General features: G+C 67.2%; 52 protein-coding genes and 3 tRNA genes (1 of these 55 only partly in view). 36 read left to right on the top strand and 19 right to left on the bottom strand.

Annotation, left to right across the window (positions count from 1 at the left end):
- Window positions 1-210 precede the first annotated feature (210 nt).
- Window positions 211-1,704 (top strand): aldehyde dehydrogenase, encoded by a 1,494-nt coding sequence (locus AB0L57_RS20240; protein ID WP_364964188.1) that lies wholly within the window; start codon window positions 211-213, stop codon window positions 1,702-1,704.
- A 41-nt stretch (window positions 1,705-1,745) separates the two neighbouring features.
- Entirely contained in the window at window positions 1,746-2,093 is a 348-nt protein-coding gene (locus tag AB0L57_RS20235; protein ID WP_364964185.1) for a hypothetical protein, read from the top strand.
- A 7-nt stretch (window positions 2,094-2,100) separates the two neighbouring features.
- Here AB0L57_RS20235 and AB0L57_RS20230 read toward each other — a convergent pair whose 3' ends face one another.
- Genes AB0L57_RS20230 through AB0L57_RS20220 form a run of 3 tightly spaced genes read right to left on the bottom strand, consistent with a single transcriptional unit; the run spans window position 2,101 to window position 7,510 of the window.
- Window positions 2,101-2,784, bottom strand: a complete 684-nt coding sequence (locus AB0L57_RS20230; protein ID WP_364964183.1) for a hypothetical protein — start codon at window positions 2,782-2,784, stop codon at window positions 2,101-2,103.
- On the bottom strand, window positions 2,781-6,257 hold the full coding sequence (locus tag AB0L57_RS20225; protein WP_364964181.1) for an indolepyruvate ferredoxin oxidoreductase family protein: 3,477 nt from the start codon (window positions 6,255-6,257) through the stop codon (window positions 2,781-2,783). Before AB0L57_RS20225 ends, AB0L57_RS20230 begins: the two co-directional genes overlap by 4 nt.
- A complete protein-coding gene (locus AB0L57_RS20220; protein WP_364964178.1) occupies window positions 6,254-7,510 on the bottom strand; it encodes an amidohydrolase family protein in 1,257 nt (418 codons plus the stop codon). Before AB0L57_RS20220 ends, AB0L57_RS20225 begins: the two co-directional genes overlap by 4 nt.
- A gap of 223 nt (window positions 7,511-7,733) precedes the next feature.
- Between AB0L57_RS20220 and AB0L57_RS20215 the strand changes: the two genes are divergently transcribed.
- From AB0L57_RS20215 to AB0L57_RS20200, 4 genes are all read left to right on the top strand, one after another.
- The gene (locus tag AB0L57_RS20215; RefSeq protein WP_364964175.1) at window positions 7,734-9,119 is read left to right on the top strand and encodes an NAD(P)/FAD-dependent oxidoreductase; all 1,386 of its coding nucleotides are present in this window, start codon (window positions 7,734-7,736) and stop codon (window positions 9,117-9,119) included.
- Between the two features lie 223 nt (window positions 9,120-9,342).
- Window positions 9,343-9,789, top strand: a complete 447-nt coding sequence (locus tag AB0L57_RS20210; protein ID WP_364964173.1) for a nuclear transport factor 2 family protein — start codon at window positions 9,343-9,345, stop codon at window positions 9,787-9,789.
- 75 nt (window positions 9,790-9,864) lie between these two features.
- Complete coding sequence (locus AB0L57_RS20205; RefSeq protein WP_364964170.1) at window positions 9,865-11,079, top strand: DUF445 domain-containing protein; 1,215 nt, start codon at window positions 9,865-9,867, stop codon at window positions 11,077-11,079.
- A gap of 76 nt (window positions 11,080-11,155) precedes the next feature.
- Window positions 11,156-11,228, top strand: a tRNA-Gly gene (locus AB0L57_RS20200).
- 93 nt (window positions 11,229-11,321) lie between these two features.
- Here AB0L57_RS20200 and ectB read toward each other — a convergent pair.
- Entirely contained in the window at window positions 11,322-12,575 is a 1,254-nt protein-coding gene (gene ectB / locus AB0L57_RS20195) for a diaminobutyrate--2-oxoglutarate transaminase (RefSeq protein ID WP_364964167.1), read from the bottom strand.
- A gap of 285 nt (window positions 12,576-12,860) precedes the next feature.
- On the opposite strand from ectB, the gene AB0L57_RS20190 reads away from it, so the two are divergent.
- From AB0L57_RS20190 to AB0L57_RS20180, 3 genes are read left to right on the top strand one after another with little or no spacing between them, the layout of a single operon-like run.
- A complete protein-coding gene (locus AB0L57_RS20190; protein WP_364964165.1) occupies window positions 12,861-13,592 on the top strand; it encodes an ABC-2 family transporter protein in 732 nt (243 codons plus the stop codon).
- Window positions 13,585-14,406 (top strand): ABC-2 family transporter protein, encoded by an 822-nt coding sequence (locus AB0L57_RS20185; RefSeq protein ID WP_364964162.1) that lies wholly within the window; start codon window positions 13,585-13,587, stop codon window positions 14,404-14,406. Before AB0L57_RS20190 ends, AB0L57_RS20185 begins: the two co-directional genes overlap by 8 nt.
- Window positions 14,403-15,416, top strand: a complete 1,014-nt coding sequence (locus tag AB0L57_RS20180; protein ID WP_364964160.1) for an ATP-binding cassette domain-containing protein — start codon at window positions 14,403-14,405, stop codon at window positions 15,414-15,416. The genes AB0L57_RS20185 and AB0L57_RS20180 overlap by 4 nt, the downstream gene beginning before the upstream one ends.
- A gap of 341 nt (window positions 15,417-15,757) precedes the next feature.
- On the opposite strand, the gene AB0L57_RS20175 is transcribed toward AB0L57_RS20180, so the two are convergent.
- A complete protein-coding gene (locus tag AB0L57_RS20175; RefSeq protein ID WP_364964157.1) occupies window positions 15,758-16,087 on the bottom strand; it encodes a hypothetical protein in 330 nt (109 codons plus the stop codon).
- Between the two features lie 429 nt (window positions 16,088-16,516).
- Between AB0L57_RS20175 and AB0L57_RS20170 the strand changes: the two genes are divergently transcribed.
- On the top strand, window positions 16,517-17,059 hold the full coding sequence (locus AB0L57_RS20170) for a DUF4254 domain-containing protein (RefSeq protein WP_364964154.1): 543 nt from the start codon (window positions 16,517-16,519) through the stop codon (window positions 17,057-17,059).
- An 11-nt stretch (window positions 17,060-17,070) separates the two neighbouring features.
- On the opposite strand, the gene AB0L57_RS20165 is transcribed toward AB0L57_RS20170, so the two are convergent.
- From AB0L57_RS20165 to AB0L57_RS20155, 3 genes are read right to left on the bottom strand one after another with little or no spacing between them, the layout of a single operon-like run.
- Window positions 17,071-17,391: a hypothetical protein gene (locus tag AB0L57_RS20165; protein WP_364964152.1), complete on the bottom strand. Its 321-nt coding sequence runs from the start codon at window positions 17,389-17,391 to the stop codon at window positions 17,071-17,073.
- Complete coding sequence (locus tag AB0L57_RS20160; RefSeq protein ID WP_364964149.1) at window positions 17,391-18,548, bottom strand: acyl-CoA desaturase; 1,158 nt, start codon at window positions 18,546-18,548, stop codon at window positions 17,391-17,393. The genes AB0L57_RS20165 and AB0L57_RS20160 overlap by 1 nt, the downstream gene beginning before the upstream one ends.
- A gap of 15 nt (window positions 18,549-18,563) precedes the next feature.
- Entirely contained in the window at window positions 18,564-19,673 is a 1,110-nt protein-coding gene (locus tag AB0L57_RS20155; RefSeq protein ID WP_364964147.1) for an FAD-binding oxidoreductase, read from the bottom strand.
- 172 nt (window positions 19,674-19,845) lie between these two features.
- Between AB0L57_RS20155 and AB0L57_RS20150 the strand changes: the two genes are divergently transcribed.
- Window positions 19,846-20,463 carry a TetR family transcriptional regulator gene (locus AB0L57_RS20150; protein ID WP_364964144.1) on the top strand — a complete coding sequence of 206 codons (618 nt, stop codon included), beginning with the start codon at window positions 19,846-19,848 and terminating at the stop codon, window positions 20,461-20,463.
- A 10-nt stretch (window positions 20,464-20,473) separates the two neighbouring features.
- Here the strand turns inward: AB0L57_RS20150 and AB0L57_RS20145 are convergent, their stop codons facing one another.
- Window positions 20,474-21,064, bottom strand: a complete 591-nt coding sequence (locus tag AB0L57_RS20145) for a hypothetical protein (protein WP_364964141.1) — start codon at window positions 21,062-21,064, stop codon at window positions 20,474-20,476.
- Window positions 21,065-21,291: 227 nt separating this feature from the next.
- Here AB0L57_RS20145 and AB0L57_RS20140 point away from each other — a divergent pair, with 227 nt between their 5' ends.
- The 5 genes from AB0L57_RS20140 (at window position 21,292) to lysA (ending at window position 26,829) form a co-directional block, all read left to right on the top strand.
- Window positions 21,292-21,897: a PadR family transcriptional regulator gene (locus tag AB0L57_RS20140; RefSeq protein ID WP_364964139.1), complete on the top strand. Its 606-nt coding sequence runs from the start codon at window positions 21,292-21,294 to the stop codon at window positions 21,895-21,897.
- A 4-nt stretch (window positions 21,898-21,901) separates the two neighbouring features.
- Complete coding sequence (locus AB0L57_RS20135; RefSeq protein WP_364964137.1) at window positions 21,902-23,953, top strand: NADPH-dependent 2,4-dienoyl-CoA reductase; 2,052 nt, start codon at window positions 21,902-21,904, stop codon at window positions 23,951-23,953.
- Window positions 23,953-24,543, top strand: a complete 591-nt coding sequence (locus tag AB0L57_RS20130; RefSeq protein WP_364964134.1) for a VOC family protein — start codon at window positions 23,953-23,955, stop codon at window positions 24,541-24,543. Before AB0L57_RS20135 ends, AB0L57_RS20130 begins: the two co-directional genes overlap by 1 nt.
- Before the next feature lie 11 nt (window positions 24,544-24,554).
- Window positions 24,555-25,346 carry a mycolate reductase gene (gene cmrA / locus AB0L57_RS20125; RefSeq protein WP_364964132.1) on the top strand — a complete coding sequence of 264 codons (792 nt, stop codon included), beginning with the start codon at window positions 24,555-24,557 and terminating at the stop codon, window positions 25,344-25,346.
- 139 nt (window positions 25,347-25,485) lie between these two features.
- Window positions 25,486-26,829, top strand: a complete 1,344-nt coding sequence (gene lysA, locus AB0L57_RS20120) for a diaminopimelate decarboxylase (protein WP_364964129.1) — start codon at window positions 25,486-25,488, stop codon at window positions 26,827-26,829.
- A gap of 10 nt (window positions 26,830-26,839) precedes the next feature.
- Here the strand turns inward: lysA and AB0L57_RS20115 are convergent, their stop codons facing one another.
- Together AB0L57_RS20115 and AB0L57_RS20110 are read right to left on the bottom strand one after the other, a co-directional pair.
- The gene (locus tag AB0L57_RS20115; protein WP_364964127.1) at window positions 26,840-27,700 is read right to left on the bottom strand and encodes an NAD(P)H-binding protein; all 861 of its coding nucleotides are present in this window, start codon (window positions 27,698-27,700) and stop codon (window positions 26,840-26,842) included.
- 55 nt (window positions 27,701-27,755) lie between these two features.
- Entirely contained in the window at window positions 27,756-29,435 is a 1,680-nt protein-coding gene (locus AB0L57_RS20110; protein WP_364964123.1) for a helicase HerA-like domain-containing protein, read from the bottom strand.
- A gap of 229 nt (window positions 29,436-29,664) precedes the next feature.
- Between AB0L57_RS20110 and orn the strand changes: the two genes are divergently transcribed.
- The 3 genes from orn (at window position 29,665) to AB0L57_RS20095 (ending at window position 31,349) form a co-directional block, all read left to right on the top strand.
- On the top strand, window positions 29,665-30,303 hold the full coding sequence (orn, locus tag AB0L57_RS20105; protein WP_364964121.1) for an oligoribonuclease: 639 nt from the start codon (window positions 29,665-29,667) through the stop codon (window positions 30,301-30,303).
- A gap of 54 nt (window positions 30,304-30,357) precedes the next feature.
- Window positions 30,358-30,430, top strand: a tRNA-His gene (locus AB0L57_RS20100).
- A 406-nt stretch (window positions 30,431-30,836) separates the two neighbouring features.
- Complete coding sequence (locus AB0L57_RS20095) at window positions 30,837-31,349, top strand: hypothetical protein (RefSeq protein ID WP_364964119.1); 513 nt, start codon at window positions 30,837-30,839, stop codon at window positions 31,347-31,349.
- A 58-nt stretch (window positions 31,350-31,407) separates the two neighbouring features.
- Here the strand turns inward: AB0L57_RS20095 and AB0L57_RS20090 are convergent, their stop codons facing one another.
- The 3 genes from AB0L57_RS20090 to AB0L57_RS20080 form a co-directional block, all read right to left on the bottom strand.
- Window positions 31,408-32,658: a hypothetical protein gene (locus AB0L57_RS20090; protein ID WP_364964116.1), complete on the bottom strand. Its 1,251-nt coding sequence runs from the start codon at window positions 32,656-32,658 to the stop codon at window positions 31,408-31,410.
- Window positions 32,655-33,686: a hypothetical protein gene (locus AB0L57_RS20085; protein WP_364964114.1), complete on the bottom strand. Its 1,032-nt coding sequence runs from the start codon at window positions 33,684-33,686 to the stop codon at window positions 32,655-32,657. The genes AB0L57_RS20090 and AB0L57_RS20085 overlap by 4 nt, the downstream gene beginning before the upstream one ends.
- Before the next feature lie 138 nt (window positions 33,687-33,824).
- On the bottom strand, window positions 33,825-35,027 hold the full coding sequence (locus AB0L57_RS20080; RefSeq protein ID WP_364964112.1) for an Ig-like domain-containing protein: 1,203 nt from the start codon (window positions 35,025-35,027) through the stop codon (window positions 33,825-33,827).
- A 309-nt stretch (window positions 35,028-35,336) separates the two neighbouring features.
- Between AB0L57_RS20080 and AB0L57_RS20075 the strand changes: the two genes are divergently transcribed.
- From AB0L57_RS20075 to AB0L57_RS20050, 6 genes are all read left to right on the top strand, one after another.
- A tRNA-Lys gene (locus AB0L57_RS20075) sits at window positions 35,337-35,409 on the top strand.
- Between the two features lie 1,134 nt (window positions 35,410-36,543).
- Window positions 36,544-37,734 carry an ATP-grasp domain-containing protein gene (locus AB0L57_RS20070; RefSeq protein WP_364964109.1) on the top strand — a complete coding sequence of 397 codons (1,191 nt, stop codon included), beginning with the start codon at window positions 36,544-36,546 and terminating at the stop codon, window positions 37,732-37,734.
- Window positions 37,731-39,467, top strand: coding sequence for an IucA/IucC family protein (locus AB0L57_RS20065; protein WP_364964106.1), 1,737 nt, complete (start codon window positions 37,731-37,733; stop codon window positions 39,465-39,467). The genes AB0L57_RS20070 and AB0L57_RS20065 overlap by 4 nt, the downstream gene beginning before the upstream one ends.
- On the top strand, window positions 39,464-40,675 hold the full coding sequence (locus AB0L57_RS20060) for an MFS transporter (protein WP_364964103.1): 1,212 nt from the start codon (window positions 39,464-39,466) through the stop codon (window positions 40,673-40,675). Before AB0L57_RS20065 ends, AB0L57_RS20060 begins: the two co-directional genes overlap by 4 nt.
- Window positions 40,659-42,401 (top strand): IucA/IucC family protein, encoded by a 1,743-nt coding sequence (locus AB0L57_RS20055; RefSeq protein WP_364964100.1) that lies wholly within the window; start codon window positions 40,659-40,661, stop codon window positions 42,399-42,401. Before AB0L57_RS20060 ends, AB0L57_RS20055 begins: the two co-directional genes overlap by 17 nt.
- Window positions 42,398-43,600, top strand: a complete 1,203-nt coding sequence (locus AB0L57_RS20050; protein WP_364964098.1) for a type III PLP-dependent enzyme — start codon at window positions 42,398-42,400, stop codon at window positions 43,598-43,600. Before AB0L57_RS20055 ends, AB0L57_RS20050 begins: the two co-directional genes overlap by 4 nt.
- Before the next feature lie 313 nt (window positions 43,601-43,913).
- Here AB0L57_RS20050 and AB0L57_RS20045 read toward each other — a convergent pair whose 3' ends face one another.
- On the bottom strand, window positions 43,914-44,345 hold the full coding sequence (locus tag AB0L57_RS20045; RefSeq protein WP_364964095.1) for a hypothetical protein: 432 nt from the start codon (window positions 44,343-44,345) through the stop codon (window positions 43,914-43,916).
- 151 nt (window positions 44,346-44,496) lie between these two features.
- A complete protein-coding gene (locus AB0L57_RS20040; protein ID WP_364964092.1) occupies window positions 44,497-45,087 on the bottom strand; it encodes an SUKH-4 family immunity protein in 591 nt (196 codons plus the stop codon).
- Window positions 45,088-45,295: 208 nt separating this feature from the next.
- Between AB0L57_RS20040 and AB0L57_RS20035 the strand changes: the two genes are divergently transcribed.
- From AB0L57_RS20035 to AB0L57_RS20005, 7 genes are all read left to right on the top strand, one after another.
- Complete coding sequence (locus AB0L57_RS20035; protein WP_364964090.1) at window positions 45,296-46,054, top strand: alpha/beta fold hydrolase; 759 nt, start codon at window positions 45,296-45,298, stop codon at window positions 46,052-46,054.
- Window positions 46,055-46,715: 661 nt separating this feature from the next.
- A complete protein-coding gene (locus AB0L57_RS20030) occupies window positions 46,716-48,137 on the top strand; it encodes a cytochrome P450 (protein WP_364964088.1) in 1,422 nt (473 codons plus the stop codon).
- Window positions 48,138-48,149: 12 nt separating this feature from the next.
- Complete coding sequence (locus AB0L57_RS20025) at window positions 48,150-49,142, top strand: GAF domain-containing protein (RefSeq protein WP_364964085.1); 993 nt, start codon at window positions 48,150-48,152, stop codon at window positions 49,140-49,142.
- 143 nt (window positions 49,143-49,285) lie between these two features.
- On the top strand, window positions 49,286-49,858 hold the full coding sequence (locus AB0L57_RS20020) for a hypothetical protein (protein WP_364964082.1): 573 nt from the start codon (window positions 49,286-49,288) through the stop codon (window positions 49,856-49,858).
- Between the two features lie 84 nt (window positions 49,859-49,942).
- Entirely contained in the window at window positions 49,943-50,482 is a 540-nt protein-coding gene (locus AB0L57_RS20015) for a hypothetical protein (RefSeq protein ID WP_364964080.1), read from the top strand.
- Window positions 50,483-50,518: 36 nt separating this feature from the next.
- Complete coding sequence (locus AB0L57_RS20010; RefSeq protein WP_364964077.1) at window positions 50,519-50,866, top strand: hypothetical protein; 348 nt, start codon at window positions 50,519-50,521, stop codon at window positions 50,864-50,866.
- A 31-nt stretch (window positions 50,867-50,897) separates the two neighbouring features.
- Complete coding sequence (locus tag AB0L57_RS20005; protein ID WP_364964074.1) at window positions 50,898-51,926, top strand: crotonase/enoyl-CoA hydratase family protein; 1,029 nt, start codon at window positions 50,898-50,900, stop codon at window positions 51,924-51,926.
- A 4-nt stretch (window positions 51,927-51,930) separates the two neighbouring features.
- Here the strand turns inward: AB0L57_RS20005 and AB0L57_RS20000 are convergent, their stop codons facing one another.
- A complete protein-coding gene (locus tag AB0L57_RS20000; protein ID WP_364964071.1) occupies window positions 51,931-52,392 on the bottom strand; it encodes a MarR family winged helix-turn-helix transcriptional regulator in 462 nt (153 codons plus the stop codon).
- Window positions 52,393-52,451: 59 nt separating this feature from the next.
- On the opposite strand from AB0L57_RS20000, the gene AB0L57_RS19995 reads away from it, so the two are divergent.
- Together AB0L57_RS19995 and AB0L57_RS19990 are read left to right on the top strand one after the other, a co-directional pair.
- Window positions 52,452-53,429, top strand: coding sequence for a pirin family protein (locus AB0L57_RS19995; protein WP_364964069.1), 978 nt, complete (start codon window positions 52,452-52,454; stop codon window positions 53,427-53,429).
- A 128-nt stretch (window positions 53,430-53,557) separates the two neighbouring features.
- Window positions 53,558-53,872 (top strand): excalibur calcium-binding domain-containing protein, encoded by a 315-nt coding sequence (locus AB0L57_RS19990; RefSeq protein ID WP_364964067.1) that lies wholly within the window; start codon window positions 53,558-53,560, stop codon window positions 53,870-53,872.
- Window positions 53,873-53,936: 64 nt separating this feature from the next.
- Here the strand turns inward: AB0L57_RS19990 and AB0L57_RS19985 are convergent, their stop codons facing one another.
- Complete coding sequence (locus AB0L57_RS19985) at window positions 53,937-54,161, bottom strand: DUF3618 domain-containing protein (protein ID WP_364964065.1); 225 nt, start codon at window positions 54,159-54,161, stop codon at window positions 53,937-53,939.
- Between the two features lie 107 nt (window positions 54,162-54,268).
- On the opposite strand from AB0L57_RS19985, the gene bcp reads away from it, so the two are divergent.
- The gene (gene bcp / locus AB0L57_RS19980) at window positions 54,269-54,784 is read left to right on the top strand and encodes a thioredoxin-dependent thiol peroxidase (protein ID WP_364964063.1); all 516 of its coding nucleotides are present in this window, start codon (window positions 54,269-54,271) and stop codon (window positions 54,782-54,784) included.
- A gap of 63 nt (window positions 54,785-54,847) precedes the next feature.
- Here the strand turns inward: bcp and AB0L57_RS19975 are convergent, their stop codons facing one another.
- The gene (locus AB0L57_RS19975) at window positions 54,848-56,140 is read right to left on the bottom strand and encodes a hypothetical protein (RefSeq protein ID WP_364964060.1); all 1,293 of its coding nucleotides are present in this window, start codon (window positions 56,138-56,140) and stop codon (window positions 54,848-54,850) included.
- A gap of 330 nt (window positions 56,141-56,470) precedes the next feature.
- Between AB0L57_RS19975 and AB0L57_RS19970 the strand changes: the two genes are divergently transcribed.
- On the top strand, window positions 56,471-56,642 hold the 5' portion of the coding sequence (locus tag AB0L57_RS19970; protein WP_364964329.1) for a TetR/AcrR family transcriptional regulator. The gene runs 458 nt beyond the window's last position; 172 of the gene's 630 nt are visible here — the first part of the coding sequence; it begins with the start codon at window positions 56,471-56,473; its stop codon lies off the right edge, out of view.

Genomic DNA, 56,642 nt, shown 5'->3' with positions numbered 1-56,642 from the left:
CAGGAGGCGGCGTGCGTGACAATGCGCAGCCCACACACGCTGCCGACCGGGTGCGGGTGTCCCGCATGAGCACAGGAGGCGGCGTGCGTGACAATGCGCAGCCCACACACGCTGCCGACCGGGTGCGGGTGTCCCGCATGAGCACAGGAGGCGGCGTGCGTGACAATGCCCAGCCCACACACGCTGCCGACCGGGTACGGGTGTCCCCGCATGAGCACAGGAGAAGTCGTGAGTGATCGATTGATGTTCCGGCGGGAGTTCTTCGTCGGCGGCGCGTGGGTACGCCCGGCCGGCGATGAGCGGTTCGCCGTGATCTCGCCGTCGACCGAGGAGGTCGTGGGCGAGGTTCCGGTCGCCACCACCGCCGATATCGATCGCGCTGTCGCGGCGGCCCGGATCGCCTTCGAGGAGGGTCCGTGGCCACGGATGTCACCGGCCGAACGCGCCGATGCGCTGACCCGCGCCGCGGAGATCCTGCGCACACGCGAAACCGATATCGCGGCGATCACCGTCGACGAGATCGGTTGTCCGGTGAGCCAATCCAGGCAGGCGCAGACGGGGATGGTCGCGGCGCTGTTCGACTACTACGCCGAACTGATCCGTGACTTCGCCTTCGAACAGACCGTGACCGCCGGTGACCGGTGCGGTCTGGTCACCCGGGAACCGGTGGGCGTCGTGGCCGCCGTCGTCCCGTGGAATGCCCCGGTCACCCTGGCCGCGTGGAAGACCGCACCGGCGCTGGCCGCCGGCTGCGCGGTGGTGCTCAAACCACCCCCGGAATCGCCGTTGAGCAATTTCGTATTGGCCGAGGCACTCGACGAGGCCGGACTGCCACCCGGAGTCATCGCCGTCGTGCCCGGCGATCGCGAGGTCGGCGAGTATCTGGTCACCCATCCCGGCGTCGACAAGGTGGCCTTCACGGGTTCGACGGCGGCCGGTAAGCGCATCATGAGCGTCTGCGCCGATCAGGTGAAGCGGGTCTCGCTGGAACTCGGTGGGAAATCGGCGGCCGTCGTGGCCGACGACGCCGATATCGCGACCGTGCTGCCCGCGATCGTCAAGGGCGCCATGCACATGTCCGGGCAGGTCTGTGGCGCGCACACCCGGGTCCTGCTCCCCCGCGAACGTTATGCCGAGGCCGTCGACGCGGCGGCGGCCGCGGCGGCCGCGGTCCGCATCGGCGACCCACACGATCCCGCGACCCTGGTCGGCCCGCTGGTGGCCGAGCGGCAGCGCACCCGCGTCGAGCACTACATCGCATCGGCCCGCGAGGCGGGTGCGCGAGTGGTGACCGGAGGCGGGCGGCCCGGCGAGCTCACCAAGGGCTGGTACGTCCAGCCCACGATCCTGGCCGAGGTCGACAACTCGATGCGGGTGGCACGCGAGGAGATCTTCGGCCCCGTCCTGTGCCTGATCCCCTACAGCGACGACGACGAGGCCGTACGCATCGCCAACGATTCTCCCTTCGGCCTGTCCGGCGGCGTGTGGTCCGCGGCGCCGGAGCGTGGCCTGGCCATCGCGCGCCGGCTGCGCACCGGCAGTATCGCGATCAACGGCACCTATCCGCCGTTCCCGCGGGTTCCCTTCGGGGGCTTCAAGGAATCCGGTCTGGGGCGTGAACTGGGCGTCGACGGTCTGCACAGTTTCCTCGAGGCCAGAAGTATCGGACTGCCCGCCGCCCTGCGGCCGGGCAGCGAAAGATGAACGGCGCCACACCGTTCGAGCTGTGAAGGAAGTGATGTCCGATGCGAACCGGATCCAGCGTATGCGGTACGGAATTCGACGACGAGCTGTTCGTCCGTGCCACGGTCGAATCGGTCGGCGTCTGCCCGGCGCGCGCGGACTACATCGAAATCTGTTTCGCCACCACCGAAGGTCACTGGAAGTGGTGTTTTCCGGAGCCCGACCCCTCGGACACCGTCACCGAACCGACCACCGAACTGGCCTTCACCCTCGATCACTATGGGGCCCAGGCACATCCGATCGTCGACGGGCGGATTCAACCCGCGATTCCGAGTGCGGCCGCGCTGCCCATGGTGATCGCGGGGACCCCCGTGCACATCGCCCGGCGGCTGGTACTCATGTGCCGGTGAGGATCACTCACGCGGTGAGTACCACCTCGCGAGCCGCGAGGAACCACGATCGCTCGAACAGATCACCGGGCTCGATTCGGAAGTTGCTGCGAAACCAGTCGATTCGGGATCGAAGCCCGGTGACATCGTCGAAGTAGACCTCGTTCACCGCGTCGTAGGCGGCGGGATTCGACTCGACGGGATGGTTCTGCACGTAGGCGAGTCCGCGTGCGGCATCGGGTATCCGGACCGAGGTGGCGCCGGGCCCGCCCACCGAGCCCGCATGCGACTTCCAGCGGGTCGCGAATTCCGCGGGGCTCAGCTCGGCCGCGCGCACCGCCACCGCCATGTGTTTGAGCCGATCCCCGCCATCGTCCCAGCGATGTTCCAGCCAGTCCTCACCACGAAGAATATGTTCGCGGGCAATCACTTCCACGATGTCACCGGTGACCTCGGCGGCCTTCACCAGGGTGGCGCACCAGCGATCGTGGCGGCGCAGATGCCCGACGTCGCGGAACCACTCGGCCACCACACCGTCGTGCCGGGGGCCGGGGCCGGTCAGATCCGGCAGGATCGTGCACACCGCGACGCGCAGTGGCCGCAGTCCACCCGGCGCCTCGGCCGAGGCGGCGCACAGCAGCGGCCACCGCCTGGTGAAGTCATCGAGGGGCAGATCGGCGTTGCGGGTGGCGAACCGTAGCCGTTTGATCACGAGGAGGCTCCCGATATATCCGAAACCGGTTCCGCGACAGTCTCTTCTTGATGCTCCCGCCGCCAGGCCGCGATCCCGGAGCGCCAGCGGGCGACACTGTTCTCCTTGATCCCAGCGTACCCGCGGATCTCCGATACCGAGGCCGCAAGCCGGACTTTCCGGTCATAGGGCACTCGCGCGGCCGGATCGACGACCTCGGTGATCAGCTGCGCGTATTCGACTATGACCGCGCGCTCGGTGCGCCGATCACGATCCCACCCGAACGGATCGAACGGGGTGCCGCGCAGGCGCTTCATCCGGCGCAGCACCCGGAAGCCCAGGGCGTACGGCTTACCCGCGGGCAGCTTCCGGTTCATCCCGAGCCGGCGCAGTATCGGCGGATGCAGTTGGTAGGTCACCGAATACGCGCCGTCGATGCCCAGTTCGGCGGCGACCGCGTCGTAGTCCGCTGCCAGATGCAGTCGCGCGACCTCGTATTCGTCCTTGTAGGTGAGCAGCGCGAACCACGACTCCATCACCGTGCGGGTCAGCGCCCAGTCGTGGTCGGCGTCGTCCCGGGCGGCGGCGTACTCGACGAGATCGAGGTAGCGACGAGCCCGCCCGGCGCTCTGATAGTCGACGACCTGGGCGGTTCGCCGCAACAGTCGCTCTCGCAGCTCTTCCGCTGGATTGCGCTCGGCGACAAGAGCTTCCGACGTGGCCAGAGCAGCGGCCGTCGGCTCGTAGCCGCGGGCGGTCGGGGCGACCCGCGTTCCGCCCACGGCGGTCGTGACGGCCTCCGGATCGTGGACGAGCCAGCGTCCCCAGTCGAATGCCAGCCGATTCGCCGCTGCGGACCGGCCGGACAGCGCGCTGTCGATGTCGGCTGCCGACACCGGCAGTCCGCCACGCTGAAACGCCGCGCCCAGCAGCACCACATTGGCCGGGAGGTGATCACCGAAGACCCGTTCGGCGATCACCCGCGCATCCACCACCGTGGTGCGGTCCGGCCCGATCCGCTCGGTGATGACGGCTTCCAGCTCTGTCACCGCCGGCGCCTGGGCCTGGTTCTGCAGCATCGCCGCGGTCGGTGTGACGGTCCGGTCGACCACCGCCAGCGCGTGTCCCGCACGCACTTTCGCCAGATGGTCGGCGGAGGCGGCCTGCAGGATGTCGCCGGACAGATAAAGATCCGCGCCGTCACCGCTGACCGCCGCCGAACTCAGGGCCGTCCGGTCCACCGCGAGATGCAGATGCGACACCACCGCGCCCGCCTTCTGCGACAAGCCGGTCTGGTCCATACCACCGACCGTCCAGCCCGCGGCCTCCGCCGCCCGCACGAGAATCCGGTTCGCCGTGACGATTCCGGTCCCGCCGATGCCGGTGAAATAGATGCTGTAGCGATCGCCGACGATCGGCCGGGCCGGTTCGGGAAGCACACCCGAGGGCAGGTCCGGCCGCTTTCGGGCCGGCTTGTCACGTGCGCGCCCACCGGTTTTCGGTGTGATCGTGACGAACGACGGACAGTCGCCGTCCAGGCAGGTGTAGTCGCGATTACACGAGGAATCGTGAATGTGGCGCTTGGTTCCGAATTCGGTGTCCAGCGGCAGCACCGACAGGCAGTTGCTCTTGGCACCGCAGTCGCCGCACCCCTCACACGCCGCCTCGTTGATCACGACCCGGCGCGGCGGCTCCGGTAGCAGACCGCGTTTGCGCAGGCGCCGTGCCTCGGCCGCGCAGCGCTGGTCGTAGATGATCACCGTCACCCCGGGCACCGTCCGCAATCGCTGCTGCTCCTGCGCCAGCCGATCGCGGCCCAGCACCTCGACTCCGTCCGCCCAGCGGGCCCGCCGCCCGTAGCGACCGGGTTCCTCGGCGCAGACCACGATCTCGCGCACCCCCTCGGCCTGCAGCGACCGGGTGAGCGCGGGGACGTCCTGCTGTCCGGTGACCTCCTGGCCGCCGGTCATGGCGACGGCGGTGTTGTAGAGGATCTTGAAGGTGATGTCGGTGCCCGCCGCCACACTCGCCCGGATCGCCAGCGTGCCGGAGTGGGTCAGCGTGCCGTCACCGAGATTCTGGATCAGATGCGGTTCGTTCACGAAGGGCGACAACCCGATCCACGGCACGCCCTCGGCGCCCATCGGTGTCGGCGGCAGCGTTTTCAGGTCCTTGTTGCGGGCCTCGAAGTACATGATCCCGTGGCAGCCGACCCCGCCGCCGACGAGCGCGTCGCCGGGTGCGACCGTGGACCGATTGTGCGGGCAGCCGCTGCAATACGCCGGTGCGCGCGCGGGGGTGATCAGCAGCGGCAACTCCATCCGGACCGCCGGGGCCGGACGCAGGGCCGGCACAACCCGATCGATGACCTCGCCGATCGTCTTCGGATCCAGCACGCCCGACGACGAGATCAGCGGCCTGCCCTCGCCGTCGCGCTTGCCCAGCACCGGAATCCTGCTGCCGGATTCGTGCAGGGCGGCGCGCAGTTGCGTTTCGAGGAACGGCCGCTTCTCCTCCACCACCAGCATCCGCCGCACCGAGCCCGCGAATTCGACCACGGTGTCCTCGACCAGCGGGTAGGTCATGCCCAGGCGCAGTATCCGTATTCCGGCACCTGCCAGTCCGTCCGGCTTCACACCGCGCTCCGACAGCGCCTGCACGACATCGAAATAGGTCGCCCCGGAGCAGACTATCCCCAGATCGGCGGTGTCGGGACCGACCGTGCGGTCCAGACCGTTGTCCCGCGCGTAGGCCCGCGCCGCCCGCAACCGGAGCTCGTTGATCAGCTCCTCCTGGCCCGGCACCGCATGCGGGCCGATCGTCGCCTGCGGGTGGTGCTCCCAGATCTGCCCGTCGATACTCAGCCGGGGATCGACCGGGTGGTGGCGGCCGGGGTCGAGATCCACGGTGCCGATGCCGTCGGCCACCACGGTGACGATCTTGAGTCCCACCCAGGCGCCGGCGTACCGCGACATCCGGAACGCGTGTACACCGAAATCGAGCACATCCTGCTGATCACCCGGAATCAGTACGGGCATACCGGCATCGGCGAAGGTGTACTGGCTGTCGCAGGCCAGCGTGGACGACTTCGCCGCCGGATCGTCGCCGCAGAACACCACCGCGCCGCCCCCCGGACCAGCACCCATCGCATTGGCGTGTTTGAGGACGTCCCCGGAGCGGTCCAGGCCCGGCCCCTTGCCGTACCAGGCGCCCACCACCCCGTCGACCTCGTCGTAGGGCAGGGCGGCGCCCATCTGACTGCCCCAGACGGTGGCCGCGGCGAGTTCCTCGTTGAGTCCGGGCCGGTGCACGATCCCGTGCCGCCCCGGCTCGTGCTGTTCCAGTTCCAGATCGAATCCACCCAGCGGCGATCCCGGATATCCGGAAACCATTGTCGCGGTGCGAAATCCGTCACGTTGATCCAGTTCGTGGCGCAGCACGAGCAGACGCACCAGCGTCTGCACCCCCGACAGCACCGGCGTCGCAACCGTCACGGATAGACCTCGGGATCGACGTAGGCGAAGGCACCGTCCTTCATCACGGCGCGCATCTTCGAATGGTCCTGCAGCACAGTGATGTCGGCGGTCGGATCACCGTCGACGACGATCAGGTCCGCGAGCAGTCCCGCGCGGATCTCACCGACCTCGAATCCCGCCGCCGGGCCGATGTTCCGGGTGGCGGTGTGGATGGCCTCGATCGGCGACATGTCGATCAGCTCGACATAACGCTGCAGTTCCGCGGCATAGGTGCCGTGCCGGGTCCACTGATGGCCGAAGTCGCCGCCGGACAGGATCTTGATCCCCGCCGCCTTCAATTTGTGCAATCCGTCCACCTGGGCTCGCAATTCGTCGCGATAGCCGGAGGCGTCGACGCGCTCGGCGGTCATCCCCCACTGCTCGGCTCCGCCGGACACCACGGCGTAGAGATAGTGCAGTCCGGGGCAGACCCAGACGTCGTCCCCGCGCGCTTCGAGTGCGGACAGCGCCCGATCGTCGAGGAAGCAGGCGTGATGGATGATCCGGACGCCGGTGCGCGCGGCCATCGCCACACTCGCCGCCCCCCGCGCGTGCACGACGATGAAGGCCCCATAGCTGTCGGCGACTTCCACTGCCGCCGAGAGCATCTCGTCGTTCATGTAGATGTCCTCGGACGGGAATTCCGGCACCACGCCGTCGCCGGAGATGAACAGTTTGAGCGAGCGCACACCGCTGTCGCATTGCCGCGCGACGACCTCCCGGATGTCGCGGACGCCGTCGACGACCTCCATCAGGCCGCCCTCTTCGCCGCCCAGACCGCCGCGCTCGGCGATCATCGCCCCGCAGGGAATGATGCGCGGCCCCGGGACCAGCCCGCGTTCCACCGCGTCGTGAATGAGCAGATCGTCGTCGGGCTGGGTGGCGCCGGCACCGATCAGCAGCGTATATCCGCTCTGCAGATAGGTTTTCGCCACGGCGGCGACATCGAGCATGTGCCGCCCCGGCGGCGTCGCGGCCACCGCCGCGTGATCGAAGACGAAATCCAACGGCCAGCTGATGTGGGTGTGCGCGTCGCCGAGCCCCGGCAGCACCGTCGCACCTCGCAGATCCACCACCCGCACAGCCCCCGGATCGACCTGGATATCCGCGCCGATCGAGACCTCGGCGATCCGATTTCCCTCGATCAGGACGTCTCCCGCCAGGGGACGTTCGGCCGGATCACCGCCGCAGGTGAGCACCCGGCCGTTGGTCAACAGTATTCGCTCCACCATCAGCGACCTCCAGTACTGAGCGAGTACTTACTTTATCACTGACTACCTCATTCCGAGAGTCGAATTCTTCTATACGAGAATCATCCATCCGCTCGGCACGCCGCGCGGCGGAATGCTCGAATGCCCACCTGTCGATCACGCATCGGTCCCGGTACAGCTGTCACCATGGTCAGCGAGACCGCCGCCGGCGGTGAGAATCACAGCGTCGAAGGAGCGTGATCGCATGCCCGCCGAAACCCTGGCGACCGAATCCGTGGATGCCGTCGTCATCGGCATGGGCCCGGGCGGTGAGTTCGTCGGCACCGAACTCGCACGCGCCGGGCTGGCGGTGGTCGGCGTCGAGGGCCGGCTGCTCGGCGGCGAATGCCCCTATTACGCCTGTGTCCCCACCAAGATGATGGTCCGGGCCGCGGGCACCCTCGCCGAAGCCCGTCGCGTCGGGAAACTCGCGGGAACCGCACAGGTGCAACCGGATTGGACACCGGTCGCTCAGCGGATCCGCGAGGAGGCCACCGACAACTGGGACGACCGGGTGGCCGTGGAACGATTCGAGGACGCGGGCGGCAGCTTCGTGCGGGGCTGGGGCCGCATCACCGCGCCCGGGCAGGTCCGGGTCGACACCCCCGAAGGCCCGCGCGAATTCCAGGTACAACGGGCGATCGTGCTCAACCCCGGTACCGCACCGGCGGTTCCGCCGATCGAGGGCCTGGCCGACACCCCGTACTGGACCAATCGCGATGCGGTCACCACCACCGAAGTGCCCGAATCGCTGATCGTGCTGGGCGGCGGTCCGGTGGGCGCCGAGTTCGCACAGATCTTCTCGCGGTTCGGCAGCGAGGTGAGCATGGTCGTGCGCAGCCGCCTGCTGCCGCGCGCCGAACCCGAGGCGGCCGACACCGTGGCCACGGCCTTCGCCGAGGAGGGGATCGCCGTTCGCACCGGAGTCGATGTGGCCCGAGTCGACCACGACGGCGAATATTTCACGGTGCGGCTGAGCACCGGCGACCCGATCCGCGCCCGGCGCCTGCTCGTCGCGGCCGGACGCAGCACGGATCTGGCGGCACTGGGAGTCGGCGCGATCGGCCTGGACGAACAGGCGCGCGGTATCACCGTCGACGAGCAGATGCGCGCCGCCGAGGGGGTGTGGGCGATCGGCGATGTCACCGGGCACGGCGCGTTCACGCACATGTCGATGTATCAGGGTCGCCTGGCCGCCGCCGATATCCTGGGCGCTCCGGCCGAAGCCGCGCAGTACCACGCGGTTCCGAACGTCACCTTCACCGAACCCGAGGTGGGCTCGGTCGGCATGACCGAGGCGCAGGCACGCGCGGCGGGACTGAGCGTGTGGACCGGCCGCGCGGAGATTCCGTCGTCGACCCGCGGCTGGATCCACGGCCCCGGCAACGCGGGATTCATCAAACTGGTCGCCGACGCCGATCGCGGCATCCTGGTCGGCGCCACCTCGGTCGGCCCGGTCGGGGGCGAGGTCCTCAGCGCACTGGTCGTGGCCGTGCACGCCCGCGTCCCGGTCACCACACTGCGCGAGATGATCTACGCCTACCCCACCTTCCACCGCGCCATCGAGTCCGCACTCGCCGATCTGGGCTGACCGGTCCAGATCGCCGATCCCATCACGAACGGGCCGACGGGGCACCACAATCGGGGCCATGGCCGATGCCGACGACGTCCGGCGGATCGCCCTGGGACTGCCCGAGCCCTTCGAGGCGCCGCATTCCACATGACGTCGTTCCGGGTGCGCACGGCACCACGCCACCCTGGTCCGCGCGCTCGACGCGGCCACCGAATAGAACCGCACCACCCGAGAGGTATTCATGTTGTCGCTGCAGGAGATTTCGGACCGGCTCGAAATCGAGGATCTGATGGTCCGGTACTCCCATGCCGTGGACACCCAGCAGTGGGATCTGCTGGACGAGGTATTCACCGCCGATGCGCACATCGACTACTCGGCGATGGGCGGTGCGTGCGGCGGTCTCACCGAGATCAAGACGTTCCTCGCGACGGTCATGCCGAACTTTCCCGCCTTCCAGCATCTGATCAGCAATTCCTCGATCACCGTTGACGGCGACAATGCCACCGGGCGCACGATGTGCAACAATCCGATGCTGGTCGGCGAGCCGGGAAACCAGAACCTCATGCTGTGTGGTCTGTGGTACCTGGACACCTTCACCCGCGTCGGCGGGAACTGGCGGATCGCGCGCCGGGTCGAGGAGAAGAGCTACATGTTCCTGGCCGCGGGCCCGGGGAACGGCTCACAGTAAACACTCGGCTAGAACCTGTTACAGTTCGCGCGTGGGCCTCGGCATATCTTCATCGATTCACCTCGGGGCGGCCGCGTGATCGCCGATTTCACCGAACACTGGCTGCTGTACTGCTCGATTCCGCTCGTCGCCGCGCTGATCGGCTGGACCACCAAACTCGTCGCCGTCGAAATGCTGTGCCGCCCGCTGGAATTCCGCGGTATCCGGCCATGGTTCGGCTGGCAGGGCGTGATCCCCAAGGCAGCGCCGCGGATGGCGACGATCGCGGTCGATCTGATGTTCTCGCGGCTGATCGATCCGAAAGAGATCCTCGGCCGCATCGATGTCGCCGAGCTCACCACGACGCTGCGCGAACCGCTCGACGAGGCGGTCGCGCACACCGTGGACGAGCTGATGATGCGCTACGAACCGCGACTGTGGGTGACCATGCCGCAGTTCGCCCGCGAGGCGCTGATTCGCCGGGTCCAGCGCGATGTCCCGGATCTGATCGACGAGATCGTCACCGATCTGCGCACCAATCTGGACCAGATCATGGATCTGCGCGCCATCGCCATCGACACCCTCGTCACCGACAAGGCGCTACTGGTGGAGATGGTGCGCCGGGTCGGCCACCACGAACTGCGGTTCATCGTGCGATCCGGTCTGCTGTTCGGCACCCTGCTCGGCTTCGTGCAGATGTTCACCTGGGCCCTCACCCATTCCTCCTGGCTGATGCCGCTGTTCGGCGGCTTCACCGGTCTGGTCACCGACTGGCTGGCACTGCAGATGATCTTCCGGCCGGTGCGGCCGTGGAAGATCTTCGGCCGGATCGGCTGGCAGGGCCTGTTCCACAAGCGCCGCGAGCAGGTGTGCGTGGACTACGGCGATCTGATCGCCACCGAGATCCTGACTCCCGCCAAGATGCTGGAGGCGGTACTGAACGGGGAACGGTCCGACCGGCTGGCCTCGATCCTGGCCCGCCGGATGGACGAATTCATCGATTCCCAGTCCGCACCCGCACAACCGCTGGTGACACTGGTGGCCGGCGACACCATCGCCCGGGTGAAGCGCGAGATCGCACCCGAGATGCTGGCCTATATCCGCAGTGCCGCAGCCGGATTCGAGGACCATGCGATGCGGACGCTGGATCTGCGCAGTCTCGTGATCGAGAAGACCCGCCAGCTCACCGACGACGAATACGAGGGCCTGCTGCGCCCGGCCTTCAAACAGGACGAGTGGAAACTGGTCGCCATCGGCGGCGTGCTCGGCTTCCTGGTCGGTGAACTGCAGGTACATCTGCTCCTCAGCTGAACGCCGCCGACCAGCGGATTGGTAGTAATCCGCCGCCATCGGCTATTGTTTTCCTCGCACCGCCGCGAGGCGGATTGCGGATGTAGCGCAGCTGGTAGCGCATCACCTTGCCAAGGTGAGGGTCGCGGGTTCGAATCCCGTCATCCGCTCAACGAATGAGCGGGATCGGACTCCCGCAGAGAAGCCCGATCCCGCAGTCGGCCACCGGGTGTGGGACGGCAGCCGACGTCTTTCCCCCTTCGTCAGCCGCGATCTCCGCAGACGACGTCGACCGCGCGCGCCAGGATCGCGAGCCCGTGATCGAGTTCGGACTCCGTGATCGTCAGCGGCGGAAGCAGTTTCACCACCTCGTCGCACGCGCCCGAGGTCTCGGCCAGCAGGCCCGCCTCGAACGCCACCCGGCTCACCTTGCCCGCCTCGGAGGCATCGGAGAAGACCAGGCCGTGCACCAGTCCCCTTCCCCGCGTGGACAATCCGGGGACGGCCTCGGCCAGTTTCGCGAGTGCGGCGCGGACCCGGTCGCCGTGCGCGAGCGTCGCGCGCTCCAGGTGATCGTCACGCCAGTACTGCTCGAGTGCCACCCGGGCGGTCACGAAGGCCGGATTGTTACCGCGAAAGGTCCCGTTGTGCTCACCCGGCGCCCACTGATCCAGCTCCCGCTTCATCAGCACCAGCGCCATCGGCAACCCGTAGCCGCCAACGGATTTCGACAGCGTGACGATATCGGGGGTGATGCCGGCGGATTCGAAGGAGAAGAACGGGCCCGTCCGCCCGCAGCCCATCTGCACATCGTCGACGATCAGCAGGATGCCCCGCGCGGACACCAGCTCGGACAGCCGCCGCAACCATTGCGCTCCGGCGACATTCACCCCACCCTCGCCCTGTACGGTCTCCACGATGATCGCGGCGGGTTTGTCCAGCCCGGAGGAGCTGTCGTCGAGCATGCGCTCGATCCACCCCAATTCGCCTGTGCCGCCCAGATAACCGTCATAGGGCATGGGATGCGCGTGCGCCAGCGGCACACCGGCGGCGGCGCGCTTGGCCGCATTGCCCGTCACCGCCAGGGCACCCAGGGTCATACCGTGGAACGCGTTCGTGAAGTTCAGTACCGTGGTGCGGCCGGTGATCTTGCGAGCCAGTTTCAACGCCGATTCCACCGCGTTGGCCCCGGTGGGTCCCGGGAACTGCACCTTGTAGTCGAGTCCGCGCGGAATCAGGATCAGATCACGCACCGCCTCGAGCAGCTCCCGCTTCGCGACGGTCGACATGTCCAGGCCGTGCACGAGGCCGTCACGCCCCAGATAGTCCAGCAGCGCCGCCTTGAGCACGGGATTGCTGTGCCCGTAGTTGAGCGCGCCGGCCCCGGCGAAGAAGTCCAGGTACTCCCGGCCGTGCTCATCGCGCAGCCAGGCACCGCGTGCGGTGTCGAATACCGTCGGCCAGACCCGGCAGTATCCACGCACATCCGATTCGAGCGCATCGAAAACAGTGGTCATGGGAGGTCCTCCGCGGCAGGAGCCACCGCGACGACCCCAGACTGAAACATGACTGTTTCTAACATTGCGGTGGAGCTCGCGGCAAGGTTTCCAGCAAATCCGCCGGCGCCTCCCGCGACACCGACCGTACCGACCGCCCGGGTCGCGGTGCCCGGTTCTCCGGAAATCGGGCTGCGACACCGTTGCGTTCCCCGGTAGCGTGGAACGTTTGTGCGCGCAGTCTCGGGGGTCTATACACGCTTGTTCGGAGCCGGCTTCCGGCGACAGTGGAACTATCGGGCGGCAATGTTCGCCGGACTGGCGGCAAACGTCGTATTCGGGCTGATCCGCGCCGCGGTGATGCTCGCAGCGGTGCGCTCGACCCCGGAATTCGGCGGCTATACCGGTGGATCCATCGGCGCCTATGTCTGGCTGTCCCAGGGCATGCTGGGTGCCCTCCGGCTGATGGGCCCGCCGCCCGATATCGCCGAGCGCGTCCGTACCGGCGATGTGGCGGTGGATCTGCAGCGGCCCATCGATGTCCAGACGTTCCATCTCGCAACCGATCTCGGAACCGCCGCCTGCACGCTGCTGCTGCGCGGCCTGCCGTGCGCGGCCGCCGGTCTGCTGACCGCACAGTTCACCCTCGGCGGCGGCATCGCACCCTATCTGCTCGGCATCGTGAGTGTGGTTGCGGCGGTGACTCTTTCACTGTTACTGCTGTTCTCGGTGGGTCTGCTGGGCTTCTGGCTGATCGAGACACGCGGGGTGCGTCTGCTCTATCAGATCGTCTCCACATTCTTCGCCGGACTCTTCTTCCCGGTGCACATGTTTCCGGAGCCACTGGCCTCGATCGCGCGGCTGACCCCGTTTCCCTGGATGCTGCAGGGGCCCATCGATGTGCTGTCCGGCCGGGTCACGGGCGCGGGGGCGATGGGCGTCATCGCGGCTCAGCTGATCTGGATCGGGCTGGCGGTCGGGATCGGACGGCTGCTGCTGGCCGCGGGCCGGCGCAAGCTGGAGGTGCAGGGTGGCTGATCCGGCACCGTACGGCGGCAGGCTCACCCCCTATCTGGTGGTGTTGCGCTCGCGGATGCGGGCTCAGCGCAGTTACCCGCTGTCCTTCGCCACCGATATGGCCTCGTCCCTGCTCATCGGCATGGTCGAATTCGCCGAGATGTGGCTGATCTACGACAATGTGCCGTCGCTGGGCGGTGTGGACTCCACCAGCATGCTGCTGCTGTTCGGGCTGTCGAATCTGTGCTTCGCGCTCGCGCAGGTCGGGGTGGGCCACACCGACACCCTGCCCACCTACATTCGTATGGGCACCCTCGACGCGTTCCATCTGCGGCCGCAACCCTTACTGCTGCAACTGATCACGAGCGATGTCTCGCTGCGACGACTGGCACGGGCCGCCGTTGCCGGGGTCGTGCTCACCATCGGGCTGACGATCAACCCCATCGACTGGCAATTACGCACGATCGCCCTCCTGACGATCGGCATCCTCAGCGGCACAGCGATATTCGCCGGACTGTTCGTCTGCGCCGCCGGACTGCAGTTCCACCTCATCGACGGTTCGGAACTGACCAACAGCTTCACTTACGGCGGCTCCTTCGCCGCCCAGCAACCCAGTTCGATATTCGACCGGCCCATGCGAGTGGCGTTCGGATTCGCCGTGCCGGTGTCGTTCACCGGCTATCTGCCCACCATCGAACTGCTGGGCCTGCCGGGCCCGCCCTGGCTACCGGCATCGCTGGCCTGGTTCGGACCCGTTGCGGCCCTCTGGGTTTGGCTGCTGGCCTTGCTATCCTGGCGGGTCGGGGTGCGGCACTATCAGGGAGGGGGCGGATGAACACCGTCGAGGTCTCGCAGCTCACCAGGCAATTCGTCCTGCGCCGCAAACAGCCGGGCCGGCGCCGCCGCCGACGTGAAGTCCTGACCGCCGTGGATTCGATGAGCTTCCACATCGAATCCGGTGCGGCAGTGGGCTATATCGGCGCCAACGGTGCCGGAAAATCGACCACCATCAAGATGCTCACCGGAATTCTGGTGCCCACCTCGGGGGTCGTGCGCACCTGCGGGCTGGACCCGGTGAGCCGGCGCCGGGAGCTGGCCGGGCGGATCGGGGTGGTGTTCGGGCAGCGGTCCCAGCTGTGGTGGGATCTGCCGCTGCGCGAATCGTTCACGATTCTGGCCGCCATCCACCGTCTGGCCCCGGCCGAATTCCGCCGCCGCACCGCTGAACTCGTCGACCATCTGGACATGGGCCACACCCTCGACACCCCGGTGCGGCAACTGTCACTGGGCCAGCGCATGCGCGCCGAGATCGCGGCAGCTCTGCTGCATCGTCCCGAACTACTGATCCTGGACGAGCCCACGATCGGTCTCGACGTCCTGTCCAAACAGCGGCTGCGCGAATTCCTCGGCCGGGAGCGGACCGAACACGGCACCACGCTGCTGCTGACCACCCACGACATGGGCGATATCGAGCGGCTGTGCGAGCGTGTCCTGGTGGTCGATCACGGCCGCCTGGCCTACGACGGCACGCTGCCCGGCCTGGCCCGAACCGTCGGCGCCCGCCGCGTCCTGGTGGTCGACCTCGCGCAACCGATCGCCGAACTCACCGATCTGGCGGATGTCACCCTGCTGTCCAGCGACGGTGGCGGCATCCGGCAACGCTTGGCATTCGACCCCGAAACCACCACGGCCGCCAGGCTTCTCGCTGCCATCTCCGAGCGGGTCGAGGTCCGGGATCTGTCCGTGGAGGAACCCGATATCGAAGATGTGGTCCGCCGCATCTATTCCGCCGGGCACAGCACTGCCCCGGCGCCGAAGGACGCCGGGGCAGTGGTGCGAGGGTAATTCCCGGTATCGGGAGTCGACCTCGGCCGCCATCTGGCGGGAGCTGAACTCAGCCGCCGAACGAACCCGTGAACAGGGTGTTCAGCAGGCCGCCCAGGGCGGCGCTACCGGTGTGGAAAATTCCGCTCAGCGCGGCGCTACCGGTGTCGATGATGACGGGAATCATCCATCTGCCTCTCTGTTGGGTGAAGCCGTCGACGCCCGAGCCGGGCGATCGACCGAAACCCACACTGCTGGCCGGAGCTTAGCGGCAGCTGGCCGGTAGCTGAGAGTGCAATAAGAGCGCCTGTGTGGAGTGTCTCCGTAACGAAAGACCCTGCACCATCGATCACAAAGCGACACTACCGCTTGTCATCTGGGCGTTTGCTCTCCGCGGAATACAAACTCACCTCGCCACCCTCGCCGAGAAAAGCGTTGACCAGCATCGTTCGCTCGGCATGCATGGCATCGGCATCGGGTGCGGCGGTGGTGATCGAAATCTGCGGGATGGCAGCCCAGTTCACGACATACCGTTCCGGCGGGCCACTCGCTCCGGAGACATGTGCCAGCCGGAAGACCGAGACCGTGCGGCGTTCCATCAGATCACGCACCACCTCGGCGATTCGCTCCGGATCTTCCAGTGCGAACAGGAAGCCGAAGGTCAACTCCGGCGAGGACACATAGGCGGGCACAAATCCTCAGGCTAGCCAACCGGCCCCGCCCCCGCAGGCGCCGCGCCGAATCGGTTGCCTGCCCATCGGCGACCACCCGCACCACGCATTCCGAATGATTCGCGGACACCGCGCCGACCGATGGTGGATCTTCGCGATCATGTAATCGCGACGTAATGCGTATAACGATTACCCGGCACCTCGGGTGTTCGGCCTGTCAATCGTTGCGCGCCAAGTCAGGACACGCTTTCCTGAATAGGTCCCCGCAGTCGGACTGTCTGTCGCATCGTCGCGTTTCCCGGTTGATTTCCGTGCGGATCGCGACCGGTCGGACGACAGCCGCACCGGCGGGACTACGCCGGAGCCGGGGCAACTCCTCCCCCGCAACTCCTCGGCCCCGGCGTAAACCGATTCGAACGATCCGACCGCTGAGACGAGGGTGGGAAAACAATGGCGACCGTATACGCCGGTGACAACGACACGATCGGCGCGCTGCCCTCGGTATCGGTATTGCTACGCGCATTCCGATCGCCCGGTGCGGCTCCTGGCGACCATCCGGTGCTGGCGGCCGCCCGGAAACTGGTCCGCTGCCACGAACTGCGCCGACATGCCTACCGCGACGCCCACGCACCGCAGGTGAGCAGCGCCCGGGTCGCCAGCTGCAGCCAGACCGTCGACGGTGTCGACCGGGAACGCGCCGAACTGGTCGAGCGCATCAATATTTGGGTCGCCGACAATATCGCCCACCGGGCCGGCGCCTCGTTGCACACCGAAACCCTCGGCGCCGTGATCGACAGAATGGCGGGCAAGTGGGTTGCCGCCCAGCACGCACTCGGACTTGGCGAAACCGATCCACCGCTGGAGAACATCGCTGGATCGGCACTCACGGGTGAAGCGCATCTGCATTGGGTGCGCTTGGCCGAACTGGCCGACGGCTATCAGGATCTGATCACCGATATCGCCGAACACCGGCGCCGGCTGCCGGTGTTCTGACGATCTCGCGTTCAGCGTTCGGGATCGACGATTTCCACTTCGGCATCGATGACCGGCTGTGCCGCACTCACATTCGGGGCGTGCTCCGGCTCGTCGATCAACACATCGGGCTCGTCGCGACCGGAATTCACTCCGGCCGCGGATTCCCGATCACGGTCGGCCGCCGCGGCGGCTTCCCGCATTTCGATGGCGTCGGTGATCCAGTCACCGATCTCACGCGTCACTTCCGATACCGTGCCCGTGATGATCGTTGCGATATTGCCGACGTGCCGTGCCCCCGACGACGTCAACTCCTGAATGAGATCTTTGTTGCTCTCGAATTTCCCGATCATTACCCGCCAACCTCGCTCGCACGCTCGGACTGGTGCTCTCGCATCACGATAACACCAGGCTGTGCCCCCTTCCCGACGAGCGCCGGGGGCAGTGCGAGCTTGCAGATCTTCAGCCATACCGAGCCGATCTGCTTACTCAACCGGCCGGTGTTATAGGGCAGTCCGTATTTCTCGCACAACGCACGGACCTCGGGCGCGATCTCCGGATACCGGTTGGCCGGCAGATCCGGGAACAGATGGTGTTCGATCTGATGCGACAGGTTGCCCGACAGGACGTGGAACAGTTTGCTGCCGGTGATGTTGGCCGAGCCGAGCATCTGCCGCACATACCACTCACCGCGGGTCTCGTTCTCGGTCTCCTCTTCGGTGAACGTCTGTACGCCCGACGGAAAGTGGCCGCAGAAGATGATCGAATACGCCCACACATTGCGCACGATGTTGGCCGTGAAGTTACCCGCCAGCGTGGACGCGAAAAGGGGCCCGCTGAGCAGCGGAAACACGACGTAGTCCTTGAGCACCTGCCGGCCGGCCTTGCGGACCTGTCCCTTGACCAGGCGTTTGATATCGGACCACTTGCGCTCACCCTTGACGATGTTGTCGGCCTCGAGATCGTGCAGCATCACGCCCCACTCGAACAGCAACATCAGCGCCAGCGCGTACACCGGGTTGCCCAGGTAGTACGGATTCCACTCCTGGCCCTCGTCGATGCGCAGGACGCCGTATCCGATGTCGCGGTCGCGGCCGTGAATATTGGTGTAGGTGTGGTGCATGTAGTTGTGGGAGTGTTTCCACTGATCACCCGGGCAGACGTTGTCCCACTCGAACACGCGGGAATTCAGGCCGGGCTCACGCATCCAGTCCCACTGGCCGTGCATGACGTTGTGGCCGATCTCCATGTTGTCCAGGATCTTGGACAGGCTCAGCGCCGCGACGCCGGCCAGCCAGAACGGCGGCAGGAATCCCAGATACATCAGACCGCGACCGGCGATCTCGAAACCGCGCTGCGCCTTGATGATCGAGTAGATGTATTCGCGGTCGCGCTCGCCCAGATCGGCGGTGATACGGTCGCGCAACGCGTCCAGCTCGCGGCCGATCTCGGCGACCTGGTCCGGGCTCAGAACCAGCGGGCCGTTCTTCGTTTCGGTGAGGATGGTCATAGCTGTTCTCCTCTGTCAGATTTCGATGTCGACATCGCCGACCGCGGAGCTGACGCACAGCTGGATCGGCTGGTCGGGGTCGTTGTCGAGTTCGCCGGTGCGCAGATTGCGGGTGCAGCCGGATCGCTTGACCGCGGTGCAGGAGAAGCAGATCCCCATCCGGCAGCCGAATTCCGGTGTCAGACCGGCGGATTCGGCCTGCTCGAGCAGGCTGGACCCGGTGTTGCCGGACTGCTTCCCACTCACCGAGAAGGTGGTCGTGCCCTCGGCCTCGGCCGTGTCGGCCGGTGCCGCGGTGAGCACGAATTCCTCGCTGTGCAGACGATCGTCGAGCTCTTCGGCCTCGTAGATGCGGCGGACCGACGCCATCAGCGCGGGCGGACCACAGACGTAGGTGTGCGCGGTCGCGAAGTGCGGCGCGATGCGTGCCAGCTCGTCGTAGTCGAGGAATGTGGCACCGGGAACCGCGGCGCAGGTCCACGGCGCGCCGTCGAGTCGCTCGGACCGCCCCAGTTCCGGATAGCCGAGCACGATGTCGACATTGGCGAAACGCCGCCCGATATCGGCGAGCACATCCCGATGCGGCACCTCTTCGGGCGAACGGGCGTAGTGCAGGAACACCACCTCACCCGGATATCCCTCGGCGGCCAGCGTGGACAGCATCGACAGAACCGGAGTGATTCCGCTGCCGCCGCTGATCAGCACCACTTTCTCCGGTCGCCGCTCGGGCAGCCGGAAGACCCCCGACGCGGGCGCGAGGTCCACGACCATGCCGCGCTCGGCATTCCGGTGCAGATATTGCGAGACCAAGCCGTCCGGATGCGCCTTCACGGTCAGCGTCAGCGTGCGCCGCGAACCGGTCTCGGCATCGATGGGCGAGTAGCAGCGGGTGTGCTTGACGCCGTTGATCAGCACTCCGACCTGCACGAACTGCCCCGCTTCATGACCGGTCCACTGCCAGGTCGGGCGCAGCGTGAGGGTGACCGAGCCGGGGACCGACCGATCCACGCCGATGATCTCGGCGCGCATATCGCGCACCGTCAGCGTCGGGCGCACCAACTCCAGGTAACGGTCGAGCGGATGCGGCGTGGTCAGTGTCTGGACCAGATCGAGCAGTCCCACCATGCGGATCTCCCCAAGCCTTCGTCGGAATGGTCATGTGCAACAAATTTCAGTGCACATCTGTACACTGAACAAGTGTGCCTCGCGGTACCGCAATAGTTCAACCTGCATCTGGTGTGACCGATGCAACATCTCGTGGAATGGACCAATCGTGAACGGATGTATGCTCAGCGAGATGAGCGAGCAGGCCGAGACCCGGATCGAGCGCAAGGAGCGCACGCGGCGAGCACTGCTGGACGGCACCCTGGCCCTGGCCGCCGAACGCGGCTTCGCCGCATTGAGCCTGCGTGAGATCGCCCGTTCGGCCGGAATCGTGCCGACCGCTTTCTACCGCCACTTCGAGTCACTCGACGAGCTGGGCACCACCCTGGTGGACGAGGGCGTTCGTCAGATGCGCCTGGCGCTGCGCCAGCTACGGCGCACGCCCGACGCGCGCCTCGCCGAAACCGTGCGCTTCGTCTTCGCCCAGATCGCCGGCCGTGAGGATCTCTACGGCTTCCTGGTTCGCGAACGCCACGGCGGCTCCCCCGCCCTGCGCACCGCCATCGCCACCGAAATGCAGCTCATCACAAGAGAATTGGTGGTCGACATGTCGCGTATCCCGGCATTGGACGCCTGGCCGACCGACGACCTCGAACTGGCGGCCGACCTGATCGTCGCCACCGTCACCGACCACATCGGCGATTTCGTCGCCGCCCCACTGCGAGACCGCCCCGAACTGGTGGATCGGACCGTGGGACAGGTCCGGATGATCACTCTCGGCATGGCCGCCTGGAAGCCGCGAACCGACTGATCCCCCGGCCTCAGCGACGAGCCGACTCTTCCTCGCCCCTCCGGAAGCCCACGACGCCGGCGGCGAGCGAAACCGCGGTCAGGACACCACCCGACGTAACGGCGATCAGCGCCAGTCGCGCACGCTGCGGACCGGAGTCGGCGTCGCCGAGCAGATCCTCGTAGGTCCAGGTGCGTACGACGGTACCGCCGGAATACTCGACGCACTTGTCATCGAGATGGACGCTGCCGAAGCTGCCACACTTCGGCGCGCCCGGTTCGTCGATCGCGGCCGACCAGTACGCGAAGCCCGCGACGAACAGCATGAAAAGACCGGTCAGGATGCCCAGCAGACCGAGGATCAGCATGGTGTCCGATACCGACGACCAGCCGTCCGCTTTGCCGGGAGCGACCCGCACCCGGGTCAGCAGCAGCCCGGCGACGACGACAATCACATAGAACAACGGAAGCAGGCCGACGATCCACCAGCCCCAGCCGCTCGTCGGCGACAGCCCCGCCGGCACCACGCAGGCCGATCCCACCACCGTCGCCGCGATCGCGACACATACCCAGACTCGTTCGAGAATTGTCGACCACACTCGGGAAACCCGAACGCCACCCATCGAACCCACCCCCCGCCTTTCAACTCCCCGTGGCAGATACAGAAGGGCGCCCCGTGGAACCGTGCGGTTCCGCGAGACGCCCTTCCCGTATCCGAGATAGTGCAGAGCACCGGGGCTGATGATAACCGAAGCGAGCGATACTCACAGGAGTCTCGCAGCAAACGCTTCCCGAATCGGGGATATGCACCACGTTGCATAGTACGGCGAGTATCGGCTACTCTCGCCGCATGGCCCTCGAACACGCATTGCTGGTATCGCTGAGCGAGCGGGCCGGTTCGGGGTACGAACTGGCGCGACGGTTCGACAAATCCATCGGATTCTTCTGGAGCGCAACGCATCAGCAGATCTATCGGGTCCTCAAGCGGATGGAGGAACACGGCTGGGTCAGCAGCGAGGCCATCGCTCAGGAAGGTCGCCCGGACAAGAAGGTCTACACCGTCAGCGACGACGGCCGCGCGGAACTCGCGCGCTGGATCGCCGAACCGACCGACGATGTCGGCCCGCTGCGCAGCGAACTGGGCGTGAAGATCCGGGCCGCCGCCCACGGCGACCTCGCGGCACTGTGCGCCGAGGTCGCGCGTCATCGCGATCAGCACGCACAACGGCTCGAGCTGTACCGCCTCATGGAGAAGAAGGACTTTTCCGCGCCGGACCGGCTCACCGGCACCGCGCTGTACCAATACCTGGTGCTGCGCGGCGGGATCCGAGTCGAGTCCGGCTTCGTCGAATGGTGCGACGAGGTACTCGCCGGTCTGCGCGGCGCCCTCCCGCCATCGTTGCCGACCGATCCGGAAGCCACAGCCCCGCAACCGGATTCCGTCATCGAAAGGTGAATCCATGACCGCGAATTCCGCCGATTCGCACGCCTATCCCCATCTGTTCACCCCGCTGGAGCTGGGCCATCTCACCTTGCGCAACCGGGTGGTCATGGGTTCCATGCACACCGGACTCGAGGATCGGGCCTGGGACACCAACAAGCTGGCCGCCTACTTCGCCGAGCGGGCGCGCGGCGGGGTGGGCCTGATCATCACCGGCGGTTACGCCCCCAATCGGGAGGGCTGGCTGCTGCCGCTGGGCGCCAAACTCACCAACAGGACCGAGGCGTACCGGCATCGCACGATCACCGACGCCGTGCACGCCGAGGGCGGCCGGATCGCCCTGCAGATTCTGCACGCGGGGCGGTATGCCTATGTGCCGTTCAGTGTTTCGGCCTCCTCGATCAAGGCGCCGATCAATCCGTTCCGTCCACGCAAGCTCTCGGACAAGGGCGTGCGGCGCACCATCGCCGACTACGTGCGCTGTGCCGAGCTGGCGAAATTCGCCGGCTACGACGGTGTCGAGATCATGGGTGGCGAAGGCTATCTGATCAATCAGTTCCTGGCGCCGCGCACCAACAAGCGCACCGACCGCTGGGGTGGATCGGCGGAGAATCGGCGCCGGTTCCCACTGGAGATCGTGCGCGGGATCCGCGCCGCGGTGGGCCCGGATTTCGTCATCGTCTTCCGGCTGTCCATGGCCGAATTCGTCGAGCACGGCCAGACCGAGACCGAAATCCTCGCCCTGGCAACCGAACTGGAATCCGCCGGGGTCAGCATCGTCAATACCGACATCGGCTGGCACGAGGCGCGGGTGCCGACCATCGTCACCTCGGTGCCCCGCGCCGCCTTCGTGGAGTACACCGCGAAAATCGCCGCGCGCGTGAATATTCCGGTCTGCGCCTCCAACCGCATCAACATGCCCGAGACGGCCGAGGAGATCCTCACCCGCGGCGATGCCGAGCTGGTGTCGCTGGCCCGCCCGCTGCTGGCCGATCCGGACTGGGCGGCCAAGGCGAGCGCGGCGCGCGAGGACGAGATCAACACCTGTATCGCCTGCAATCAGGCCTGTCTGGACCACGCGTTCGTGCACAAGACGGTGTCGTGCCTGCTGAATCCACGCGCGGGACACGAGACCGAGTTGCGGCTGCTGCCGACTCGGCGCACCCAGCGGATCGCCGTGGTCGGCGCCGGTCCGGCCGGATTGTCGGCGGCGGTCAACCTGGCCGAGCGCGGACACAAGGTCGATCTGTTCGAGGCCGACGACAAGATCGGCGGCCAGTTCGACATCGCGCGACGGATTCCGGGCAAGGAGGAATTCAACGAGACGATCCGGTACTTCACGCGCAAGCTGGAATTGAGCGGAGTCCGGGTGTTCCTGCAACGCCGGGTCGGCGCCGAGGAGCTGGTCGAGGGCCGTTACGACCATGTGGTCGTGGCCACCGGCGTGCGCCCGCGTATCCCCAGCATTCCCGGAATCGATCATCCCAAGGTCCTCACCTACGCCGAGCTGGTGCGCGAGCAGAAACCGGTCGGTAAGAAGGTCGCGGTGATCGGCGCCGGCGGAATCGGGTACGACGTCAGCGAATTCCTCACCGTCGACGGCCATCCCTCGCTGAAACTCGACGAATGGAAAGAGGAATGGGGTGTGGACAGTACCGATCCGGACGCACCGGGTCAGCTCACCACCGCACGCCCCTCCCCCGCGGCGCGCGATGTCGTACTGCTGCAACGCAAATCGGGCTCCTTCGGTAAGACCCTCGGCAAGACCTCGGGCTGGGTACACCGCGCCGCGATCAAGGCCAAGGGCGTAGAGCAGATCGGCGGTGTCAACTACGAGCGGATCGACGATCGCGGACTGCACATCAGCTTCGGCGAGAAGCGAGACCGGCCGACCGTCATCGAATGCGACAACGTGATCCTGTGCGCCGGACAGGAATCGGTGCGCGAGCTGGTCGAGCCGCTGCAGCGCGCGGGCGTACGCACCCATCTGATCGGGGGCGCGGAGCTGGCCGCCGAACTCGACGCCAAGCGGGCGATCGATCAGGGCACCCGGCTGGCGGCGGCGCTGTAATGGCCGTACTCACCCGACTGGGACTCCCGGGCGACGACACCGCCTGGAACGCACTGGGTTTCGCGACCGATGGCGCGACGCTGCGCATCGGGGAGATCTCGTGCACGCTCGGTGTCGGTCCCGGCTGGGGATTCGAGGGCACCGAGGCCGATGCGGGAATCCTGGGTGTGCCCGAGGTACTCAGCGATACCGACGGTGACTCGGCACATCCCAACGGCGTCACTTTCGTCGATCACGTCGTCTACTGGGTTCCCGATCTGGACACCTCGATCGCGGCACTGGGCGCGGTGTTGGGTACCGCTCCGCGACGGCGCTTCCATCCGCGCGGGCCGGAGGGCCCCGAGATGGCCTTCTACCGGGTCGGCGAGGCATTCCTCGAGGTGGTGGCGGCCGGGCGGCGCGAGCCGGCACTGGTCGGCATCGCCTTCGGTACGCCGGATCTCGATGCCACGGTGGCCGCGGTACGAGCCGCCGGCGGACCGGTGGGCGACCCGAAACCGGCGGTCCAGGGCGGCCGGATCGCCGGGGTGTGGCACGGCCATCTGGACTGGGGCATCGCCTTTCTCGAGCCGAAGCCACGCACCCGGTAGGCTCGGCGACCGTGAGCTTGCCTGCACCCACCGCCGACAATCGTGCCGTCGTCACCGGAGCGTCCTCCGGAATCGGAACCGCGCTGGCCGAGGAACTGGCCAAACGCGGATATTCGGTGATCCTGGTTGCGCGTCGCGGTGATCTACTCACCGAACTGGCGCAGCGGCTGACCGCCACCTACGGGGTGGCCGCCGAGGTCCGCGCGATCGATCTGTCCGATCGCGAACAGCGGGCGCCGCTGGCCGCCGAACTGGCCGAGCGCGAGATCGCCATCCTGTGCAACAACGCCGGCGTCGCCACCTTCGGCGCGGTCGCCGATCTGGATGCCGAGTTCGAGCGCTCGGTGATGGAACTCAACGCGGTCGCCGTCCACGACCTGACCCTCGCGGTGCTGCCGGGCATGCTCGCCCGCGGCGGCGGCATCCTCGTCACCGGTTCGGCGGCCGGCAACATGGCCATCCCCAACAACGCCACCTACGCGGCCACCAAGGCATTCACCAACACCTTCTCCGAATCGCTGCGCGGCGAGCTGACCGGCAGTGGCGTCCACGTCACGCTGCTGGCCCCGGGCCCCGTCCGCACCGACAATCCGGACCAGGAGGACGTGGGCACCAAGATCCCCGATTTCATCTGGGTGTCGGCCGCCTACACCGCCAAGATCTCCATCGATGCCCTCGCGCGCAACAAGATGCGAGTGGTTCCGGGCCTGATCAGCAAGGGTATGAGCGTGGCCGGGCAGTACGCGCCGCGAGCGCTGACCGCACCGATCGTGGGCACCTTCTACAAGCGCCTGGCGGGCTGATCGGGCACCGCCGGACGGACCCGTCAGGACCGCGTCAAGATCGCGGAACCGGAGGTCAAGACGGCGTATCGAGGCGTTCCGGCGCGAATGGCCCGGCGTATTCCTGACAGTGGCACAACCGCTGAAACAGGAGTACGCCGTGACGTTGCTCGAGATTTTCCCGTCCTTACGTTCGGGGATGCCGTCCCCGCGACTGGACACCACCGTCTGGCCCTGCCGGACGCACCACGACGATCTGGGCCGCATCACCGTCGACGGGGTCGCCCTCGACGATGTCGCCGACCGCTACGGCACCCCCACCTATGTGCTGAGCGAAACCGAGATCCGGGACCGCTGCCGCGCCTACCGCAAATACTTCCCCGGCACCGAGATCATCTATGCCGCAAAGGCTCTGCTCACCCGGTCGGTGGCGGAATGGGTCGCCGCCGAGGGGCTGGGCGTGGACGTGTGCTCGGCGGGTGAATTGGCGATCGCACTGTCGGCCGGGGTCGATCCGCGCCGAATCATCCTGCACGGCAGCGGAAAACCGTTCGCCGAGCTGGAATACGCGGTCGCTGCCGGAGTGGGCCGCATCGTGGTCGATTCGCTCACCGAGGTGAGCCTGCTCAGCACACTGGTCACCCGGCGGCAGCGCATCCTGATCCGGATGACACCGGATATCGACGTCGACGGCCATCCCGCGGTGCGGACCGGGGTGGCGGACCAGAAATTCGGATTCACTCTCGACGGCGCGGCCGCCGAGGAGGCGATTCGAGCAGTCATCGGGCACCCGCTGCTGGAACTGGCGGGCTTCCACTGCCACCTGGGCTCGCAGATCCATGATCCGGACCATTACGGCGAGGCGGTACGCAGGCTGGTCGCGCGGATGGCCGAGGTGCGCCGCGACCACGGAAAGCTGCTCACCGAACTGGATCTGGGCGGTGGCCACGCGGTGGCCTACCGGACCGGTGACGCCGAACTGAATCTGCGCGAACTGGCCGACATCATCGACGACGCACTCGACGCCGCCTGCGCGCGAAATCGCTTCCCCCGCCCCGTGATCGCGATGGAACCGGGACGCGCGATCGTGGCGCGAGCGGGTGTCACCGTGTACCGGATCACCGCGATCAAGCGGGTCGAGGGTGGTCGCACCTACGTCATCGTCGACGGCGGAATGAACGACAACCCACGCGTGGCCCTGTACGGCTCGCGCTATACCGCCGTGGTCGCGAATCGGCATCCGACCGGCCCGGAGATGACCGTCACCGTGGCGGGCCGCTACTGCGAGGCCGGCGACATCCTCGCCACGGATGTGCGCATGCCCGCCGATCTGCACGTCGGTGAGCTGCTGGCGATGCCCGCGACCGGCGCCTATCACCACAGCCTCGCCTCGTCGTACAACGGTGTCGGCCGCCCGCCGATCGTCGGTGTCCGCGACGGCCGGATGCGGGAGCTGGTCCGGCGCGAGACGGTGGCCGACCTGATGGCCCGTGATATGGGCTGAGGCCGCCGGACTATCGGAACGCCGCGGCGTTTCGCGACGCCCAGTCGCGGAACGTCCGCGCCGGCGAACCGGTGACGCGGGTGACCGTGTCCCGGACCGACCTCAGCTCGTCGTTGGCGTCGCCGCCGGTGACATCGAGCAGTGCGTCGGCGGTGTCGGCATCCATCGCCGCGAGCATCCGTCGCCGCGCCGGCGCCCGGCCGATCTCGGTGACCGACAGGGAACGTCCGAGCACCGAGCCGATGGTTTCCACCTGTTCGCGTGCGCTGATCCCAGCCGGGCCGGTCAATGCGTAGATCTGTCCGCGATGTGCGGATTCGGTCAGCGCCGCATGGGCAACACTCGCGATATCGCCGGGATGGACGGTGGGCAGGCCGACATCGGCGAATGGGATCTCGACGCCACCGCTGTCGCGAATCGAGTCGGCCCACCACAGCGCGTTGGACGCGAACTGCGTCGGCCGCAGGATGGTCCAATCCATATCACTGTCGCGGACGAGTTGTTCCACCTCGGCGTTCTCCCGGGCCGGGCCCAGATGCGGGTGGGTCTGCACGGTGATGGACGACACCAGCACGACGTGTTCGACGCCCGCCTTCCGCGCTGCCGTGACGATGCCCGCATCATCGCCCAGTCGCGACGGCAGGAACATCGCGTTCACATCCGAGAGCGCGGACCGCAGCGAATCCGCGTGCCGCAGGTCGGCCCGGACCGGCTCCACGCCGTCCGGCAGTGCGGCGGTGGCGGGATCGCGGGTCGCCGCCCGCACTCGGATGCTGTCCTGCGTGGCCAGCCGGAGCAACAGTTCACGGCCGATATTTCCGGTCGCGCCGGTCACCAGGATCGTGCCGGTACCGGTCGGTGCGGTGATCATGCAAGCACCGTAAAAGCTCAACCAAAGTTGATGTCAACCGCTCCGGGAGGGCCGGTCAGCGTTTGCGGGTGCCGAACAGACTCCGGCTGATCTCCCGTCCCGCCGCCGAGGCCGCCGAACGCAGGAAGCTCTTCACCGCCGGATTGCTCATGATCCGGTCCGCCGCCGAGGTATCGGGTTCGCGCGCCTGTCCACCGGAGGGCGCCGGCTCCGGTTCCGCCTGGGCCGCAGCAACTTTCGCAGCCAGCATCTCGTAGGCGGACTCGCGGTCGACGGTCTGCCCGTACTTCGCGTACAGCGGACTCGACTGCGCCCGTTGCCGAATGCCGTCGTCACCGATGGTTCCCATCAGCGAACGCGGCGGGCGCAGCCGGGTCCAGGCGACCGGGGTGGGCGCACCGACCTCCGACAGCACGGTCACGACGGCCTCGCCGATTCCCAAGGAGGTGAGCGCGTCCTCGAGATCGTAGGTGGTGGTCTTGGGATAGGTGCGTACCGTCTTCGACAGCGCCTTCTGATCGTCGGGCGTGAAGGCGCGCAGGGCATGCTGAATCCGCGCACCCAGTTGGGAGAGAACCGGATTGGGAACATCCGTGGGCAGCTGGGTGCAGAAGAACACGCCGACGCCCTTGGACCGGATGAGTTTCACCGTCTGCTCGACCTGTTCCAGGAACGCCTTCGACGCGTCGGCGAACAGCAGATGCGCCTCGTCGAAGATGAAGATCAGCTTGGGTTTGTCGACGTCACCCACCTCCGGCAGGGTCTGGAACAGATCCGCCAGCACCCACATCAGGAAGGTGGAGAACAGCACCGGCCGCGCTGCCTGCGAACCCAATTCGAACAGCGTGATCACGCCCTGGCCGTCCGCGGTCCGCAACAGATCGGCGGGGTCGAGTTCGGGTTCACCGAAGAAGGTGTCACCGCCGTCGGCCTCCAGATTCACCAGCGCCCGCAGAATCACCCCGGCCGTCGCGGCCGACACCCCGCCGATGCCCTTCAGATCCTCCTTGCCCTCCGGGCTGGTGAGGTGTTGGATCACCGATCGCAGATCCTTCAGATCCAGCAATGCCAGCCCACGGGAGTCGGCCCAGTGAAAGATCAACCCGAGCGTGGACTCCTGGGTTTCGTTGAGGCCGAGGACCTTACTGAGCAGCACCGGCCCGAAGGAGGTGATGGTGGCGCGGATGGGCACACCGATCCCCTCGGTACCGAGGGAGACGAACTCGGTCGGGTAGCCGCGCGGTGCCCAGTCGTCGTCACCGGTCTGGGTGGCCCGTGCGGCGAGCTTGTCATCGGATTGCCCGGGTTGTGCCAGCCCCGACAGATCACCCTTCACATCGGCGAGCACCACCGGCACTCCCGCCGCCGACAGTTGTTCGGCGATCCCCTGCAGCGTCTTGGTCTTACCCGTGCCGGTCGCACCCGCGACCAGACCGTGGCGGTTCAGTGTGCGCATCGGAATCCGCACGCGGGCACCACTGTCGATCCGGCCGTCGACCAGTACCGCCCCCAATTCCAGTGCGGCACCTTCGAATTCGTACCCCGCGGCGATCTGCTGTGCGGCGCCGCTCTGCGCCGCATCGGCGCCGGTGTCGGGTGTGGCGGCTGATTCCGCGGCCGCCTCCGCTTCGGCAGCCTCCGCTGCCGCCGCCGCGTCCGCCGCGGCCCTGGCCGCCTCCGCTGCGGCTTTGCGCGCCGCCGCTGCCTTCGCCGCCTTGTCTTCGGGAGTACTCATCGTCGCTCCTCCGATTCGCGGGACACCCGCACCAGGTCGCACCGACGACCAACGGCGCGATTGTCGATCTCTGCCTCGCCCTGCCCATTGCCACCGAACGCACGATCACACACCCAACTGCCGAAACTGTAGCGGCAGGTTTGCCAGAAAGCGGGTTCAACGGGCCGGATCGACCCCGGACTGGGGCGGTGGGTCCGATTCGCCTCGTCCGCGCACTAATGTGGCCGGAGTGTCCGACAAACTGATGGTGTGGATGGATTGCGAGATGACCGGGCTGCGCCTGGACAGCGACAAGCTGATCGAGGTGGCCGCGCTCGTAACCGACAGTGATCTGAATGTCCTGGGCGAGGGCGTCGATATCGTCATTCACGCCGATGACGACGCGCTCGCGGCGATGCCCCCGGTGGTGCAGGAGATGCACGCCAAATCCGGGCTCACCGAGGAGGTACGCCGCTCCACGGTCAGCATGGAACAGGCTCAGCAGCAGGTTCTCGACTACATCCGGGAGTGGGTCCCGGCCCCCGGCACCGTCCCACTCGCGGGCAATTCGATCGCCACCGACCGCGGCTTCATCGCGCGCGACATGCCCGATCTCGACTCCTACCTGCATTATCGGATGATCGATGTGAGCTCCATCAAGGAGTTGTGCCGGCGCTGGTACCCGCGCATCTACTTCGGCCAGCCGGAGAAGGGACTGGCTCATCGCGCCCTGGCAGACATCAAGGAATCCATCCGTGAGCTGCGCTACTACCGTCGCACCGCGTTCGTTCCCGCGCCCGGTCCGGCCACGACCGAGATCGCGGCGATAGCCGCCGAGGTCAACGAGGGTTTGGATATCGCCAAGGGTCCCGCCGAATCCGCCGATTAGGTTTCCCGGCGGGGTTCGCGCTACGATCTAGCGCGCCGGTTGATACCGGTGATGGTGACCGTAGTTCAGTTGGTAGAGCACCAGGTTGTGATCCTGGCTGTCGCGGGTTCGAGTCCCGTCGGTCACCCTGAGAGGGCGGGGCGGAAACATTGTTTCCGCCCCGCCCTCTGTGCTTTGCCGGCTGATTCCGCTCGGCTGCGCTCCCCTCCGACGCGAAACCCGGCCAGCCGTCATTCCAGGAACCGCATCGGGCGCCGATGACATGCTCCGCGCCGACGACGTGGTGGTATTCACCGCCACCATCAAGGGGATTGCCCGCATCATCAAATTTCATGCGGCAGAACTTGTTTCGTCATTCGGTTTTCCGGAAACTCTCACTTCCGATGCGCACCGCCGGGGGCCGCATCACCACAGGACACGCAGCGCCCGAGATATTTCGATCTCTTGAAGAAATCGCTGCGGACAGGATTCGCACACCAGAATCGGACACGTACTCCGGACATCCGAGCGAGAGCTCACCGAGAGAGGACAAGATGCAACGTCGAATCACCGGCAGCCGTCTCCGTCATCGCATTCCCTTCGGCCGCGCGGCACTGGGACTGACGATCGCCGCCGCGGCCGTCGCACTCGTGCCCGGCACCGCGGCCCAGGCCGATCCGGGCGCGGTGTATTTCGGGACGTCCGGCGGCACCAACTGCGTTCTGCACGACGACGGCAGCTTCGCGTGTGGTTTCGGCCATTCCTACAGCCCGCCCATGGTGACGATGAAGGTCGCGGGCGCGAATATCCCGATTCCGTTCGGGGTCAACCAGGTTGCCTACGATCGGTCGTTCCCCGCGACCCACCCGGCATTCGGTTCGGCGAGTGCGTACACCCTGCCCGGCGGCAACCCGGACATCTCCGCTGTCGCCACCTCACAGGGGACGTGGGGACCGGTCGTCGAGTACGGCGGCACCACATGTGAGACCGGCTTCCACGGCAGCTTCAGCTGCACCTCGCAGGGCCACTCCTTCAGCACCTGGATGAGCAACCTCAGTATGGGCTGATCCGTGCCCGGTCGCGGATGAGCGGAACAGACTCATCCGCGACCGGTGACCATGAATATCAGCGGGAAATCGTCACGTCGGCACCACTGAACAGCAGGTCCGGCTGCCGCACGGGATACGTTGCGGGCAGTTGGCGCGCGGTCGGAGCCAGCTCGGCCAGGCGGGCCAGGAATACCTCGACCGCTGCGGTCGCCAGCTGCCGGCCCGGGCAGATATGTGCGCCGAAGCCGAATGTCAGCGGCATCTTTCCGCCGCCGCCCAGCTCCAGTGGATCCCCGAACGCCTCGGGATCGCGATTCGCCGCGGCGAACAACACCAGGATCTGTCCCTTCGGCAGCCTCGTACCGCCGGACAGGTCCACCGGACGGTCGGCACGCCGCTTCCACGCCACCAGCCCCGGGTCCAGTTGCAGGATCTTCGCCGCCACCTGCGCCGACTGCCGTGGATCGGTCAGTGATTTCCACCAGAGCCGATCGGGATCGGCGAGCATCCGCTGCACGCCCTGCTGAATGGTGCCGCTGATGGTGTGCACACCGGCGGCCAGCGAGTTGGCCATCGCCGCCACCGCGACGCGCTCGGGAATACCGCGTTCGCGCAGGTGCCGCGCGAAGTCCGGCGCTCCCCCGGACGCACGCGCGGCCACCACAGACCGCTTGCTCGCCGCGAACAGGCGTCCGAGCCCGGCGACCGCATCGGCCAGTTCCCGCCCGCGCATACGCCTTCCCAGCAGCCCGGACTGCGCTCCGCTCCACCGCTGGAGCTGCGGCCACAGCTCCGGCGGTATACCGACGGCCGATCCGGTGACCCGGGCGGCGTAGGCGACCGACATCGCCGTGACATCGAGTTGCGCGCCGGCGCCCACCTCGCGCATCGCCGCCCGGACGTGCTCGGCGAGTTCGTCCAGCCGGTCGGCCCGCGCGGATGCGGGAATCGTGAAGTACCCGTCCCGCCCGGCCATGGTGTCCCAGACCTGCTTGTGCATCGCTGTATCACTGCAGTTCGCGGTGGCCGCGGCGGGTAACGGGATCAGATCACGCACCAGATGCGGGATCGCCCGCGCAGTCGCGGCGATCCGGGGAAACCCGACCAGTGGGTCCAGGGCGTTGGCATTGGAGATCCCCGGGGTCGTGGCGGCCAGGACCTCCTTCACATCGCGGTATTTCCAGATCATGTAGAGCCCGGAAGAATGCGCGAAGCCCGACTCGGGCAGGCGGTGCAATGCCCGGTAACGCAGATCGCGCTCGGCGTAGGTCATCTCGTTCGCGGTACGCACGGCCAGGGGAAACGGCTCGGTCATCGGGACGGTCACAACAGTTCGCGCGCCACCTGCGCATGCAGTTCCAGTAGCTCCGGAATCTGTTCGGCGGGGCGGCGGCCGAATCCGCATTCGGTGGCGATACCGAAGTCGCGCACGACCGAACGCGCGGCCGCGATGCGGCGGCGCGCACCGTCCACGCCGTCGGTGGCATGGACGAGTCCCAGATACAGGCGCGTCGATTCCGGCAGTCGCAGCTCGGCCAGTGGTGCGAAGTACTCGTGATCGTCCCGCGAGCGGGGTACCGGCATGTGCACCCAGTCGATGGCCCGGGTCAACCCCGCCTGCACAGCCGTGATCACCGCGACCATCCGACCGGTGTCGGCGGGTTCGGCGAAATGCCGATGCCCGAAATCGCCGTAGCACAGGTGATACCCGAGTTCCACCCCGCCGGGGACCGCCGCGCCCAGACGGATCAGCCGCGTGACGATCTGCGCGAATTTCGTCTCTGGATCGGCACCGAACCACGAGGGGAAGATGCCCTCGAAGAGGGCGAACTCGACCGGGCAATCCCACTGCACCGCCAGGTCGGCGATCGGGATCTCGGCGACGATCCGGTCCAGTTCCGCCAGCAGGGCCAGCTCGTATCGCTGCTCGAGAATGTCCTGCGGATCACCGACGAACGCGCCGACCACCGAGATGGGGCTGGGCAGGCAGACCTGGAACCGCACATCCCGGTCGATGTCGCCCCGCTCGCGCAGATCGGCGAAGATCCGCCAGGACTTCAGTGCGGCCTCCGCGTAGCCGAGCGCACCGAAATCTATCGAGCTGGGATCCACACCCGGTGCGGGACGGACCCGTTCGCTGGGCCCGTATTCCGGGCTCGGCGGCGGCACCATCTCCAGGTCGGGGTGGGCACCCATTCGCGGTAACTGCCAGACCGTGAAGTTGTCACGTTCACCGGTCTCCCCATCGGGAATGCGGGCGAGCCAAGGCCCGATCCGCCGGGCGGACTCGGTGAGAACCGACTCCGCGTCCGCCAGCGGCACACTGCCGCACAGATGTACATCGCCCCGTGGCATTGCGAACTCCTCGCACTTCGCCGGGCCGTGTTCGAACGCGGTATTCGCGGGTCACGGCGGCGGCTCATCAACGCGAAGAGAGTAGATCCGCGTGCCGTCGACGCGTTCCCACGCGCGAGAACCCGCAGCGAATCGCGCTCAACGACTCGTATCGGCGTTGCCGGCCTTCCATTCCGCCCACGGAATGTTCCAGTCACCGAGCCCGTCGACACCCGAGAGCGTTTCGCCCACGGTGTTCTTCACGATCGCGATATCGCCGCGTTTGGCGTTCTCGTACACCCAGCGCGCGTCCTCGGGACTGAGGTTCAGACATCCGTGGCTGGTGTTCGAATAGCCTTGCTGTCCGACCGACCATGGCGCGGAATGCATGAAGATCCCGCTGTAGGACATGCGTGTCGCCCAATCCACCGGCGTCCGGTAGCCGCTGGGACCGGTCGCGGACACCCCGTAGGTCGACGAATCCATGATCATGTGATCGAACTGGTCACCGATGATGTAGATCCCGTTCTGGGTGGGTGTCGAATCCTTGCCCATCGAGGTCGGCATCGACCGGATCACCTGGCCGTTGCGTTCGACCGTCACCGTCTTGGTGTTGTCGTCGGCGGTGAATATGGTCGGTTCACCGACGGTGAAGGCCGAGTGGATGTCGCTGTCGCCGATCACACCGCCACCCAGATCCCGGCCGTAGGTGTTCACGTCGACCGTCACCTTGGTGCCCGGCGCCCAGAAATTCTCGGGGCGCCACCGCACCTCGCGATTGTTGACCCAGTAGAAGGCCCCCTCCACGGCCGGCGTCGTGGTGATCTTGATGGCATCCTGTACGGCCCGCCGGTCGGGAATGTTCTCGTCGAACTGCACGGCCACCGGCTGCCCGATGCCGACCATCGCGTCCTCCGCGGGCAACAGCCACGGGTGGGTGCGCACGCGCGGTGACAACGTGGTGAAAGTGGTTGTGACCGAGGAGGTGCCGCTCAACCCGACCGCATCGGCCTGCAGCCGGTAGGTACGCCCGAAGCCCAGCTGCTCGGTGAGCTCCCACGAGGTACCGTCCGGCGCGATCCGGCCCGGCACGGGATTGCCGTCGGGGGTGAGCAACGTCACCGCCGTCAGCAGACCGCCGTCCACCCGGACCGGGAACCGATCACCCGGCGACACACCGGCCGCGCCGTCGGCGACCGGCATCACGAGTTTCGGCTTCGCCATCTCGATCACCGAGTTGGACTGGATGGCCGGCCCGTCGCCGGTCGCGCCCGAAGTACTGCATCCGGTGGCCGCGAGCATCGACAACGCGCCCAGCCAACCTGCTACCAGCTTCCACTGCCGACCTCGACGTTCACCCATGACGAACCCCGTTTCATGCCTCATACGCAGCCGGGAAACCCGGCCACTCCGCTAAACCCACCACGCATGCGGGAATCGGTTGAGACCACGCCCACCCATTCTGTCAGGTGGAAGGTTCCGAACCGGGTAAACACGACGAGCCGCCCCGCACACTCTGTCCGTTTCATCCCTTCGAGACCTCGATCCGTTACCACTTACACCTACACCTCGAACTATCTCCTAACCAGGCGATTTCACTTTCCGACCACCCAACTGTTATGGTTTCTCCCGCACCGGAACGGAGCCTGCAGGCCCGATCCGGATGTCCAAGCGCCATTAGCTCAATTGGCAGAGCAGCTGACTCTTAATCAGCGGGTTCGGGGTTCGAGTCCCTGATGGCGCACCTATCTTGACCAGCAGTTATACCTCATACAAACCTTCAAGTAGCACTCGACGTGCCGACAAAACTGCCGACAGCAGGGTTCGCGTCAGAGGTAGCTGCAGCTGACAGATGGCGAAAAGCGGTCTGATCTGCGCGTTCTTCTCGATTCTCTGCCCCGGCCAGCTGCAGCCCAGTTGCATGGCACTGGTCACATATCCAATCAATGGTTCCACCTTCGGGACACATGGCGCACACCGTTCCAATGCCCCAGCTGTACCGACCATGCGCCCGCAACCACACTGGCATCCCCGGAAAAACTTTGCGCCACAACAGAATCACCGTCAGAGCCAGTAGTTCACCGTCCTGATTGCGGCCTCCCGCTCCGAATCGACCGCTTCGAGCATGCCGGCCCGGCCATGCCCGACATCACCCACCGGCGTTCGGCATGACCGAACCACACGGATCGATCCCGTGGGTAGCGAGGCGGCTCGTCACCCGCGGGCCGCGTTCGCCGGGCTCGACCGGATGGCGCACCGGGCCGGGGCGGCAACGGATGTCGTTCTCAGCGTTCTCACAGCGGACCGATGTGAGTCTGGTGACGTGCAGCAAACGACTCGATGGGCAGTCGGTGCCGCGGATCCGAGGCACCAGGCTCCCGAGCCGGCTCCGGCCCACGGATCACGCCTGCGAGAGGTCGTCGGCAGCTGAAGCCACCCGACACCGATCGATACCAGAACGCGTGCCCCGGTGTGTGAACAACGGTAACCGGAGCACGCCAGGCCCGTTACCGATCGCGGCCGGATACGGAGGCATACAGGCTTTCCTCGAATCAGGTGAGAAATAGTTCCGACATCGACCGAGAATCTTCGTCATTCACATTTTCGAGGCTCGATGATTCGCACACGATGAATGGGCATCTCTCGATTTTTCGCGCTGCCCGACATCGCGGACATGCTCTGAGATACCTTGCGCCAGTTGCTATTTCAAAAATGATCTTGATTTTTACACCTTCCCATCGATGGGACGCGAGTCGTGGAATATGCGCGTACGCCGGGTTAGCTTTTGTCGCGATGAGGGTTACGAGACGACAGTTCTCCCCAGTTCCGCGTCTCGGCATGTCGGTTTTGTTCCTGCAAATGCTCGAAGGGACCTCGAATGCGGTTGTACCTTCTTTCCCTCAACCCCACCGATTCCGTATATGAAGGGTTTCTGCCCGCCGCTCGGCGGCTGGGCCTCGACGTGGTCATCCTGACCGATTGCCCCGGACCACATCTGGCGCGATGGCCGGAATCGACGGTGGTGCGGTCGCGCGTTCGTGACCCCGAGGCCGTCCTCGCCACCCTCGAAGACCTCCCTCCCGCACAGGCGATCTTCTCCAACAGCGACCATCTCCAAGCGTGCGCGGCGCGGGTAGCCGCTCAGCTCGGATTGCCGGGCAAAGACTTTCGCGTCGCGCAGCGGGTGAAGGACAAGGCGGCAATGCGGCGGCAGCTGCGGCACGCCGGGCTCGACGAGGTCTGGGCTCATGAGCTGGCGGCCGACGAGGATCCGTCCACACTCGCCGCGCTCGAGTTGCCGACGGAGTGTGTGATCAAGCCTCGTGAGGGCGTCGCGAGCGAAGATGTCTTCCTGGTCGACAGCCCATCCGATGCGATGCTGCGCTGCAAGGAGATTCGGCAACGACGTCCCGGGGCCGCGCTGGTGCTGGAGGAGTATCTCGACGGACCGCTGTACACGATGGAGACCTTGGGCGACGGTTCGAACCGGACCGTCCTCGGTGGATTCGCCACCACGCTGTCGCCACCGCCACATTTCGTCGAGTTGCAGCACACTTTCGTCGCCGCACATCCCGATCCGTTCCGCACCCAGGTGCTGGAACAGCTCGATGCGCTCGGCATCGGATTCGGTTGCTGCCACACCGAATTCGTCGTGTCCGATGGGCGCGCAAGGCTGATCGAGGTCAACTACCGGGCGATCGGCGACCAGTGCGATCTGGTGCTCGATCGCGTGCTCGACACCGCGGTCTTCGAGCAGATCCTCCGTATCCACCTGGGCGAATCACTGCCGACCGGCTACCGGCCCAGCCCGGTCGCCACAGCCCGCGTCGACCATGTGTGCGCCCCGCACTCCGGCGAGCTCGTCGCCGCGCCGATCTCGACCGACACCATGGTCGGCGATGTCGAGCTGAGCTATCGGGCACTGCGCGATATCGGTGTGCGACAAGATATTTCGCATACGAACCGAGACCACATCGGCGTCCTGCGAACCGTGGGCCCGGACAGCGCCGAGGTCGATCGCGCCGCCGACCGGTTCCTGGCGGCCCAGACGTGGGCGGTGACGCGATGACCGGGGTGGACGAGCACGAACAGCAGCTGGTGTCCCGGGTCCTGGCCGCGTTCCTGCGCGAAGACGTGGTCGGCCTGCGTAGCCGCGGCCGCGTGGTGCACCGCTCCGACGGACACTGGCTGGGCCTCGACGGCGACGACACCGTCCTCGTTCCGGTGACCGCCGACGGGTTCCTCTGCGAGGTCACAGCGCGAGAACCACTGTTGCTCAGCGGTTCCGGCTCCCGAGAGGTGCGCACCCTCACCGAGATCATCTCCGCGATCGCGAGGTTCGCCGATCCGCGTGACCGCGCGGGGTTCGTGCGCTTCGCCGAGGAGAGTGCGCGGTCGCTCGTGGCGCGGCGACTACATGCCGGTACCTGGGACCAGCTGGTGACCGATCTCCGTCACAGCTACGGCGGGCGCACCGCCGGCTGGACCGGTTTGGGTGCCGGAACGGCCTTCGACGCTCTCGCCGCGCGCCACGATCACCCGGTCTACCCGACCTCCCGCGGTCGCCGGGGATTCGACGAAACACAACTACGCGCCTACGCGCCGGAGTTCCATCCCCGCTTCACCCTGCGGTGGCTGGCCGTCCCGCGCACGGCGACCACCATCGCCGCCGCGGCCGACCAGGCACCTTACTGGCCGAGCCCGGCGGCGATGGGGCTTGCCGGACGCGCGGGCAGCCACGTGCTGCTCCCGGTCCATCCCCTCACGGTCGGGGCCCCACTGGAAATGGCGTTGCGCGAGTGCGGGCTGGCCGACGAGTGCGTACTCGCCGAATCCTCCTACCTCGAGGTGATCCCGACGTTGTCCATGCGGACCGTCGCCATCGCCGACGATCCCACCGAGCACGTGAAACTCCCGTTGGCCACCGCGACGCTGGGCGAGCGCAACGTCCGCAGCATCAAGCCACGAACGTTGGCCGACGGCGCCCGGACCCATCGGCTCCTGCTGCGGGTGCTGCGACTCGAACCTGCTCTCGCCACGAGGATTCTGCTCGCCGACGAGTCCGCCTATCTGCACGCCGAGCACGACATGCTCGCGGTGCTGCGGCGCCGATACCCCTCGGGGCTCGGGGACGCCGTGGTGGTGCCGATGGCGGCGTTGCTCGCCGACGCCGCCGAGGGTGGCCGCGTGATCGATCACCTGGCGGGCGAGTTCTTCCACGGTTCGCCGACCGCGTTGTTCGACTCCTGGATCACGCTGCTGTTCGACTGGCAGACAACACTGTTCGGTTACGGCATCGCACTCGAGTCACACCAGCAGAACATCTCGGTGGTCCTGGACCACCACCGCGGGGTCACACGGCTACGGCTGCTGCTGAAGGACAACGACACACCCCGGGTGAATACCGCACGGCTCGCCGCCCGCCTCGGTGCCACACCCCCGGTATTCGACGACCCGCGCATAGCGGTCGGCGACGATCGCGCGCTGACCGATCTGTTCACCACCATCACCGTGCACCTGTGCGCCGGCAGCTACGCGTTCGAGCTGAGTCGACTCGGATACGGTTCTCGGACAACACTTCTGGCGCTCGTTCGGCATCGGCTAGAACAGGCCGTCGTGCGGTTGACTCCTTCCGACGCTGCCCGGTTGCGCACCGATGTGCTCGAGCCGAAGACCCTGCCCATCAAGGCCATGGTGAGCGCGGGGACGTTGTTCGACAAACACCGGCACGGCGTGGTCGATGTGAACAAGCACTACCTCGACGGCCCGAACTACCTGCGTTGGAAGGGAAGTTCGCAGTGACCGCCACCCTGTCGCCCACGCGGTCATCGCGCCGGTTCGGACGGCGGGAGATCTACGCGGTCACCGGATGCTATTTCGTCGCGTCCTTCGCCGCACTGGGCCTGCCGCCGTATTTCACCGAAATCCTTCCCGCACTGGGTGATCCGACAGGCCGCTGGGCCGGACTGCTCTACATCGTGCCCTCGGTGTTCGCGGGGCTCGGCGCGCCGCTGTGGGGGCGGCTGGCCGACCGGTACGGGCGCAAACCGATTTTGCTGCGCGCTCAACTCGGCCTCGCCGGCGCGTTCGTCCTCGCCGGTCTCGCCGATTCGCTGCCGGTGTTCGCGGTGGCGCTGGTGCTGCAAGGGGTGTTCGGCGGAACCTACGCCGCGTCCAGCGGCTACCTGGGCGCGGGGCTACACGGGCCCGACCTGGCCCGTGCGTTGATCGTCCTGCAGGGCAGCGCCCGAGCGGCGCTGGTCGTCGCACCGATCGCCGTCGGCGCGCTCACGCACTGGCAGCAACCACACCACCAGTACCTACTACTCGCAGCGCTGCCGCTGGCCGCGGCCGTGCTGGTCGCCATGCTTCCCGAGCCCACACGATCGGAGCACGAGTCCGACTCCGGCAGCGCCGCAGTGCACAACCGCACGGCGCACGGTTCGCGTCGCGTCCTGTTCGCGGTCGAGTTCGCGTTCGTCTTCACCACCGTCGTGTCATTTCCCTATTTCGTCTCGTTGCTCTCCGAGCGCGTGCCGGGGCTCCCGGCGATCCTGGTCGGATCCCTGTTCGCGCTGCCGCATCTGATCTACCTGCTGTCGTCGCTGGCGGTGCACCGGCTGTCCGGTGACCCGTGGCCGTTGATCGTGACGGGATTCGCGGTCCTGGCCGCGGCACTGGCGATGCACGCGGTCGCCGGCTCGCTCCCGGTGTTCGTCGCGGCCCGAATACTGCTGGGAGCCGGTCTCACCCTGGTCCTGGTAGGCCGCACCGTACTGGCCGCCGACTGCGCGGCGGGACGTGCCGCGGGCGGCATGTTCGGCGCGCTGGAGTTCTTCACCAAGGCCGGCGCCGTCGCCGCCGGTCTGGCGGCCACAGCCGCTGTAGCGCATTTCGGTCCGGCCGCGGCGCCGCTGTGCGGCGCCGCCGGAGCGGTCATCGTCCTCATTGTCATTGTGATCCGGCGTCTTTCGCGCCAGATGGAGTCTGATCATGTCACCACGTCGTGACCCTGCCCCCACGACCGGCACCCTGCCGGCCGCCTTGCCCACCGCCGACGACATCGTCACCCACACCCTGCTCAACTGCCTGCTGCGGGAGGTGTCGGGCCCCGAGCACCAGGCCCGCGTCCTCGACGACCATCTGCTGCTGCGACTCCCGCGCCGCGACGTCCTGCTGCGGGTGCGGCTGCGGCGCGTCTCGATGGTCGGCGCACACCGTTTCACCGGTCCCGTGTCCACACGCACGCGCGCCGGATGGGTCGAGGTGAGCTGGGAACAGCTGGCCGAGTACGTCCACACCGAGCTGACGCTGTACACCGGCGTCGGCAACGACGAGTTCCTCGACCAAGTCGCCTCGACCCACCGCACGACGACCATCGCCCTGCGGTCCCACGCCACACGCACCGCCGAGCCGGCGCCGGACTACCTGGCCTCGGAACAATCCCTGCTGTTCGGACACCGCTACCACCCCACACCGAAGGCCCGCAGCGGCGCACCGGAATCCTGGCAGCGCTACTCGCCGGAGACCGCGAGCGAGTTCGGCCTGCGCCTGCTGGCCGTGCGCTCGCACCTGATCGCCGAGGAAACAGCGGACCCCGCGGCCTGCGCGGCCCTCGACGACCTGTACCCGCAGGTCCCGCACGGCTACCGGTTGCTTCCCGCCCATCCCTGGCAGTTCGAGATGCTGCGCACCGACCTCGAGCACGCGATCGATCGCGGCGACATCGTCGACCTCGGCGTCGGGCCGGTGAGTCACGCGGCCACCGCGTCGGTGCGCACACTCTACGACGGCCGCCATTTCCTGAAATTCAGCCTCAACATCCGCATCACCAACTGCGTACGCAAGAACGCCGCCTACGAATTGGCCGGTGCCGTCGCACTGACCCGCATCCTGGCACCCGCCCTTGCCGACCTCCGCCGGCGGTTCCCCGCCGCGGTCGTCCTGCGCGAACCCGCCTACCGCAGCCTCGCCCTGCCGGGCCCGGACGGCACCATCGACCAGTCGCTGCTCGAAGGATTCGGCGTGATCATCCGTGATGGACTGGATACCACGCTCCTGCCCGGGACGACGCCGCTGCTCGCCGCGGCGATAGCCGACGAGTACCCCACCAGCGCCGCCCAGGTGTCGCGACTGCTCGCCGACAACCGTCCCGAGACGGCGCTACGCTGGTGGACCGACTACCTGCGCTTGCTCGTACCTCCGGTACTGGCCGCCTTTTTCGACCACGGGATGGTGCTGGAACCACACCTGCAGAACGTCGTCGTCGCCGTCGACAGCGCCGGGATGCCCGCGCAGATCTTCCTCCGCGACCTCGAGGGCACGAAACTGCTCGCGGACCACCACGGCGACGCCCTGGCACGCACCCGCCCCGATGTCGCGGCCCGGATGACCTACTCGCGCTACGACGGCTGGAACCGTGTCGTGTACTGCCTGGTGGTCAACCATCTGTCCGAGATGGCCGCCGCCCTCGCCGACGTCCACCCACATCTCGAGTCCGCCCTGTGGGACGCCACGCACACCGTGCTGTCGGACTGCGCCGACACCCACGGGTGCCCGCCGCGCATGGCCGCGCTGCTGGCCGGAGTTCCCTTGCCCGCCAAGGCCAATCTGCTCACCCGCTGGGAACGCAAGGCCGACCGCGACGCCGGATACGTGCGCATCCCCTCTCCCTGGGCGCCGCGACAGACCGAACGTCACACCACCGAGCATCCGCGGCAGGAGGTTGCGCGATGACCCCGCCGACACGAGCAGTCACCGAACGACTGGCCGAACTCCGGTCCGCCGACCTGCCGGCCTATCTCTACGACCTCACCGCCCTGCGTGAGCACGTGGCATGGATACGGTCGGTCCTTCCCGACACCGTCGAGATGTACTACGCCGCGAAGGCAAATCCCGAACCCGCGATCCTGACCACACTGCACGGCATCGTCGACGGATTCGAGGTCTCCTCGGGCGGTAAACTGACCCACGTCGCCGCCGCCGTACCCACCGCGCCCCTCGCATTCGGCGGGCCCGGCAAGACCGCTCACGAACTCACCGCAGCCATCCACCACGGCGTCCACCGCATCCACGTCGAAAGCGAACACGAACTACGCGTACTCGCGGCGCTCGCCGCCGCGCGGTCACGGCCGATCGATGTTCTGCTGCGCGTGAACCTGCCCGTCGCCGATACGGCGGCGGCCGGTAGCGCGCTCGCGATGGGCGGGCGCGCAACACCATTCGGCATGTCTCCGCAACAAGCCCACTCCTGCGCGGCCGCCCTCACCGCCGGGCAGTTCCCCCACCTACGCTGGCGCGGCGTCCACGCCCACCTCGCCAGCGGACTCGACGCAGACGATCTGGTCGAACTCACCGCATCGATCGTGGAGTGGGCCCGAGCGCTGGCCCGCACCTGCCAGACCGACCTCGCCGAAGTCAACGTCGGCGGCGGCATGAACGTCGACTACGCCCCGGACGCACCGACTTTCGACTGGAAGACCTACAGCGCGGGCCTCGCCCGGCTCACCCGAGCCTCGCCCGCGACCCTGCTACGGATCGAGCCGGGACGCGCCCTGACCGCCTATTGCGGCTGGTACGCCACCGACGTACTCGACGTGAAAACCAGCCACGGCACCGACTTCGCCATTGTCCGCGGCGGTACCCACCACCTGCGGACACCGGCGGCCAGAGCACACAGCCAGCCGTTCAGCCACATCCCTGTCGAATCCTGGCCACACGACTCCCCTCGCCCAGCCTGCTCGGGCGGCCCGCTGACCGTCACCGGCCAACTCTGCACACCGAAGGACATCCTCGCCCACACCCACACCGCGGCCACAGTGCGCGCGGGGGACCGCCTCGTCTTCGGACGCGCCGGCGCTTACGCCTGGAACATCTCCCACCACGATTTCCTCATGCACCCCGCACCGACCTTTCATCACCTCGACCGACCATGACGCACAACGCACCGGTCCGCCGCCGAGCGTTGGCGGACCAGCAGGTCCGGTTCCGGCCGGATCGTCGGGGACCGTCCGTACCGGGCGGCCGGAGGAAGTCGTCGTGGGCAGCCATGCATCGGCGAACATCGCAGCCGAACCCGCAGTGCCGTCCCATATTTCGTGCATCGGCGGGGTGTTGCGCATCTACCTGTGGCGACTGTGCATCCCCCACGGTGGCAGCGACGATCGTCGCGACGGGGCCGCGCGCACGGCGTCCACTACCCGCGTCCCGTCAACCGGAGTAGTGCCCAGCCGCGACACGGTCTACATCTCAACTCGCGACGATCGATTCGTAATACGAGAACTGATGCCCCTTCGAAGAACAGTAGAAGCTGCCGTGAAATCCGACCCCGCAGGTAGCGCCCGCATGATCGACAGTCCCTGTTCCGATGTCGGGGTTGCCGCCGGGCAACGTGTTGGGTGTCCCGGCGTCGAAGCCGGGACGCGCCGGCAATGCTGTGGCGTCGATGACCATCTCCCGAACCGGAAACGGCATCGGCACCGCGACTCCGCCGAACGACACCGAGGTCAACAACGGTCCCACCGGGTCGGTCAGGTCGCATCCCACCGCACCACCGGCATCGATCGAACATTGAAAGCGGCCGTGGCTGAAATAGACGGTGTCGGAGTCGGCCTGGGCCGTCGGAGCCGTCGAGACCGCGAGCGCGGCGGCGAACGCGACCATACCGAGTGCCTTGTGCATGATGCGAATCATCAACTCTCCCTGGTCTGTTCGTGAAGCGTTGCGCTTCCGACGAATCCGGGTCTCCCGGGTCTCATGACGTCGAATATCGCATACCGAACGGCTCTTTCAGGGCAGAAAGTGGAAGTCTCGACGATCTGTGGCGGACGGTTCATCGGAGGTGATGTTCGGGATCGGTGATGTATGTCAGCACGCTGTGCCAGCGGGACCGCGGATTCTTCAGCGCGGCGGGGTCCACCGATGTCATCGCCTTCAGGGTTCGGGCCCGCGCGCCTTCGGGATCGAACGGTGGCTCAGCATCGCCGGCCCACTCGACGTCGAAGTGCGGACGCTCTGCCTGGAGGATGTACAGGAAGTGCACGAAAGACCGTAGCGAGCTGTTCCACACGTAGATCTCGGAATCGTCGGGCAGGCAGTAGACCGTGCCGGTCTCCGGGTCGAAAGCGATGTCGTCGTAAGGGATCATGCCGATGCTGATCCACCGGTCGGCTCCCGGCGGGACGACGGAATAGCGATCCGCCGGCGGGTCTTCCCGGTCCCCGACGCACTCGAAGCGCTCGGCGATCTCCGGGTCCATGTCGAACCACGGGTTCTCCCAGACCGGAAGGCCCACCGTTCGCAGGACTTCCCTGGCGTCCGAATCCACGACCACTCCGACATTGCCCGCCGGAACCGTCACGAGTTCGTCCGGGGCGAAGACGGTCTCGAGCATTTCCCGGGTGAGAGCGGAGGGACTGTTCACGCACTGTTCCTGTCACTGGCGGCGGTATCGGACGATCGACGGTCACCGACACTATCGACCGGCACGCAGGCCGGGCAGCAGTCACACCCAGCGCTGGGCAGCCCCGCCCGATTCGACGCAAGGAGGTGAAATCACGCCGCGAACAACGACCACGGGTCCGATACCGTGGTCGGCGGCTCACCGCATCCGAAGAAAGGCTCGCCGTCCGATGGGTAATCGCTGGTTACGTCGCCTGTCCCCCGCCGCGGAGGACGGATCCCACACCCTGGTGTGTTTTCCGCACGCCGGTGGCTCCGCCATCTCGTTCGGATCGCTGGCCAAATGGGTCGGACCGGAATACGACGTCTTCGCCGTTCAGTACCCGGGTCGACAGGACCGCAGGCTCGAACCGCTCATCGACACCATCGACGATCTCGTGGCGGGGCTGCTTCCCGAGCTCGCGGATGCGGCTCGGGCGGCGGAGAGTTTCTCCATCTTCGGCCACAGCATGGGATCCGTCGTGGCTTTCGAGGCATGCCGGCGACTGGAGCAGCAGGGCATGACCGCCACGGCCCTGTTCGCTTCCGGCCGGCGCGCCCCGTCGTGGACGCGTTCGGACCGGACACCGATCCACACATTCGGTGATCGGGATTTGGCGGACCATCTGTTGAATTTCGGTGGCACACCGGCAGCCCTGCTCGAGGATCCGGAGTTTCGGGAATTGATCCTGTCGATCACCAGAAACGACTATCGAGCCATCGAGACTTACCGGTGCGCGCCGGACGCACTCGTCGGATGCCCCATGGTCGCCCTGACCGGTGACCGTGACCCCGATGCGAGTCTCGCCGATATCGAATCGTGGAGCGCGCACACCTCCGGCAGCTTCGTCACGAAGTCGTTCCCGGGCGGTCATTTCTACCTCGACGCGAATGCCCGCGCGGTAGCTCAGCTGATCAGGGACCAGAGTTCACGAGCGCTGTCGCGGTAGTCGACGACACCACCCAGCGCCTGGGTGCGTCACGGTCGGCCCGCTCGGCCGGTCACACACAAATCCCGATACCCATCGATATCGGCCGCGACAACGCCCGCACGCGACAGACGTCCGACCTCGAAGGTAGCCGGGGGCCGGAGTTCCCCTCCGAATCCGGCCCCCAGCTCATGATGCGGTCGGTCCGCGGTGACTCCGGGTGGGTCGATTTCCGGCACGACCGTGCGGACAGGGCGCCGACGTGCACCGGCGGGATACGGACGGACTGATGGACGCCGGGTACGAATACCGCGACGGAGCGGTCGCGGCCGTCTGTTCAGGGGAAGCGGCGGGGCCGATCACCGGCACAGTGTCGGATACGGTACTCATTTCTCGCCTCACCTGCTGATCGCACCACTCGGCTCGGTGGACAGACGGGTGCCCTGGGCACACGTGTCCTGCGAGCTTCTTGCGTCCAGCCAGGGGAATGAGCCGCCCAGCTTGGGACCAGCAAATCATGGGAGTGCAACATGTCGCAATTCCGCTACATGGGACGGCGGGTTTCTCACAGACCACCGATCCGGTCGGGGAAAGGTAGCCGTCACCCCGTCCTACCTGCGGGTTCGTGACTCCGGTCTCCTCCCATGGCGATCGACGAGCCCGGCGTGTTTGAGTGGGACCCATGGAATCCTCGAGCGCCGCGCTACCGCTGGATGCGTTGCCGTACCCCCCGGGGCGGCTGCCGATCATCGGTGATGTGGCCAGTGTGGACCGGCACCGGCCGACACAGCACGAGCTGAAACTCGCCCAGGGCGGGCTGGGCCCAATCTTCCAGCGGAAACTGCTCGGCACTCGGCTCGTGATCGTGGCCGGTGGGCGCTTGGCGGCGCAGTGCAACGACGAAGCGGCCTGGGGCCGCGTGCTGCTGGGACCGCTGGCGAAGCTGCGGCCGCTCGCCCCGCACGGCATGTTCACGGCGAGTTCGCGCGATCCGCTGTGGGGACAGGCGCGGCGCATCCTCACCCCGGGGTTCGCCCAGGCCGCGATGCGTACCTATCACGATGCGATGGCCTCGGTTGCCGACGATCTGGTGACCGAATGGACGGCCGCGGGTGGCGCGAGCGTGGACGTGCATTCGGCGATGACGCGCGCCACCCTCGAAGTGATCGCACGCGCCGGGTTCGGCCGCGACCTGCGGTTGTTCGACCCCACCGGCGAGGGCACCGACTCGCACCGGTTCGTCCGGGAACTCGGCAGCACCCTGCAATGGGCGTCGGAGTCGACCAACGACATACCAGTCGTCGGCCATGTGCGGGAAGCACTTCGGGCCCCGGCCGTGCGCCGCGACATCGCCTCCCTGCAACAGTATGTGGATCAACTGATCGCGGACCGGCAGCGCGAGAACACCAGCGAGGCAACCGATCTGCTCGGCCTGATGCTGACGGCGGCGGATCCGGAAACCGGAGAACGGCTGCCGGCGGCCAATATCCGGGATCAGACCCTCACCTTCCTGATCGCCGGGCACGAAACGACCGCCGCCCTGTTGGAGGTGGCAGTGCATCACCTGGCCCGCGACGCCGACCACCAGCGCCGAGTCCTGGCCGAAATGCCCTCGCAGACAAAGAGTCTCGACTACGAAGATGTGACCAAGATGCGGTTCACGCGGCAATTCCTCAACGAATGCCTGCGCCTGTGCCCGCCCGCACCGGGCTATTTCCGGATCGCACGCACCGATCAGAATCTCGGCGGCTATCGGATCCCCGCCGGCCGTGCCGTATTCGTGCTCGCGCTGGCCGCACAGCGCGATCCCGAGGTGTGGGGCGCCGACGCCGAGGACTTCGCCCCGGACCGTTTCGATTCCGCCGCACTGCGCGACTTCCCCGATCGGTTCTTCCAGCCGTGGGGTACCGGCCCGCGCTCGTGCATCGGGCGCGCCTTCGCACTGCACGAGGCGACCCTGATGCTCGGCCGGCTGGTGCACGCCTTCGATCTGCGCACCGCCTCCGGTGCACCGCTCACCCTGCGCGAGCGCGGGACGTTGCGCCCCGAACCGTTCGAATTGACCGCCCGCGGCCGCGCTGTGGCCGCCACGACCGAGAGCTGAGCGTTTCCGCCGATGTCATGGTTCCTGATCGAGGCCCTGGGGTCACTGGACACCCCGATGACCATCCTCGCCAAGGACGGCGAGCGCCGCGATTGGGTTTCGTTGCGTTCGCTGCAGCGCAACGAGGGTGTCGATGCCGGTGAACCGACCGACCGGGTCCGCCGATCGGGGTCGGTCTTCGACCAGATCGTCTCCGGCCGCGGCGGTCGACGCCGGGTGCGGGCCGTGCCCGTCCTCGGTCCCGAGGGCGAGGTGTATGCCCTGCAACTGTGGATCGGCGCACCGGACGAGCCTGTTCCCGAACCCCGGCCGGCCGCCGGAATCGGTTGGTACGCAGGAGATCTCCAGGTTCAGCAACGCCTGGAATCCTGGATGATGAGCACCGACGATGCGGACGGATTCAAACGCGTGCGCTCACCGGGCGAATTCTTCCGCAAGGTCGTGAAATTCGACGACGCCACCGCCCTGATCGCGCTCGGCACGAGCCCCGAGCCCGATGCCCGGTTCACCTCGAACATCACCGTGCTGCACGACAGCGGCCATCTGATGAACTGGCAGATCTTCGCCCGCGGCCGCACCGATCTGGACCGGCCCGGACTGCGCGGGCTGACACATGATGTCTCCGATGTGGAGCCGCCCGCACTCGGCCCCCACGAGGCACTGGGCCTGACCGACGAACCGGGGCCGGACACACCCGCGGCGGCGCTGATGGCGTTCCCGCTCTCCGGCGCCCCGCTGATCGCGCAATGGATCGGACACGTTCCCACCTGGATCGACTGGCAACGCGAGGGCGACGCCGAGCTGATCCACCGCGAGGACTGGGAGGCGGTGGCCAAGACCGCGATCATGCTGCAACCCGGCATCCCCGGCACCAAGGCCGTCACCGCGGCCCGCTTCCGCGCCCACACACCGAGCGGCTGGCAGCCGGTCACCATCACTTCCCGCCGCTATCCCGGTGAGGTCGGACACCGGCTGCACATCGTCCGGATCGCGCGGGCCGGATGAGCCCGCTCGGCGGCTCCGGCACAACGGAAGCGGATGGTCCCGATCCCCCACGGTGACTACCCTTTTCGCGTGACACCCACTCGATGTACCGGTCGCTTCCTCCGGACACCGTCCTGCCGGGCACATGAGCCGGTGGCCCGCCCATGACCGCGTCCGGGAGCGAGCAGTCCGTATCCGACAGCATCCTGTTCGGGGATGTCCTGGTGACCCGCACCGACGGATGTGTCACCGCCCGTCTGGAATCCGATGACACCCTCGTCGTGACGATCGAGCGGCAAGGCCCTCGGACACGAAAGAACGTGCCGATCGGGACGCGCGATCCCGGCCGGCTCACCGCACGGGTGAACGAACGGGACATCGTCGTGACCCCGGGCTCGGGCGGGATGTTCAAGCGGACGTACCGCGTTCTGGTGCACATCGGTGACCGGCTGCTCAGCATTCGTCCCAAGACCGTGGACACCTGCGACTTCGTGGCCGGAAAACCACACGAGGCCGAGAAGGCCTTCGGTGAACTCCGCGCCCGGCCGGACGGCTCCCTCGAGATCTCCTGGGCCGCTCCCACGACGATCGCGGTACTCGGCACAACGATCGAGCCGCCGGAGCCCACGGCCGAGGATGTTCTCATCGGCTGTGCACTCGCCGCGGCCTTCGGCACCGGCGCGCTGTCGCTGACCGCCATCGCGATGGGCCTGGTCGCCGCCGCGATTCCGGGATGAGGCCGTTGCCCGAGGTAGATTTCGCGCCCGAACTCGAGTAGTTCTACTCGTGGTCCTCGCGCCGGCAACGGCGAGGCTTGTCGCATGTACTCGGCGCACGGAAATTCCGCACAGTTCCACGGCCCCCGCGATGGGTATCCGGCGATCGCCGCGGCCGGTCGGCACCGGACACCGCTGATTCTCGGGTTGCTCGCCGGCACGCAGGTGACGGTGGTGCTGGGCGCGCTCGCCCTGCGGCTGGTCACCCCCGGGTGGATGTTCGTGATGCTGCTCTTCGGGGGATTCCTCGTGGTGCTGGCGCCGATCGTGATCGGCGCGGTGTTCGGTGGTTACGCGCTGAGCAAGGGCGGGCCCGCAGTGCGGGCGGGTGCGGTGGCCGCGATCGCGGCCACCGATCTGTCGTTGCTCGCGTTCGCGGCGACGCTACCCGACATCACCGACAACGCGGCCGATACCGCCGCCCCGATTCTCGTGCTGGGGTCGGACAGGCACGAGTTCGCCTCGTCGACTGTGACCGTCTGCGGTGATATCGCCGGTATCAGCGCGGTGTGTCACCTGGTGGCGGTGGCTACCGTGATCTGTCTCGGCATCACCGCCATGTGCCGGGAGAGACGGCCTGGCTAGGCTCGACGGCAACTGTTTCACGACCGGGAATCGACCATGGCCGACTACGCACACACCGACCACGCCGGCAAGGGCCGGGCCGAGAAGGCGCGCCGACTGGCCGCATATCTCTGGCAGCGCGACATCTCCGGCACCGACCTGGCGGTGCTTCCGGCCGCGACCCGGCGCAAACTCGCCCGCGCCGCGGATGCCAATCCCCCGAGTACCGACGAGACCTGGACACTGGTCGGGGCGCTGCTCGACGAGAAGGACGCGTGGGCCGCCCGGAACCCACAGCATCCCGCGGCCCGCCGCGATTTCGCCGACGAGAAGATCCTGTGGGTCAAACCGCCGGTCACGCCGTGGCTCACCGGTGGCGGCGAGGGACCTGCCGCATCCTCTTGACGCAAGAAATGAATAGGGTTTCACTTCTTGAATGACCGACTACGAGAATCACTCCGGCACCCGTCCGGCCGCGTGGCGCGAAGATCTGCGTAGCGGAGCGGATTCACTGTTCGCCGACCGCCCCACCCCCGAGCAGGGCCCCGACTATCACACCCTGACCTACGAGGTGACCGGCCGCATCGCCCGCATCACCTTCGACCGGCCCGATCACGGTAATGCGATCACCGCCGACACCCCGATCGAATTGGCGCACGCGGTGGAGCGCGCCGATCTGGATCCCCGGGTGCACGTCATGGTGGTCTCCGGACGCGGGAAGGGCTTCTGTGGCGGGTACGACCTCTCGATATTCGCCGAGAACGGCCTGGCCCCCACCGCCTCCGCCGCACCCACCGCCGGCACCGTCCTCGATCCGGCGGTGCAGGCTCGCAACCACAATCCCTGGGGCACTTGGGATCCCATGGTCGACTACCAGATGATGAGCCGGTTCAACCGGGGATTCTCCAGCCTGCTGCACGCGAACAAGCCCACGGTCGCGAAACTGCACGGCTTCGCCATCGCCGGCGGCACCGACATCGCACTGTTCTGCGATCAGATCATCTGCGCCGACGACACCAAGATCGGTTACCCGCCCACCCGGGTGTGGGGTGTACCCGCAGCGGGCATGTGGGCACATCGGCTCGGCGATCAGCGAGCCAAACGGCTGCTGTTCACCGGCGACTGCCTCAGCGGCAGGCAGGCCCACGAGTGGGGGCTCGCGGTGGAATCCTGCCCGGCCGGCGAACTCGACGACCGTACCGAGCAACTGCTGCAACGGATTTCACAGATGCCGATCAATCAGCTGATCATGGCGAAACTGGCACTCAACAGCGCGCTGCTGGCCCAGGGCGTGGCCAATTCGAGCATGGTCGGCACGGTCTTCGACGGCATCTCCCGGCACACCCGGGAGGGATACGCCTTCCAATTACGTTCGGCCACCGCAGGTTTCCGCGAGGCCGTTCGCGAACGCGACGAACCGTTCGGCGATTGGAAGCGAGCCCGGTTCTCCTCGCCCGGCGACTGACCGGTCATCCGATCTCGGTCGCGCGCTCGGCCTCCGCGGCGACCTTCGCCGCCAGCGACCGCACGGCCCGCGCCTCGGCCGCACTGAGCCGATCGACGAACAACCGCCGCACCAGTTCGACGTGATGGGGTGCGGCCCGCTCCAGGGCCCGGCGCCCGGCCTCGGTGAGGCAGACCAGGCGGCCCCGCGCATCGTCGGCGGCCGTACTGCGCTGCACCAGCCCGCGCGCGTCCATCCGTGCCAGATGCTTCGACAACCGGCTCTTGTCCCAGCAGATCTGCGCACCGAGATCGCGCGCCCGCAACGTGCCGTCGGGCGCCGCCGACAGCGCGACCAGAATCTCGTAATCGGAGACCGACAATCCGTCCCGGGCCAGTCCCGCCGCCATCGCCGCATCCAGTCGCTGCCGCAGCCTGATGAACGCAGACCAGGTCTGTTGCTCCTGATCATCCAACCATCGCACCATGGGAATGATCCTATCGAGCTATTAGTTGACATGGACACGAACCGCCCGAGGAGGACACCATGCCAGCGATCACCGTCGACGACATCCTGGTGCTGCCACGGCTGCCGCGCCCCGAGGCGAGCATGCGGCAGCGGCCGGTACGCACCGTCACGACCGCGCACAAACAGCTCGAAGGCGCCGGATTCGAGGTACGCCGCCCCTTCCCCAGCCTGGACGTGCGCTCGGCCGACCCGTTCATCCTGCTCGACCACATGGGCCCGGTCGCCTATGAGCCGTACGAGGCGAAGGGCGCGCCCTGGCATCCACATCGCGGCTTCGAAACCGTCACCTACATGCTCGACGGCACCATGGTCCATCACGATTCCAACGGCGGCGGCGGGACCATCTCCGAGGGCGACACCCAGTGGATGACGGCCGGCTCCGGGATCCTGCACGACGAACTCCCGGCCGAGGATCTCGTGATCTCCGGCGGGGTGTTCCACGGCGTGCAGCTGTGGGTCAATCTGCCGCGCTCACTGAAGATGGCGGATCCGCGGTACCAGGATCTGCGCGCGAGTGAACTGAAGCTGGTCACCTCCCATGACGGCGGTGCGCTGGTGCGCATCATCGCGGGTGCGGTCGGGGGGTTCGAGGGACCGGGTTCGACCTACACCCCGATCGCCTACGCGCACGCCTCCATCAGCCCCGGCGGGCGCCTGGAGACGCCATGGCCGCAGGACTTCACGGCGATGGTGTACGTCCTGTCCGGCAGCGGATCCGTGGGCGCGGAAGGCCGTCCGCTCACCGAGGGGCAACTGGCGGTCCTGGGACACGGGGACGCTGTGGCGATCACCGCCGACGACCACCAGGACGGCCCCACCGGTCAGCTGGAGGTGCTGCTGCTGGGAGGTGCGCCGATTCGGGAGCCCGTCGCGCAATACGGCCCGTTCGTCATGAACACCAAGCAGGAAATCATCGATGCCGTAACGGATTTCGAGGCCGGTCGAATGGGACATATTCCGGCGGAACACATGACAGGCAAGCGGTTGGGTGAATGAGCGGCTCTCGGCCGCCCGGTTGACAACGACGGTCGCCATCGAAACAGTAGACTCGGCGGTTCCCGGCCCTCCACTGCGGGGAGTGTGGCCGGCCCGTTGTATCAACCGCAGCTGACATCGAGGAATACATGAACGTTCGCAGGCTTTACGTGACCGCCGGCACGGGCTTGATCACCCTGGCCGCCCCGATCGTCCTCTCGGCTCCGGCCTCGGCCGACGGGTTCATCCCGTCCGGCTCGGCCGGTACGGGGTCGTCGGGTATCGATGACGCCGTCGGCGCCACCGGGTCATCGGGTCTGACACAGACCGGTTCGGCAGACGGCACGTTCAAGAACTGTGACGAAGCCCGGGCCGCGGGCCGTGCCCCACTGTTCCGCGGTGAGCCCGGCTACTCGCCGCACCTGGACCCCGACGGCACCGGTATGGCCTGCCCGACAGCCTGATCGGCACCGGAAATACGGAACCCGGCGTGACACCGTCACGCCGGGTTCCGTCGTTTCCACGGCCTCAGCGGCGGAAGACCCTGATCAGCACCAGCACACCGACGAGAGCGCCCGCGCCGATCAGGCTGTACTTCACCTTCGGCTCGTTCACCTTCGCCAGGACCGCGTGTTTGGTGTTGTCCGCGATCCGCTGCGGGTCCGCGCGTACCGCGAGCTCGTCGAGTGTGCTCGCGAGCCGGTTGCGCGCGGCATCGATCTCCCGCTCGATGTGCTCGGTATCCCTCGCCACGTTGTGTCTCCTGTTGTCTGTCGTTCGTGTAGGTCGCTGGGCGTCGAGTGTATCCGCCGCCACCGATGTCACGTCCCGTGTCGCATCCGTGGACTACCGTGCTGGACATGACCGACAATCACAAACCGGCGGCGGACGCGAAGGGCCCGGAGGAGGCCGCCCACAAGCTCGGCCCCGGCGATCCCGCGCCGGATTTCACGCTGCCGGATGCCGACGGTAAACCGGTTTCGCTATCGGACTACCGCGGCCGCAAGGTGATCGTGTACTTCTACCCCGCCGCCAGCACCCCCGGCTGCACCAAGCAGGCCTGCGACTTCCGCGACAACCTCGCCGAGCTGAACGGAGCCGGTCTCGACGTCATCGGCATCTCGCCGGACAAACCGGCGAAGCTCGCAAAGTTCCGGGACAACGAGAACCTGACCTTCCCGCTGCTGTCGGATCCCGATCGCGAGGTCCTGCGCGCATGGGGCGCGTTCGGCGAGAAGATGATGTACGGCAAGCGCATCACCGGTGTCATCCGGTCCACCTTCCTCGTCGACGCCGACGGCAAGATCGAGGTCGCACAGTACAACGTGCGCGCCACCGGGCACGTGGCGAAGCTGCGCCGCGACCTGTCGGTATAGCGGTACGGACTGCCGAGGGGCCCCGGGACGGTCGTCCCGGGGCCCCTCGGCGTCGGCGGTGGCTCAGTCGCGCCCGGGCACCATCGTCGTCACCCACCGCAGCGTCAGCCGCCAGTGGTTGTCCCACCACGCGTTGAATTCGTCGGTACCGATCGGCGGCGGCGCGGACTCACCCGGGAACAACAACGCGCCGTCCGGTGCTCCGACCGGCTCGGTGGGGTTGGGCACGATCGTCTGCTGTTGCTGGTGCGGCGCATCCGAATCCGGGGCCTCCTTCACCAGCCGCTTCGGCTCACCGCTGGAATCCGACCCGCGCAGACTCAGCATGGCCGCCCCGCCCGAACCCCAGTTCGCCGGAGCCGGACCGGTATTCGCGCCAGTGTCGGGGGCGGCGTGCCGCGGACCGGAGGACCGGATGCCGGGCTGCTGCGGGCCCGGCAGTTCCGGAACCGAGTCCGCCGCGGGCAGTCCCGGTTCCGGGCGCGCATGCCGCGGCCCGTGATTGCCCTCAGTCGTGGTGCGGGCATCGGCCAGGCGTGTGGTGGCGTCCGAGCGCGGATGATCGGTGAACTCGTGGATACCACCGAGGGTGAGCCCACCGGCCAGAACGCTCGCGGCGGCGACCACGGCGACCGAATTACGTGTGATCGGTGAGGATTCGGCCGGCAGTGCCACGAACGACTCCGGCTGCACGACCAGCGCCGCGCCGACCGCGGAACCGGCCACGGCGACCGCACACGGGATCACCGGCGCCTCGAAACCGGCCGACAGTACCGCCGGCATGCCCGGACGGGCGGCGCCGACCACGACGACGGCGCTCGGCCGGACCCCGGCCGCGTCGAACTGATCCCACGCGGCCGCCACACCCGGCTGGATCGAATCCTCGGAGACGAATCCGGCGGTGGTCGACGTGGCCGCGACCACCCGGTCGCGATGCGGCGAGATGAGGGAGAACCCTTGATATCCCGGTGTCAGCTCACACACCAGCAGGTACTCGAATTCACCGGCCCAGGTCATCGCGCGGGCCAGGGCGAGATGCGCCGATTTGGCCGACACCAGCGAAGCCTCGTACCACTGCCCGGCCGCCAGGCCGCTGACCACCGCACGACGGCCGGCCGCATCGCGATAGCTGACCGCGGCACCGGCGATCTCGTACTCGTCCCCGACATCTCGAACGAGAGCGTCGAGCATGGATTCGATCAGTGCCGGGACACCGGCCGCCGATCCCGGACCACGCGCTCCGCCATCGAGTTCGGCCACGCGATGCGCGAGCACCCGATCGACAAGTTTGCCGCTTCCGCCGCGCAGAGCCACCGCGTCCACACGGTCGCGAGCGATCGAAGCGCCGAGAGTCACCACAGGTCGAACCACCAAAGATCAAGCCTTCCGTGTGCAGGAACCGCGCCGGAGAAGCCGCGCCGAGCAGCGGGTGCAGCGCCGCGGCGGGAATGGATCGGATATCGACAGACCCCCGCCGATGTAGATCTACTCGGTATGTGTTCGTCACCACATACGGCGTGGATGGGTTATGAATCCGACCGAATTGCGCGCGTCGACGTCGCAGTCGTGTGCCATCCGCGTGTCGCTACCGCTAGCCTGGTGGTTGTGGTGGAAGCGCGCACGGCACCGAGGTCGAACCGACGCCCTGACCCTGCGTTGGAGTTGCAGGACGACCCGCAGGAGTTGATGCCGCGCCGTCGTCCCACCCAGGAACGCAGCAAGCGCAAGTTCGACGCGCTGCTGCAGTCGTCGCGAGAACTGCTGGTCGAGGTCGGATTCGAATCGTTCACGTGTGAAGAGGTCGCCGCCCGCGCGGAAGTCCCGATCGGCACCCTGTACCAGTTCTTCGCCAACAAGT

The organism is Nocardia sp. NPDC052254, assembly GCF_040679495.1.
In the GTDB taxonomy this organism is placed as follows: Bacteria; Actinomycetota; Actinomycetes; order Mycobacteriales; family Mycobacteriaceae; genus Nocardia.
This window is presented reverse-complemented; position numbering and strand designations above follow the sequence as displayed.

Excerpts from the sequence above, each read along its gene's own strand:
- AB0L57_RS20065 (WP_364964106.1), top strand. The coding sequence starts at position 37,731 with ATGACCGGGGTGGACGAGCACGAACAGCAGCTGGTGTCCCGGGTCCTG.
- AB0L57_RS20135 (WP_364964137.1), top strand. The coding sequence starts at position 21,902 with ATGACCGCGAATTCCGCCGATTCGCACGCCTATCCCCATCTGTTCACC.
- AB0L57_RS20055 (WP_364964100.1), top strand. The coding sequence starts at position 40,659 with ATGTCACCACGTCGTGACCCTGCCCCCACGACCGGCACCCTGCCGGCC.
- AB0L57_RS20010 (WP_364964077.1), top strand. The coding sequence starts at position 50,519 with ATGGCCGACTACGCACACACCGACCACGCCGGCAAGGGCCGGGCCGAG.
- AB0L57_RS20000 (WP_364964071.1), bottom strand. The coding sequence starts at position 52,392 with ATGGTGCGATGGTTGGATGATCAGGAGCAACAGACCTGGTCTGCGTTC.
- AB0L57_RS20115 (WP_364964127.1), bottom strand. The coding sequence starts at position 27,700 with ATGATCACCGCACCGACCGGTACCGGCACGATCCTGGTGACCGGCGCG.
- AB0L57_RS20180 (WP_364964160.1), top strand. The coding sequence starts at position 14,403 with ATGAACACCGTCGAGGTCTCGCAGCTCACCAGGCAATTCGTCCTGCGC.
- AB0L57_RS19995 (WP_364964069.1), top strand. The coding sequence starts at position 52,452 with ATGCCAGCGATCACCGTCGACGACATCCTGGTGCTGCCACGGCTGCCG.
- AB0L57_RS20085 (WP_364964114.1), bottom strand. The coding sequence starts at position 33,686 with ATGCCACGGGGCGATGTACATCTGTGCGGCAGTGTGCCGCTGGCGGAC.
- AB0L57_RS20220 (WP_364964178.1), bottom strand. The coding sequence starts at position 7,510 with ATGGTGGAGCGAATACTGTTGACCAACGGCCGGGTGCTCACCTGCGGC.
- AB0L57_RS20030 (WP_364964088.1), top strand. The coding sequence starts at position 46,716 with ATGGAATCCTCGAGCGCCGCGCTACCGCTGGATGCGTTGCCGTACCCC.
- AB0L57_RS20240 (WP_364964188.1), top strand. The coding sequence starts at position 211 with ATGAGCACAGGAGAAGTCGTGAGTGATCGATTGATGTTCCGGCGGGAG.
- AB0L57_RS20035 (WP_364964090.1), top strand. The coding sequence starts at position 45,296 with ATGGGTAATCGCTGGTTACGTCGCCTGTCCCCCGCCGCGGAGGACGGA.
- AB0L57_RS20170 (WP_364964154.1), top strand. The coding sequence starts at position 16,517 with ATGGCGACCGTATACGCCGGTGACAACGACACGATCGGCGCGCTGCCC.
- AB0L57_RS19990 (WP_364964067.1), top strand. The coding sequence starts at position 53,558 with ATGAACGTTCGCAGGCTTTACGTGACCGCCGGCACGGGCTTGATCACC.
- AB0L57_RS20025 (WP_364964085.1), top strand. The coding sequence starts at position 48,150 with ATGTCATGGTTCCTGATCGAGGCCCTGGGGTCACTGGACACCCCGATG.
- AB0L57_RS20155 (WP_364964147.1), bottom strand. The coding sequence starts at position 19,673 with ATGGTGGGACTGCTCGATCTGGTCCAGACACTGACCACGCCGCATCCG.
- AB0L57_RS20235 (WP_364964185.1), top strand. The coding sequence starts at position 1,746 with ATGCGAACCGGATCCAGCGTATGCGGTACGGAATTCGACGACGAGCTG.
- AB0L57_RS20165 (WP_364964152.1), bottom strand. The coding sequence starts at position 17,391 with ATGATCGGGAAATTCGAGAGCAACAAAGATCTCATTCAGGAGTTGACG.
- AB0L57_RS20110 (WP_364964123.1), bottom strand. The coding sequence starts at position 29,435 with ATGAGTACTCCCGAAGACAAGGCGGCGAAGGCAGCGGCGGCGCGCAAA.
- AB0L57_RS20130 (WP_364964134.1), top strand. The coding sequence starts at position 23,953 with ATGGCCGTACTCACCCGACTGGGACTCCCGGGCGACGACACCGCCTGG.
- AB0L57_RS20150 (WP_364964144.1), top strand. The coding sequence starts at position 19,846 with ATGAGCGAGCAGGCCGAGACCCGGATCGAGCGCAAGGAGCGCACGCGG.
- AB0L57_RS20005 (WP_364964074.1), top strand. The coding sequence starts at position 50,898 with ATGACCGACTACGAGAATCACTCCGGCACCCGTCCGGCCGCGTGGCGC.
- AB0L57_RS20190 (WP_364964165.1), top strand. The coding sequence starts at position 12,861 with ATGTTCGCCGGACTGGCGGCAAACGTCGTATTCGGGCTGATCCGCGCC.
- ectB (WP_364964167.1), bottom strand. The coding sequence starts at position 12,575 with ATGACCACTGTTTTCGATGCGCTCGAATCGGATGTGCGTGGATACTGC.
- AB0L57_RS20015 (WP_364964080.1), top strand. The coding sequence starts at position 49,943 with ATGTACTCGGCGCACGGAAATTCCGCACAGTTCCACGGCCCCCGCGAT.
- AB0L57_RS20020 (WP_364964082.1), top strand. The coding sequence starts at position 49,286 with ATGACCGCGTCCGGGAGCGAGCAGTCCGTATCCGACAGCATCCTGTTC.
- AB0L57_RS20045 (WP_364964095.1), bottom strand. The coding sequence starts at position 44,345 with ATGCACAAGGCACTCGGTATGGTCGCGTTCGCCGCCGCGCTCGCGGTC.
- bcp (WP_364964063.1), top strand. The coding sequence starts at position 54,269 with ATGACCGACAATCACAAACCGGCGGCGGACGCGAAGGGCCCGGAGGAG.
- AB0L57_RS20160 (WP_364964149.1), bottom strand. The coding sequence starts at position 18,548 with ATGACCATCCTCACCGAAACGAAGAACGGCCCGCTGGTTCTGAGCCCG.
- AB0L57_RS20095 (WP_364964119.1), top strand. The coding sequence starts at position 30,837 with ATGCAACGTCGAATCACCGGCAGCCGTCTCCGTCATCGCATTCCCTTC.
- AB0L57_RS20080 (WP_364964112.1), bottom strand. The coding sequence starts at position 35,027 with ATGGGTGAACGTCGAGGTCGGCAGTGGAAGCTGGTAGCAGGTTGGCTG.
- AB0L57_RS20050 (WP_364964098.1), top strand. The coding sequence starts at position 42,398 with ATGACCCCGCCGACACGAGCAGTCACCGAACGACTGGCCGAACTCCGG.
- AB0L57_RS20140 (WP_364964139.1), top strand. The coding sequence starts at position 21,292 with ATGGCCCTCGAACACGCATTGCTGGTATCGCTGAGCGAGCGGGCCGGT.
- AB0L57_RS20215 (WP_364964175.1), top strand. The coding sequence starts at position 7,734 with ATGCCCGCCGAAACCCTGGCGACCGAATCCGTGGATGCCGTCGTCATC.
- AB0L57_RS20145 (WP_364964141.1), bottom strand. The coding sequence starts at position 21,064 with ATGGGTGGCGTTCGGGTTTCCCGAGTGTGGTCGACAATTCTCGAACGA.
- AB0L57_RS20070 (WP_364964109.1), top strand. The coding sequence starts at position 36,544 with ATGCGGTTGTACCTTCTTTCCCTCAACCCCACCGATTCCGTATATGAA.
- AB0L57_RS20210 (WP_364964173.1), top strand. The coding sequence starts at position 9,343 with ATGTTGTCGCTGCAGGAGATTTCGGACCGGCTCGAAATCGAGGATCTG.